The organism is Methylobacterium endophyticum, from assembly GCF_050591105.1.
GTDB lineage: Bacteria > Pseudomonadota > Alphaproteobacteria > Rhizobiales > Beijerinckiaceae > Methylobacterium.
The window spans coordinates 53,872-108,669 of the sequence record NZ_JBNHES010000004.1 but is presented as its reverse complement, the minus strand read 5'-3'; the positions used below and the strand labels follow the sequence as shown (position 1 = coordinate 108,669).

The window sequence follows — 54,798 nt, the reverse complement described above, 5'->3', positions numbered from 1 at the left end:
AGGGCTGCGAGCTTCAGAAGCTCCATGGCGGGGCTGTCCGGGAGAAGGGGCGATCTCGGCGCGATACGGGTCTCGGCCGTAGGTAGCGAGGCGGCCCGGCCCCGGCAACCCGCGCCGCCCGTTCGGGAATCGCGAGGGCCGACACCGGCCCGTGTCGCGTTATTGCTCCCGTAGTCCGAAAACACCGGAATTCCGACGCCCGTCGTCGACCATCGGCGCGCTGGCGCGTTGACGGCCAACTCAGCCCTCGTTCATCGGCAAGGCGATAGCGGTGGGCGACACGGAACGTCGATCAGACCGACAGGAGACCAAGACGGTGAAGCGCATCATGCTCGCGGGCCTCGCCGCCCTGACCCTGGGGATCGTCACGGCCCCGGCCCATGCCCAGTACGGCTACGACGACGACCGCCCCCGCCGCTTCGAGCGTCGCTACGACGAGGATCGCGGTTACGGCTACGAGCGCCGCCGCCGCTACGACGAGGACCGTTACGACGACCGTCCGCGCGGCTATGGCCGCCGCAGCAGCATCTGCGTCACGGCGCGCGGCAACTGCATGACCCGGCCGGCCCCCTACAACTCGCCCTGCGGCTGCGAGGTGCCCGGCTTCGGATTCAAGCGCGGCCAGATCGGCGGCTGATTCTTCTCGGACTTTGCGAACGCCGCCGCATTCCCTTGCGGCGGCGTTCTGCTGTCGTCAGCCCCGCACGCGCTCGATCCGGGCGCCGCAGCGGCCGAGCTTCGCCTCCAGCGCCTCGAAGCCGCGATCGAGATGGTAGACCCGGTTGATCTGGGTCTCCCCCTCGGCGGCGAGCCCGGCGATCACCAGGGAGACCGAGGCGCGCAGGTCGGTGGCCATCACCGGCGCGCCCTTGAGGCGCTCGACCCCCTCCACGACGGCGAGATCGCCCTCGAGCCGGATCTTCGCGCCGAGCCGGGCGAGCTCCTGCACATGCATGAAGCGGTTCTCGAAGATCGTCTCGCGGATATGCGAGCGGCCCTTGGCCAGCGTCATCAGCGCCATGAACTGCGCCTGGAGATCGGTGGGGAAGCCGGGGAAGGGATCGGTGGTGACGTCGACGGCGGCGATGCCCCCGCCGTTGCGGCGGATGCGGATGCCCTCCGGCACGCTCGTCACCTCGGCGCCGGTGGTGGCGAGCACGTCGAGGGCCGAATGCAGCAGGTCGGCGCGGGTGTCCTCCAGGATCACGTCGCCGCCGGTCATGGCCACGGCCATGGCATAGGTGCCGGTCTCGATCCGGTCGGGCAGCACCGCGTGGCGGGCGCCTGAGAGGCGCGAGACCCCCTCCACCACGATGCGCGGCGTGCCGGCGCCCTGGATGCGCGCGCCCATCTTGGACAGGCAGTCGGCGAGATCGACCACCTCGGGCTCGCGGGCGGCGTTCTCGATGACCGTGGTGCCGTAGGCCAGCGCCGCGCCCATCAGCGCCACATGCGTGCCGCCGACCGTGACCTTCGGGAAGACGATCTCGCCGCCGCGCAGGCCGTTCCTGGCCTTGGCCACCACGTAGCCGCCGTCGATCTCGATGGTGGCGCCGAGCCGTTCCAGCGCCATCAGCAGCAGGTCCACCGGGCGGGTGCCGATGGCGCAGCCGCCGGGCATCGAGACGCGGGCCTCGCCGAAGCGCGCCAGCAGCGGCGCGATCACCCAGAAGCTCGCCCGCATGGTCGAGACCAGCTCGTAGGGCGCCGTCGTGTCGATGACGTTGGAGGCGGTGAGCCGGAGCGTCTGGCCAGTCTCGGCGGTCTGGCCGGGGCGCTTGCCGACGACCATGTGGTCGACGCCGTGATTCGAGAGGATGCGCAGCAGAGCCGAGATGTCGGCGAGGCGCGGCACGTTGACGAGCTCCAGCGTCTCGCCGGTCATCAGGCTGGCGATCATCAGCGGCAGGGCCGCGTTCTTGGCGCCCGAGATCGGGATCGTGCCGTTGAGCGGCGTGCCGCCGATGATGTGGATGCGGTCCATGTCTTCGTATCCTCGGGATCCGGGCCCTGGTCGGAGGTCCGGTCCCTTGCGGCGCGTGCGGGCTCGGCGGGAGGCCGGCGACGCTGCTGGTCGAGCTCGACGCCGGCTATACGGTACTTGTGTCGGAAAAGGGATGCGTCGGGCCTCAGCCGCGTTCGTCGCGCGCGCTATCCGGGGCAGGGGGCGCCGGGCGCTCCTCCCCGGCGCGGCCGCGGGCCTGCGCCTTGCGGCGCTTGAGGTTGTCGCGCAGCGCCGCCTTGAGCCTCTCCGCGCGTTCCGCCTCCGATCGATTCGTCACGCCTCGTCTCCCGGCCGCCTCCCGGCGCGGCCCATCGTCGCTCCGGCGTTTGGACGCCTTTGCACCGTTCCGGCAACCGGTGCACAGCAGGAATGCAGAGCTTCTCCTTGAACCAATTCCAACTTCGCCGCTATTTTAGCCGCCCAACGACGAGCGCGCACGAAGAACGAAGCATCATCACCGACACGGGATCGGGCATGCCGGGCTCATGAAGGGCCCGTCCTGCGGGGACCCTTCGACAGGATCGAACGAGGGGCCTTCCGACGCGATCTCGATCCGGGCGCCGACCAGCGCTCCGGCCAGCCACGCGAAGGACATCCCTGTGAATCGCACAGCCGCCACCGAGCCCGCGACCCTGACGCGCATTCCGACCATCGGCGGTTACGAGGACCACTTCCGTGCCGCGCTCGGGCGCCTGCACGGCGAGCGCCGCTACCGGGTCTTCGCCGATATCGAGCGGATCGCCGGCCGGTTTCCCACCGCGAACTGGCGCCGTCCCGACGGCTCGACCCGCGAGATCACGGTGTGGTGCTCGAACGACTATCTCGGCATGGGCCAGCACCCGGAGGTGATCTCGGCCATGACCGAGACGGCGGAACGCTGCGGCGTCGGCTCCGGCGGCACCCGCAACATCGCCGGCAACACCTCGCCGCTGGTGGACCTCGAGCGCGAGCTCGCCGACCTGCACGGCAAGGAGGCGGGGCTGGTCTTCACCTCGGGCTACGTGTCGAACCAGGCCGGCATCTCGACCATCGCCAAGCTGATCCCCGATTGCCTGATCCTGTCGGACGCCTTCAACCACAACTCGATGATCGAGGGCGTGCGCCACTCGGGCTGCGAGAAGAAGATCTTCCGCCACAACGACCTCGCCCATCTCGAGGAGCTGCTGCGCGAGGCCGGCGACCGGCCCAAGCTGATCGTCTTCGAGAGCGTCTACTCGATGGACGGCGACGTGGCGCCGATCGGCAGGATCTGCGACCTCGCCGACCGCTACGGCGCCATGACCTATCTCGACGAGGTCCACGCGGTCGGGCTCTACGGCGCGCGGGGCGGCGGCATCGCCGAGCGCGACGGGGTGATGCACCGGGTCGACGTGATCGAGGGGACGCTGGCCAAGGGCTTCGGCTGCGTCGGCGGCTACATCACCGGCTCGGCCCTGCTGTGCGACGCCGTGCGCAGCTTCGCGCCGGGCTTCATCTTCACCACCGCGCTGCCGCCGGCCGTGGCGGCGGCCGCCCGCGCCTCCGTGCGCCACCTGAAGCGATCGGGCGCCGAGCGGGAGGCCCACCAGCGCCAGGCGGCGCGCACCCGCGACGCGCTCGACGCGGCGGGCCTGCCGGTGCTCCACACCGAGACCCACATCGTGCCCGTGATGGTGGGCGACGCCGAGCTCTGCAAGGCGGCGGCCGACCACCTGCTCGAGCGCCACGCCATCTACATCCAGCCGATCAACTATCCCACCGTGCCGCGCGGCACCGAGCGGCTGCGCATCACGCCCTCGCCCTTCCACGACGAGGCCCATGTCGCCCGCCTCGCCGAGGCGCTGGCCGAGACCTGGGACACGCTCGACCTGCCGCGCGCCGGGACGATCTTCGTCGAGGCGGCCGAGTAGGCGCCTCTCAGATCTCCAGCACCATCCCGTCCTCGGCCGCCTCGTAGCGGCCGGCCGGGTCGTGGGCGATCATCTCCGGGCTCATATGGGTGAGGAGCAGGCGCCGCGGCGCGATCTCCGGCAGCCGCTCCCTCAGCGTCGCCCAGCTCAGGTGGAACTTCACCGGCCGCTCGATCGTGTAGCCCTCCGCGATCAGCAGGTCCGCGTGCCGCCCGAGGGGGATCAGCGCCTCGACCCATTCCGTGTCGCCGGTATAGGCGAGCACCTTGCCGCCGGCCTCGATGCGCAACCCCAGGGAGGGCGCGCCGGAGGGGTGGCTCACGGCGAAGGGCGTCACCGCGACCCCGCCGACGACACGCGGCACCCCCGGTTCGATCTCCACGATCTCGAGGGAGAAGGCCCGCTCGACGCTGCTCGATCCCGGATAGAGCGCCTCCATGGCGGCCACCAGACGTGCGCCGGTGCCGCGTGGGCCGGCGATCCGCAGCGGCGCCGTCCGCCGGCTGACGAGCTGGCCGTCGAGGATCAGCCAGGGCAGGCCGCCGAAGTGGTCGCCGTGGAGATGGGTCAGGAAGACCGTTCCGACGCCGTTCGGCTCCACCCCGAAGCGCCGCATCGCGATGAGCGCCGAGGCGCCGCAATCGACGAGGAACGCCCCCTCCGGCGTGCTCGCGTGGAAGCAAGTGTTGAAGCGGCCCCCCGAGCCGAAGGCGTCCCCGCATCCGAGAATTGTCAGGCGCATCCCCGATGCCTCCCTTGTCTGTCCGGCCGGGACATCGCGCCCCGCGCCCTCCGGTCAAGCCGGATTGCGTCCGCGGCCCGGATCGGGTGTCACTCCCGCCCACGAATCACACGGGAAACGGGGACAACGCATGTCGGGTCATGGGGCGATCGAAGGGTCGAACAAGCGGGTCGCGCTGCTGATCTCGGTGCTGGCGCTCTGCCTCGCCTTCAGCGAGACCCTCGGCAAGGGCGCCCAGACGGAAGGCCTCGGCGCCAATATCGAGGCGTCGAACCAGTGGGCCTATTTCCAGGCCCGCACCATCCGCGCCACCGTGCTCAAGGCCGCCGACGACGCCGTCTCCCTGGTGCCGCCCGGCCCGAACGCGGAGGCCATCGCGGCCAAGCGCGCCGAATGGGCCAAGACCCTGGCACGCTGGGAATCCGAGCCCGCCACGGGCGAGGGCCGCAAGGAGCTCGCCGAGCGCGCCAAGGCGGCACAGGAGAAGCGCGATCTCGCGCTGCACCGCTACCATCACTACGAGATCGCCTCCGCCGCCTTCCAGATCGGCATCGTGCTGGCCTCGGCGGAGGTCATCACCGGCATCACCATGCTCGTCTTCGCCGGCGGCCTCCTGGGGCTCGCCGGCGCCGCCATGCTGGCCTTCGGCTTCTTCGCGCCCCACGCCCTGCACCTGTTCGGCTGATCGCGCCGAGGCGGGGCAACCGGACGGCCGCTGCCGCTTTGACGGAGGGGAGGGCATACGAAGCCCGTCCGAACCGGAGGGGCGCGCCATGGCCGAGGACGAGGGGAAGGACGAGGGGCGGCTCACGAAGATCTCGGCCTTCGTCTTCCTGCATACCGAGCACGCGATCTACGCCGTGCTCGGCCTGCTGCTCGCCGTCACCGCCCTCGTCGCCCTGGTGGACGCCGCCGGCATGACCTTGGAGGCGATCCGCCATCTCGGCGGGGCGGCGCAGCTTCTCGACGTGGTCGACCGGCTGCTCTTCCTGCTGATGCTGGTGGAGATCCTGCACACGGTGCGCGTCTCCATGCGCTCCGGGCGGCTCACTTGCGAGCCCTTCCTGATCGTCGGGCTCATCGCTTCGATCCGGCGCGTGCTGGTGATCACGCTGCAATCCTCCGAGATCATGCACGCCAAGGAATGGACGCCGGAGAAGGAGGCGCTGTTTCGCGCGTCCATGATCGAGCTCGGCGTCCTCGCCGTGCTGATCGTCACCATGGTGGTCTCGATCTTCCTCCTGCACCGCGCCACGGAGACGGGCCGGGAGCCCGCCGGCAAGGAGGAGAAGGGCCCCGAACATGTCGACGCCTGAGCGTTCGCAGGGGAGTTTTCCCGTGAAAACCTTTCGTTAACCCCGCGACTCAATTCATGCGCAGGATGGTGGCGGTGAGCACGCTCGCGAAGGCGACCCAGGCCGCATAGGGCACCAGCAGCCAGGCCGCGAGCCGGTCGAAGGGCCGGGCGAGGCGGATGGTCCACAGGCTCATCACCAGCATCGCCACGGCGACCACGAGCGCCGCCCCGATGGCGTGCGCGCCGAAGAAGACCGGCGTCCAGACCGCGTTGAGGGCGAGCCCGACGAGGAAGGCCGCGAGCGCCAGCCTCCAGCCGCGCCGCGACGGCCCCGCCGCCGGCATCGCCCCGAGCAGGCGCCAGAGCGAGGCGGCGATCATGGCGTAGAGGATCGTCCAGGCGACGGGAAACACCCAGACCGGCGGGTTGAAGGCGGGCTTGTTCAGGCCCGCGTACCAGCCCGGAATCTCGGCCTGGGTCGTGACCGAGCCGAGCGCCGCCGTCGCCACGACGGGCAGCACGGCGGCGGCGATCCGGGCCCAGGGCGACAAGGCGGCGCGAGCGGGGACATGCGGGGTGGAGGTCATCGGGTCCGGTCCTCGTAGGCTGCCGCCGTCTCCGGCGCGGGCTTGCGGCATCGCCGCGCTTCGTGCCAGGGCCGGACCCGCCTCGCCGAGACGGGTTTTGATGCCATGACACAGCCCAACGCAGCCGACACCCCGCAGGATGCCGCGTTCAGTCGGCGCAGCCTCGCGGTCCAGGCGCTCGGCCGCATCGATCCGGAGACGCGCGCCGTGGTGGCGCCGCTGCACGTCTCGACCACTTTCGTGCGCGACCCCGACAACGGCTACTCCTCCGGCTTCTCTTACGCTCGGCCGGACAACGCCACCGTGCGCGAAGCGGAAGCCGTGCTCGCCATGCTGGAGCAGGCCGAGGCCGGCGCCCTGCTCTTCGGCTCGGGCATGGCGGCGGCCACCGCCGTCTTCACGGCGCTGGAGCCGGGCGACCACGTCGTCGCGCCCGTGGTGATGTACTGGGCGCTCAAGCGCTGGCTGCGCGAGGAACTGCCGCGCCGGAGCATCGGCGTCGATTTCGTCGCCATGGACGACCTCGACGCGCTGCGCGCCGCCATCCGGCCGGGGACGACCAGGCTCGTCTGGATCGAGACGCCGGGCAACCCGCTCTGGACCGTCACCGACATCGCGGCGGCGGCGGGGATCGCGCATGCGGCCGGAGCGCGGCTCGCGGTGGATTCCACCGCCGCCTCGCCCGTCCACACGCGGCCGCTGACCCTCGGGGCGGATATCGTGATGCATTCGGCCACGAAGATCCTCAACGGCCATTCCGACGTGGTCGCGGGCGTGCTCGCCGGAGCGAGGGCGGACGCCTTCTGGCAGCGCATCGCCGCGATCCGTGCCGGCGGAGGCGCGATCCTCGGGCCGTTCGAGGCCTATCTGCTGATGCGTTCGCTGCGCACGCTGCACCTGCGCGCGGGGGCCCAGGCGGCGAGCGCGCTTGCCCTGGCGCGGCGGCTCGACGGGCATCCGCTCCTCTCCGCCGTGCTCTATCCGGGCCTGCCCGACGATGCCGGCCATGCGATCGCCGCGAGGCAGATGGAGGGCGGCTTCGGCTACATGCTCTCGGTGCGCGTGGCGGCGGGCGAGGCGGCGGCCATCGCGACGGCCGCCCGTGTCCGGCTGTGGAAGCGGGCGACCTCCCTCGGCGGGGTCGAGAGCCTGATCGAGCACCGCGCCTCCATCGAGGGCCCCGGCAGTCCCTGTCCGCCGGACCTGCTGCGCCTCTCCACGGGCATCGAGGATACGGACGACCTCTTCGCCGATCTCGACCGGGCCCTGCGCGCGGCCGTGTGAAAAATCGCGCGGCCGCGCATGGCCGACCCGCGCCCACGCGCGTTGTGCCGGATGACGCCATGACCCGCCGAGGACGCGCGATGAGACACCCCGTCACCCCCAGCACGGCGCTCGCTGTCGCCGTGCTGTCCCTGTCCGCCCTGCCGGCACGCGCGGACGGGCCTCCCACTCTCGACATCGAGCGGACCTGCCGCTCCGCCGCCTCGGCCAATGTCGGGCTCGGCAGCGACCGCACCAGCGAGGACGGCTGCCTGCGCTCCGAGCGCGACGCCCGCGCGGAGGCCACCCGGCGCTGGAGCGATTTCTCGGCCGCCGCCAAGACCCAGTGCTCGAAGCAGTTCGAGGCCGGGGGCTACCCCTCCTATGTCGAGATGGTGACCTGCCTGGAGCTCGCCAGCGGCACGGTGCCGACCCAGCCCTCGGACGGCGGCATGGCGACGGACGGCACGGGCGCGCCGAAACAGGGAGCCCGCGCGCCGGAGACGGGCACCAGCGCCCTCACCAGGGAGCCTGCGGCGAGTCAGCGGACCAACCCCATCGAGGTGTTGAACAAGCCTTGAGGGCGAGGTCTCGGCCTGTTGTCAGATCTCGTCCGCGGCGAGCCGCAGCGCCGGCTCGCCGGAATCGCGGGCCGGGACGGGGCTCAGCCGGCTCTGGGCGAGATCGGCGAGCTCCGGGGCCTGGGCGGTGTCGTCCACGGTGAGGAACAGGCCGTGGGCGCGGGCGAGGCGGCCAAGATCGGCGCGGCTCGTCAGGACGCTCTGGGCCGGGCTCGTCAGCAGAGCGAAGGCGACGGGCGCCATCCACAGGGCGAGCCAGGGGTTTCCGGCATAGGCGAGCCCGGCGGTCATCAGCAGGCCGACGACGAGCGCGTCCGATTGCAGGCGGATCGCCTCCTTCCACGGAACCTTGCGGTCGTCGCGGACCTGGGTATCCCAGCGCACCACCCGGCCGACGAAGGTCGAGAGCACGGCGCCGGCCGTGAACAGCGTCATCACCGGCCAGAGCAGCACCCAGACCACCTGTTCGAGCGCGGCGCTCTTCAGGAGCGAGGCGGTGCCGCCGAAGCCGTCGCGCCGCTCCTTCGAGGCGAGCACATGGCCGAGGCTGAGGATTTTTGGAAGCGCCAGCACCGCGACCACGAGGGCGGCCAAGGCGTAGGCCGCCGGCGCCTTGCCGGTGAGGCCGTAGCCGAGGAGGCCGAGATCGCCGGTCTTGGCGGCGAGCACGCTCCCGGCGGCGAGGAAGGCGATCCAGGCCGGCAGCATGCAGTAGGAGAGGATGCCGACGAGGAGGTGCCAGCGGCTCGCCGCCAGCAGGCCCGGCATCGGCACCACGCGCATGTGCTGGAGATTGCCCTGGCACCAGCGCCGCTCACGCCCGAGCAGGTCGACGAGGTTCGTCGGCATCTCCTCCCAGGTGCCGCCCATCTCCGGCAGCAGGCGCACTTCCCAGCCCGAGCGGCGCAGGAAGGCGCCCTCGACGATGTCGTGGCAGAGGATCTCGCCGCCCAGCGGCGCCTTGCCGGGCAGGACGGGGAGCTGCGCGTTCTGGGCGAAGGCCTCGATGCGCAGGATGGCGTTGTGGCCCCAATAGGACCCGTCCGGCCCCTGCCAGGTCTCCAGGCAGCGCAGCGCCAACGGCGCGTAGAGCCGCACGGCGAATTGCTGCACGCGGGCGAAGAGGGTGTCGCGGCCGGCGGCGTAGGAGACGGTCTGGATCAGCCCGACGCGGGGGCTCTCCTCCATCAGCCGCACCAGCCGGCGCATGGCGGCGCCGGTCATCAGGCTGTCGGCGTCGAGCACGATCATGAAGTCGTACTCGGAGCCGTAGGTCTCGCAGAACTCGGCGATGTTGCCGGCCTTGCGCCCGGAATTCTCGGTGCGGCGCCGGTAGCGAATGCGCGGGATGCCGGGGCCGGCGGTCCGCGCCCAGGCTTCGATGCGGGCGAACTCGTGCTCCTCCACCGCCGCGATGGCGCCGTCGCGGGTGTCGGAGAGGACGAAGAGGTCGATGTCGTCGCCCCGGCGGTCCTCGCGGGCGAGGGAGCGGGCCATGACCCGCAGGGCCGCGAACACCGCGACCGCGTCCTCGGCGTGGATCGCCACCACGGCCGCCGTGCGGCTCAGGCCCGAGGCGCGGGTCGGCACCTCGTCCGAGCGCCGTTCGAGGACGGAGAGCGCCCGCTTGCCGAGGATGGCGGCAATGAGCCCGTAGATGTACTGCCAGGCCACGAAGGACTGCCAGGCCATGACGAGGCAGAACAGCGCCAGCGTGCCGCCCGCGAGCCAGGAGAGCGACGGCGCGTAGGCGGCGGGGCCGTATGCGCGGGCGGCGAGCGCCGCGATGGCGGCTCCCGTGGCGAGCGTCGGGATCGCCAGGGCGAGCCGGCGCAACAGGAGGGAGGCGCCCGCGCGATGCCACGCCTCGGGCCGGAGCGGCTCCCCGGCGGCCGGGATGTCGAGGATCTCGGCCTCGTGCGACAACGGTGAGGTGGACATGGGGCGCGAAAAACTCGGTAAAGCCAGCGGAGACATCGCACACCCGTTGCCGGGAGGACGAGGCCTGATGAGCGATCGCAGCGACGAGCGGGATGAGAACCCGGACGGCATCCGTCCGGTAGGGTCGCGCGAGGAAGCGGCCGATCCTGCCGGACCGGGCTCTCGCGAAACCGTTCCTCCCTCGCGCCGGTCCGTGCTGCGCACGGCCGCCACCGCTGTTGCGGGGACGCTCCTGGGTAGCGCGCTGGACCTGAATACCGCCCGAACGATGGCCGCCGCCCCCTCCGGCGACCGTCCGATGACCTACGAGGGCGTGCTCGCGCTGGCCGAGAGGCTCGCCGCCGCTCCCCACGCCCCGGCGCCCGAGGACCTGCCGCCCTCGCTCGCGGGGATCGATTACGACGCCTATCGCCAGATCCGCTTCCGCAAGGACGCTGCGCCGAGGCTCGGCAAGACCTTTTCCGTGCAGCTCTTCCACCGGGGCTTCCTGCAACGGAAGCGCGTCGACCTCTTCCTGCAACCGCGCGACGGCGCGCCGAAGCGGCTGGGCTATGCCTCGGGCCAGTTCGATCTCGGACCGACGCTCGCGGGCAAGAGCTTTCCACCGGAGCTGGGCTTCGCGGGATTCCGCCTGCACCACGCCTTCGACAAGGCGCGGCCGGACTTCCAGGAGGAGTTCCTGGTCTTCCTCGGCGCCTCGTATTTCCGCCTGCGCGGACAGAGCCAGGAATACGGGCTCTCGGCGCGCGGCATCGCCGTCGGCACCGGGCTGCCGGCGCCGGAGGAGTTTCCCGACTTCACCACCCACTGGCTCTGCGAGCCGGACGAGGGGGAGAAGAGCGTCACCATCCTCTCGCTGCTCGACGGGCCGAGCCTGTCGGGCGCCTACCGCTTCGTGGTCACGCCGGGCGAGCCGGCCCGCATGGCCGTGACCGCCTCGCTCTTCCCACGCAAACCCATCGAGCGGCTCGGGCTGGCGCCGCTCACCAGCATGTTCCTGCACGGGCAGAACGGCCCCGGCATCCGCGACGCCGTGCCCTTCGACGATTTCCGGCCCGAGGTGCACGATTCGGACGGGCTCGTGGTGGAGACGCCGGGCGAGCGGCTCTGGCGACCCCTCTCCAACGGACGCAAGGCGGCGCAGGTCTCGACCTTCTCTGCCGACCCCCTGCGCGGCTTCGGCCTGCTCCAGCGCCAGCGCGATTTCTCCGCCTATCTCGACGTCCAGGCCCGGCATGAGGCCCGGCCCGGCCTCTTCGTCGAGCCGGCGGGATCTGACCCCGCCGCCGATGCCGGATTCGGGGCGGGCGCGGTGCAGCTCTTCGAGATCCCCTCGCGGGAGGAGTGGGTCGACAACATCGTCGCCGCCTTCGTGCGCAAGGAGCCGGTCGTCGCGGGCAAGCCGCTCGCCCTCGACTATACGCTCACCACCGTCGGTCAGGAGCCGGCGCCCGGCCTGCCTGGGGACCTCGCGCGGGTGGTCCAGGCGCGTTCGGCGGATGCCGAGCGTCTGCGCCCCGTGAAACCGCCGCAGCCCGGCCGCCGTCTCTTCGCCGTCGACTTCCTGGGGCCGCACCTGCCCACCAACGGCGACGCGGCGGTCTCGGCGAGCGTCTCGGCGAGCGCGGGCGAGATGGTCGAGCCGATCGTCGAGATCGTGCCGCAGACCGGGGGCTGGCGCCTCTATGTCGAGTGGCGCCCGCCGGCGAAGCTCCCAGCCGGCGACGTGGTGGTGCGCGCCCATCTCGTGCTCGACGGGCGTGCCGTCAGCGAGACCTGGGACGCGGTGGCCTGAAATCAGGCCGTGCGGGCCTCGTTCTCCAGGCGGCGGCGCAGGCGCGTCTCGCCATAGACCGCGCCGAGATGCTTGCGGGCGGCGTGCACGGAGGGGGCCTCGCGTTCGGCGCAGGCCGCCGAGATCGCCCACAGCGCCGAGGCGACGGAGCGTTCGAGCCGGCTCTCGGCGGCGCGCGGATCGGTCTTGAGCATGGCGAACGGCCCTCTCGTCGGTCGATGTCGGGAGGAGCCTGACGGGCGGGAACGGCGCCGGTTGGGCCCCGGCTTGACCGCATCGTGGCAGCTTGGCCGTGGGCGGCCGGGCGGAACCGGATGGCGATCCGCGCCTTGCCCCCGCGTCCCGGCGCTGCCACAGGGGCCGCGTCGGGGCGAGACAGGAACGGACGCGGCATGGCGCAGGGACCCACCGGAGACGGACCCACCGGGAGCACGGACCTCGACCGGGCGCCCCTCGCCCGGCGCCGTTCGCGCAGGGGCCTGTTCCTGCCCTCCATCCTGCTGCTCGTGCTGGTGCTCGCCTGGTCGGCGGCCTGGTTCTTCATCCGCCACCGGGCGGAGAGCGAGATGGACGGCTGGATCGCGGCGGAAGCGAGGGCCGGCCGGACCTGGACCTGCGCCGACCGCTCCATCGCCGGCTTCCCCTTCCGGCTCGAATTGCGCTGCTCGGGCGTGAGCTTCGCCCGCTCGGACGGGCGCTTCAGCCTCGGCCCGGTGACGGCGCTGGTGCAGGTCTACGATCCCCGCCACGGCATCCTCGAGGTGAAGGGGCCGTTCCATGTCGAGCAGGGCGATCTCGACGCCGATGTGACCTGGGACAGCCTGGAGGCGAGCTTCCACGGCACCTCCAACGGCTTCTCGCGGGTCTCCGTCGTCGCCGAGGGGCCGCGGGGGAGCGTGCAGGGCGCCGAGCCCGGCCCCATCGACTTCTCCGTGAAGCATCTCGAGGCGCATGCCCGGCCGACGCCGGTCCGCTTCGACACGGACGGCGCCGTCGATATCGACCTGCGCACGGAACAGGTGAACCTGCCCCTCGTCGACGCCGTCCTCGGCAACGCCGCGCCGGCCGACATGGTGCTCGACGCCACCCTCAACCGGGCCACGGCGCTCCGCAGCGACCCGGTGGCGGGGGAGCTGGAGCGCTGGCGCAAGGCCGGCGGCAGCCTCGACATCGCCCTGCTGTCGCTGGCCAAGGGCGACCGCCGCCTCCAGGGCAAGGGCTCGCTCGCCCTCGACGAGGCGCATCGCCCCATGGGCCGGCTCGAGCTGCGCGCCGCCGGGCTCGAAGCGCTGGTCGCTCAGGTCATGGGCCAGCGCCTCGGCCCCGAGAAGGGCGCGCTGATCGGCAGCCTCGTGGGCAAGCTGCTCGGCGGCGGCCGCCGCCGCGACGAGGACGGGCAGGGGGAGGCCGCCGCGCAGGCCGGCGACGCGGCCCTCAAGCCGCTGCCGCCCCTGAAGTTCATCGACGGCCGGGTGATGCTCGGCCCCTTCGCGATCCCGAACGCGGCGGTGCCGGCGCTGTACTGAGGCGCCTCATACCATTGCCGCTCGCTGCGTTCGGCCAGACGCGTCTTCCCTCCCCCCTTCGCGGGAGAGGGTGGGCCTCGCGTCAGCGAGGGTCGGGAGAGGGGAGCGACGTATCCGGAAAGGGCGCTCCTCTCACCCGACCCGCTTCGCGGGCCACCCTCTCCCGCGGAGGGGAGAGGGAGCGCGCGGAAACCCCGAATGCAGCGATCGGAAACCGCCTCAGCCCTCGCCGTCCATCATCGGATGGAGGTCGCGGACCATGCTCTTGATCCGCTCGTCGAGGACGTGGGTGTAGATCTGCGTCGTGGCGATGTCGGCGTGGCCGAGCAGCTCCTGCACCACGCGCAGGTCGGCGCCGTTCTGGAGGAGATGGCTGGCGAAGGCGTGGCGCAGGACATGCGGGCTGACCCGGTCGGCGCGGATGCCGGCGGCCGTCGCCGCCGCCTTCAGGTCGCGGGCGAACGCCTGCCGGGTCAGGTGGCCGGATTCGCCGTCCGAGGGGAACAGCCAGGGGCCCCCGGCGGCAAGCCCCTCCACATGCGCCCGCATCGCGGTCCGCGCCACGTCGGTGAGCGGCACGATGCGCTCGCGACCGCCCTTGCCCCTCACCACGAGGTAGCGCTCGCGGGTCGCGGCGGCGGCGCGCGGCAGGGCGACGAGCTCCGACACGCGCAGGCCCGTCGCGTAGAGGAGCTCGAGCAGGCACAGCATCCGCGCCGCGCGCCGGGCCTCGCCCCCCTCCGCGCCGGCGAGCCCGACCCTTTCGCGGGCGACCGCGAGCAGCCGGTCGACCTCCGCCACCGAGAGCACCTTCGGCAGCCCGCGCCCCCGGCGCGGCCCCGAGACCGGCGCGCTCGGATCGGTCCCGGCGAGCCCTTCCGCGTAGCGGAACCTGTGGAAGCCCCGAATGCAGGAGAGGCGCCGCGCCGCCGAGGCGGTCTTCAGCCCGCGCGCCGCGAGTCCCGCGAGGTAGTCGCGCAGGGTTCCCGCCTCGACCTCGTCGAGGGCGATGCTCCCGGCGTCGAGGAAGCCGAGATAGTCGTCGAGGTCGCGCCTGTAGGCGGCGAGGGTGTTGGCGGCGGCCCCCCGCTCGGCGGCGAGCATGTCGAGATAGGCCGCGACGTCGGGCGGCGCGGCCGCCGCCGTCATTTGCCCCCCGGCTGGAGCTTCGAGGCGGGAATGACGACGCTCATCTCGCGCGGCGTCGGCTCGACGAATGTCGCCAGCGCGAACATCGCGCCGAAGGCGAGCCCGGCGAGGATCGCGAGGGTGGCGATGAACCGGAACAGGGTCGGCACGGCGGTCGAACCTCGATGGCGCCCCGGCGGGACAACGGCCTCGGGCCGGGACCGTCCTGCACGTCGCGGGTGAACGTTCGGTGCGCGGCATGCGGATGCCGCGCGGGCTGTTTGTCGGCCTTGCGGGCGCGTGCCGCAAGGTCGGTGGGGACACAGGCATCGCTTCATGCGATTCGTGCCGGCGCGGCTTCGTGGCGCGCCTGAAACACGTTAAGACCCTTCGCGATGCCAGGAATTCGGCCCCCAGACCACGTCTTGCAAGACCACGCCACAGATCACGCCGGTGATGCCGCCAGTGCTCCCACCATGACAGAGCCCGAGCCGTCGGGCGAACCGATCGAGCTGCGTCTGCGCCGGGCCCTCGGCAGCCGGTCGATCGTGCTCGTCGGCCTGATGGGCGCGGGCAAGAGCACCGTGGGCCGGCGCCTCGCCTCGCGTCTCGGCATGATCTTCAAGGACGCCGACCACGAGATCGAGGCGGCGGCCGGGCTCACCATCCCCGACATCTTCGCCATCTACGGCGAGCCGAGCTTTCGCGAGGGCGAGGAGCGGGTCATTAGCCGGCTTCTGCGCGAGGGGCCGCTGGTGCTCGCCACGGGCGGGGGCGCCTTCATGCGCGAATCGACCCGCGCCCGCATCGCGGAGGGGGGCGTCTCGGTCTGGCTCAAGGCCGAGCTCGACGTGCTCATGCGGCGGGTGAGGAAGCGCGGTAACCGCCCGCTGCTCCAGACGGACGATCCCGAGGAGACCATGCGCGCCTTGATGGAGGCGCGCCATCCCGTCTACGGGGGGGCCGACGTGGTGGTGCTCTCCCGCGACGTCTCCCACGACCGCGTGGTGCAGGACGTGATGGAAGCCCTCGACGCCTATCTCAACCCGCCCTCCAACGAAGCCCACGCCGCCCAGTGACAGACCCTCTGACCGTCCACGTCCCCCTCGACCAGGGCCGCGCCTACGACATCCTGATCGGGCGCGGGCTGATCGCCACGGCGGGGGCGCGCGTCGCCGCCCTCGGCGGCAAGGCGGCGGCGATCGTCACCGACGAGACCGTGGCGGCGCTCTACGGCCTGGCGCTGCGCGAGAGCCTGGAGGCCGCGGGCCTGCGCTCCGGCATCGTCGGCGTGGCGCCGGGAGAGGCGTCGAAGTCCTATGCCGGGTTCGCCGCCGTCTGCGACGGGCTGCTCGCGCACAGGATCGAGCGCGGCGACCTCGTGGTGGCGCTCGGCGGCGGCGTGGTCGGCGATCTCGCCGGATTCGCGGCGGCGAGCCTGCGGCGGGGCGTGCGCTTCGTGCAGGTGCCCACGACCCTGCTGGCGCAGGTCGATTCGTCGGTGGGCGGCAAGACGGGCATCAACTCGCCGCTGGGCAAGAACCTCATCGGCGCCTTCCACCAGCCGCGCCTGGTGCTCGCCGACACCGCCACCCTCGACACCCTGTCCGAGCGCGAGATGCGCGCCGGCTATGCCGAGGTGGCGAAATACGGCCTCATCGCGGATGCCGGCTTCTTCGACTGGTGCGAGGCGAACTGGGCCGGCATCTTCTCCGGCGGACCCGAGCGGGACGAGGCGGTGGCCATCTGCTGCCGCGCCAAGGCCGGCGTGGTGGTGCGCGACGAGCGCGAGGACGGCGAGCGCGCGCTGCTCAATCTCGGCCACACCTTCGGCCATGCGCTGGAACGGCTCACCGGCTACGAGAGCGCCCGCCTCGTCCATGGCGAGGGCGTCGCCATCGGGCTGGCGCTGGCCTTCCGCTTCTCGGCCCGGCTCGGGCTCTGCCCCGGCCAGGACGCGGGGCGCGTCGCCAACCATCTGGCGCTTGCCGGCCTGCCGACGACGCTCCAGGCGGTGCCGGGCGGCTGCGGCGACGCCGATCAGATCCTCGACGCCATGGCCCAGGACAAGAAGGTCCGCGACGGCGCGCTGACCTTCATCCTCGCGCGCGGCATCGGACAGAGCTTCATCGCGCCGGGCATCGACCGGGCGGAGGTGCGCGCCTTCCTCGAGGACGAGCTGCGCGGGAGCCGTTAACCGGGCGGAACCGGGCTGGGGCCTATCGTGCCGCGCCCGGTTTCGAGACTGCTTCCCATGCGCGCGCCGAGCGGCCTTGCCGCGTTCCGCACCGACCTGTCGGACCTCTTCGGCAGCGATGCGCGCCTCCACGCCTTCGCCCGCCACGCGGCGTTTGCGCTGGTGCCGCTGGTTCTCGCCATCGCCTTCGGGCTGCTCGGCACCGGGCCGGACCCGCGCCACAACTGGCTCGGGCAGATGCTCGGCTACGATTTCTCCCAGGTCTGGATCGCGGGGCGGGGAGCGCTCGCCGGCCACCCGGCCGAGGTCTATGACCTGCCCCGGCACCTCGCCAACCAGCAGGCCGAGTTCGGCGCAGAGGCCGGACAATTCGCCTGGCACTATCCGCCGGTCTTCCTGCTGCCGGCGAGCCTTGCCGGCCTGCTGCCCTATCCGGCGGCCTTCCTCGCCTGGATGTTTTTTTCACTGACGCTGTTCGTGGTCGCGATCTGGCGGGCCACCGGCAGCCGCGACGCGGTGCTGATCGCCTGCGCGCATCCGCTCGTGTTCTGCAACCTCGCCTACGGGCAGAACGGGCTCATCACGGCGGGCCTCCTGACGCTCGGCGCGCTCCTCGTCGACCGCCGCCCCCTGATCGCCGGATGCCTGTTCGGCCTCGTCGCCTACAAGCCGCAGCTCGCCGCCCTGGCGCCGCTGCTGCTGCTGACCACCGGCCGCTGGCGCTGCCTGTCGGCCTGCATCGTCTGCGTCGGCGCGCAAGGCCTCGGCACGCTGGCCCTGTTCGGCTGGAGCCCGTGGCAGGGTTTCCTCGACACCCTGGCGCTGAGCAACCGCATCGTCCTGACGGAAGCCTGGTCCGGGCTCGACATCAATGCCGGGGCCTTCGGCGCGGCGCGCCTGCTCGGCGGGTCGGTGGCCACCGCCTGGGCCGTCCAGATCGCCGTGGCGCTGGCGGCGGTCGCCACCGTCTGGCGGATCTGGTCGGGACCGGCGCGCATCGATCTGCTCGCGGCGGCGCTGCTCGCGGCCGCTCCCCTGGTCTCGCCCTACGTGCCCCTCTACGACCTCGCGCCCCTGGTGCCGGCGAGCGTGCTCCTGGCGCTCGCCGCGCATCGCTCAGGCGGCCTGACCGGCTGGGAGCGGGCGCTGCTGGTGGCCTCGCCGCTCTGCGCCGCGAGCCTGCGCATGGTCGCGGCCTCCACCGGGCTCTCCCTCGGCTTGGCGCTGTCGCTCGCGACCCTGCTGCTGGTGGCGCGGCGCGCCCTGCCCGTTCGCGCGCCCGCGCCGGTTCCGGCCGGCTGATCCCGCCGCCAAACTTTGCGGGCGGGACCGTTCGACGGGTCGGCGCCTTGGTATAAGAGGAGCCCGCGCGTCGCGCGGACACCCCTTTCCGGGTCGAGCCCCGCGCCAGGACCCGAGACCGGCCCCATGGAAGCCCATACCGACCTCTGGCTCGCGGCGAGCATCGTCGTGATCTCGCTGCTGCTCTCGGCCTTCTTCGCCGGGGCGGAGACGGCCTTCACCGCCGCCTCGCGGGCCCGCATGCTGGCGCTGGAGACCTCCGGCGACGCGCGCGCGGCCATCGTCAACCGCATCCTGGCGATCCGCGAGCGCTTCATCGGCGCCATGCTGATCGGCTACAACATCGTCGCCATCGGCGCCTCGGCCTTCATGACGAGCGTGCTGACCGCGGTCTTCGGCAAGAACGGCGTGATCTACGCCACCGTCGGCATGTCGGTGCTGGTGATCGTCTTCGCCGAGGTGCTGCCGAAGACGCTGGCCATCTCGAAGGCGGACCGCGTGGCGCTGCTCATGGCCCGGCCGGTGGCCTTCACCGTGGCGCTGCTCGGGCCGCTCGCGGTGGCGATCGAATCGGTGGTGCGGCTGATGCTGCGCCCCTTCGGCATCACCATCGGCGAGCACCAGTCGATCCTCTCGCCCACCGAGGAGATCCGCGGGCAGGTGGCGCTGCTGCACAAGGAGGGCGGCGTCGCCAAGGCCGAGCGCGACATGCTCGGCGGCCTCCTCGACCTCTCCGACCTCTCCGTCGCCGAGGTGATGGTCCACCGTACCAAGATGCGGATCATCAACGCCGACCTGCCCTCGGAGGAGATCGTGCGCGAGGTGCTGGCCTCGCCCTATACGCGCATGCCGCTCTGGCGCGGCACCACGGAGAACATCGTCGGCGTGCTCCACGCCAAGGACCTGCTGCGCGCCCTCGACGCGGCGGGGGGCGACGCGTCGGGCCTGAAGGTCGAGGCGCTGGCCCTGGAGACGTGGTTCGTTCCGATCACCACCAGCTTGCGCGACCAGCTCAAGGCGTTCCTCGCCAAGAAGACCCACTTCGCCCTCGTCGTCGACGAGTACGGGGAGGTGATGGGCCTCGTGACGCTGGAGGACATTCTGGAGGAGATCGTCGGCGACATCGCCGACGAGCACGACGTCGCGGTCTCGGGCGTGCGCCCGCAAGGGGACGGCTCGGTGAATGTCGACGGCGGCGTGCCGATCCGCGACCTCAACCGCGCCATGGACTGGGACCTGCCGGACGAGGAAGCCACCACGGTGGCCGGGCTCGTCATCCACGAGGCCCGCGCCATCCCCGACCAGGGCACGGCCTTCAACTTCCACGGCTTCCGCTTCCAGGTGCTGCGCAAGGCCAAGAACCGCATCACCACCCTGCGCATCGCCCCCCTCGGCCCGGTCGCCGGAGCCAGGCGGGAGGATCGCTAGAGTCCGCCCCGGACAAGCGGCTTCCGGCTCTCCGTTCGGAGATGCCGAAGCGCAGAGACGGACTCTAGGTCCGCGCGAGCGGACGGCCGGAAACATTTCTTCAACCATTCCCGGCGCATCGCTGATGCGCACGACCGCGGACTATCCGGCGACAGACGACCCATGCCCGGCGATTCGGTTTGATACGCCTCGACGCCCCGACCCTGCTGATCGCGACCACACTGGTCGCGGCCATGGCCGGCAGCCTCTTCCTGCTGTCCTGGAGCCAGGACAGGGGAACCCGCGCGCTTCTCGTCTGGGGCGTCGCCCATCTCGTCGGAGCGGTCGCCTCGGTTCTCCTGGCCCTGCGCGGGGTGCTCCCCGGATGGCTCTCCATCGGCCTCGGCAACACGCTGATGATTGGCGCCTACGGAGCGATCTGGAGCGGCCTGCGCGCCTTCGAGGGACGATCGCCGAGGCTTTGGCCGGGCTTGGCCTCCGGCGCCGCCTGGGCCCTCGCCTGCCTCGTGCCGGCGTTCTACGAATCGCTGACGGCGCGGGTGATCCTGGCATCGCTCCTCGCCAGCCTCTTCTGCGCCCTCGGGGCGCGCGAGCTCTGGCGTGGACGCGCGGACGGCCTGGTCTCCCGCTATCCGGCGATCGCGCTGCTCGGCACCTACGCGGTGGTCTATCTCGCGCGCGTTCCCCTCGTGATCGCGGCGCCGCCCGCTCCCGGCACGAACCCGCTTCAGGGCCCCTGGATCGCCCCCGTCTGCCTGATGAGCATGATGCTCATGGTGGCCATCGCCTTCACCTTCATGGCGCTGACCAAGGAGCGGGCGGAGCGCGAGCAGCGGATCGCGGCCGGGACCGACGCGCTGACCGGCGCCGCCAACCGCCGCGCCTTCGTCGCCGGCACGAAGGCCCGCCTCGCCGAGCCGGCCCTGCCGGTGGTGATCCTGCTGTTCGATCTCGACCATTTCAAGCATGTCAACGACGAGCACGGCCACGAGGTCGGCGACGGGGTGCTCGTCGGCTTCTGCTGCCTGCTGCGGGAGATCCTGCCGCCGGGGACCCTCGTCGGCCGGCTCGGGGGCGAGGAATTCGCCTGCACCCTCGCCGGCACGAGCCCGGCGCGGGGCCTGATCCTGGCCGGGCGCGTCCGCGCGGCGGTGGAGCGCCTCGCGGTGCCGGCGTTTCCCGATCTCAGGATCGGCGTCAGCGCCGGGCTCGCCGCCAGCGATTCCCGCGGGCGCGACTTCGACCTGCTGATGCGCCGGGCCGACGCGGCGCTCTACCGGGCCAAGCGCAACGGCCGCAACCGGGTCGAGACGTCCGAGCGCGGGCGCGACCGGCTCGCCGGTTCGGCCGCCTGATCGCGCCGGAAACGGTCTCAGTCTTCCCGGCGCAGCAGGAAGACGCCCTGCGCGCCGACGAGATTCCAGAACCACCACGGCATCGAGAAGCGCATCGGCCGGCCGCGCGCGTCGAGGGCGGTGGCCTTCTCGATGCGCGCGCCGACAACGCGGCAGAGCCCGACGAAGTCGCGGATGGTGCAGTGGTGGATGTTGGAGGTCTCGTACCACGCCTCCGGCAGGATCTCCGTGACCGGCATGCGCCCCCGGAAGGCGAGTTCGGCCCGCACCCGCCAATGGCCGAAATTGGGGAACGAGATCACCACCTGCCGGCCGATGCGCAGCAGGTGCTCCAGAACGACGCGGGGATGGCGCGTCGCCTGGATGGTCTGGGACAGCACCACCACGTCGAAGGACTTGTCGGGATAGTTCTCGAGGTCGGTGTCGGCGTCCCCCTGGATCACCGGCAGGCCGCGCGCGAGGCAGGCGTTGACGCCCTCGCGCGAGAGCTCGATGCCGCGCCCGTCGACGCCGCGCCGGTCGCGCAGCAGCGCCAGCAGGGAGCCGTCGCCGCAGCCGATGTCGAGCACCCGCGCGCCGGGAGGCACGAGGCCGAGCACCACGAGATGGTCGACGCGGGCGCTTCCCGCCTCGGCGGTTCGCGGCAGGCTGTCGGCCGCGTCCCCGAGCCGGAGCAGGACGGGTCGTTCGGGCACGGCGCTCACAGGCCGCGCGCCCGCGCGGCGGCGTCGATGAAGCCCCGCGCCGCCGAGAACAGCGCCGGCTCGTCGAGGAGGAAGGCGTCGTGGCCCTTGTCGCTCTCGACCTCCACGAAGGCCACCGGCGCGGCGGCCGCGTTCAGCGCGTGCACGATGGCGCGCGAATCCGAGGTCGGGAACAGCCAGTCGGAGGTGAAGGAGATCACGCAGAAACGTGTCCTCGTGCCCCGGAAGGCGTTGGCGAGCACGCCGCCATGGTCCTCCGCGAGGTCGAAATAGTCCATCGCGCGGGTGAGGTAGAGATAGGCGTTGGCGTCGAAGCGCTCCACGAAGGAGAGCCCCTGGTGGCGCAGGTAGCTCTCGATCTGGAAGTCGGCGTTGAAGGAGAAGGTCGGCGCCGAGCCGCCCTGGAAGCGCCGCCCGAACTTGCGGTGCAGCGCCGGCTCCGAGAGATAGGTGATGTGCGCGCCCATGCGCGCCACGCCGAGCCCCTTGGCGGGGCGGGTGCCGGCCTCGATGTAGCGCCCCTCGGCCCAGGCGGGGTCGGCCATGATCGCCTGGCGGCCGACCTCGTGGAAGGCGATGTTCTGGGCCGAGTGCCGGGCGCCCGTGGCGATGGGCATGGCGGAGAAGACCCGCTCGGGGAAGAGCGAGGCCCATTGCAGCACCTGCATGCCGCCCATCGATCCGCCGATGCACAGGAAGAGATCGGGGATGCCGAGGCTGTCGAGCAGCATGGCCTGGGCGCGCACCATGTCGCGGATCGTCACCAGCGGGAAGCCGAGCCCGTAGGGGCGCCCCGTCGCCGGATCGAGGGAGGCGGGGCCCGTCGAGCCCATGCAGGAGCCGACGACGTTCGAGCAGACGACGAAGTAGCGGTCGGTATCGATGGGCTTTCCCGGCCCCACCAGGGTCTCCCACCAGCCGGGCTTGCCCGTCACCGGGTGGGTGTGGGCGAAATGCTGGTCGCCGGTGAGGGCATGGCAGATCAGCACCGCGTTGGAGCGATCCGCGTTCAGCGTGCCGGCGGTCTGGTAGGCGATCTGGAAGGGCGAGAGGTCGACGCCGGCATCCATGGCGAGGGGCTTGTCGGCGCCGAAGCGCGCCACCGGGCTCTTGGGATCGTGCGCCTGCGACGGCTCCGGGGAAACGCTTCCCGGCGCCTCGGTCCGCGCCGGGCCGGCTGCGATGTCGAGGGGGCTGTCCATGGCGTGTCTTGAGGGGGCTCGTGCGCCTGCCGGTGCGGTGCGCGTCCGACGACCGGAGGCTCCCTCCGCCGGCCGTCTCCCGAGCAGGTAATGATGATGCGCCGGACCGTCAACGAAAGCGGGGCGCCGGCGCTGGCCCTCGCGGGCGCGGAACCGTAAACACGGGGCTCACGACGGTTCCAACCGGCATCGCCTCAGCGACACCCATGCGCTTCACCAAGCGGGCCGCGCCCGCCCTCGACGACCTCGCCTCGCTCCGCGCCGAGATCGACCGGATCGACGCCGAGATGCACGCGCTGCTGATCCAGCGCGGCACCATCATCGACCGGCTGATCGCGGTGAAGGGCACCTCCGTCTCGGGCTCGGCCTTCCGGCCCGGCCGCGAGGCGTCGATGATGCGCCGGGTCGCCGAGCGCCATCGCGGTCTGCTGCCCCTCGATACCGTGGAGGGGATCTGGCGGGTCATCATCGCGACCTTCACCTATGTGCAGGCGCCGTTCTCGGTGCATGCCGACGTCTCGGCCGGCGATCCGGCCATGCGCGATTCCGCCCGCTTCCATTTCGGCTTCACGGTGCCCTATCGCCCGCATCCGAACTGCGCGGCGGTGATCGAGGCGGTGGCGTCCTCGCGGGGCGATCTCGGCATCTTCCGCTTCGATCCGCGCGGACCCCGCGCCCCGGCCTCGGCGAGCGCCTGGTGGGAGGGTCTGACCGGGGAGGGCCGCCCGAAGGTGATCGCCCGGCTGCCCTTCATCGAGCGCCCGCACCATCCGGCCGGCACGCCGGTCTTCGTGGTGGCCAAGCCCCTGGAGGACCCCGCCGCCGCGCAGCGCGACTGGGTGCTCCACGCCGCCCGCGCCGCCGCCTGGACGCCGGAGGCCGAGACCGCGTTGCAGGACCTCTACGGCGAGGTCGTCGCCCGCGCCGAGCCCCGCGAGGGCCGCGAGCGGCTGCTGCTGGCGGTCCCCGGCGGCGTCGGCGCCCGCCAGCTCCGCGAGGGTCTCGACCGGGCCGGCGCCGGCATCGCGGCCCTGGACGAGGCCGGCAGCCACGCGGCGCGCTTCCGGGTCTGACGGCTCAGGCCGGGTCCGGGCCGAGGAAGCGGCCGACCAGCATCCGCGCCAGGGCGCCGGGAGGCTCGGGGGTCAGCACCGCGAGCTTGCCGGAGATCGAGAGCGAGGCGAGCCCGTGCAGGCTCGCCCAGAGCACGGCCACCGCCCGGCCGCGCTCGGCGGGATCGGGCAGCAGCGGCGCCAGCACCGTATCGACGAGCCCGGTGGTGCGCGACAGCGCCTCCTCGTACCAGTCCGGGAAGGGGTCGCCCGTCGGCATCGCGTGCTCGGGCACCAGGCTCCACAGGCGCGGCGCCTCGGCGACGAAGGCGAGATAGGCTTCCGCGACGCCGAGCGCGTTCTCCCGCGCCGTCGCCTCCGGGCCGATCGCCCGCGTCAGGGCGCCGTGCAGGCGCGCGAAGGTGCGGGCGTTGACCCGCAGCACCACCTGATCGAGATCGCCCACCGCGTGGTAGATCGAGTTCGGCGCGTAGCCCACCGCCGCCGCGAGCCGTCGCATGCCGAGCCCGCGCAGGCCCTCCTCGCGGGCGATGGCCTCCGCCGCCGCGACCACCAGGGCGACGAAGCCCTCGCGGTCGAGCTCGCCCCTCGGGCCGGCATGCCTCTCGGTCCCTCGGCGTCCGCCCGTCATCCACACCGCTCCCGTGCGCCCGCGCACCCGGCGAGGCGGTAGATTGCACGTCGTGCAAAATCAAGCTTGCGGCATCCGGCGGCGGCCCCTCATATTTGCACGGTGTTCAAATTCGGTCCCGTCCTCCGTACCGAGCCGGATTTGACGCCTTCCGGGCCGGCGGGCAGTGATGCCTTCGAAGAGCCGAACCGGGCCACCGGGGAGACAGTCATGTTTCGTTCGCTGATGACGGCGCGCCGCTTCGCGCCGCTGTTCTGGTGCCAGTTCTTTTCGGCCTTCAACGACAACTTCCTGAAGAACGCGCTCGCGTTCCTGATCCTGTTCAAGGTGGCCCAGGGCGGCACCGATCCGGGCATCCTGGTGACGCTGGCGAGCGCCGTGTTCATCGGCCCGTTCTTCATCCTGTCGGGGTTGGGCGGGGAGCTCGCCGACCGCTACGACAAGGCCGTCGTCGCCAAGCGGCTGAAATTCGCCGAGATCTTCGCCGCCGGCACTGCTGTCGTCGGCTTCCTGCTGCATTCGGTGCCGGTGCTGTTCGTGGCGCTCGGCCTGTTCGGGGTGATCGCGGCGCTGTTCGGGCCGATCAAGTACGGCATCCTGCCCGACCACCTGAAGCGCGAGGAGCTGCCCGCCGGCAACGCGCTCGTGGAGGGCGCGACCTTCCTGGCGATCCTGCTCGGCACCATCACCGCCGGTCTCGCCTCGGCGGCGGGCGGCGGCGGCGCGGCCTTCGGCACGCTCATCATGGTCTTCGCGGTGCTGTGCTGGCTCTCGGCGCGCGCCATCCCGAGGACGGGGGAGGGCGCGCCCGATCTCAAGGTCGACCGCAACGTCGCCCGCTCCACCGTGGCGCTGCTGCGCGACATCTGGGGCGACACCCGCATCTGGCGCGGCTCGGTGATCGTGAGCTGGTTCTGGCTCGTCGGCGTGGTGGTGCTCTCGCTGCTGCCGGTGCTGGTGAAGGGCCCGCTCAACGGCACCGAGACGGTGGTGACGCTGCTGCTCGCGGTCTTCTCCATCGGCATCGCGCTGGGCTCGGGCCTCGCCTCCTGGCTGTCGAGCGGACGCATCGTGCTGCTGCCGACGCCGGTCGGCGCGGTGCTGATGGGCCTGTTCGGCCTCGACCTCGCCTGGACGGTGGCGCATCTTCCCGCCGTCTCGGGCGAGGCGGTCGGCGCCCTCGCCTTCCTGGAGACCGGCACGGGGCTGCGCGTCGCCTTCGACTTCCTGGCGCTCGCGGCGGCGGGGGGCCTCTACATCGTGCCCTCCTTCGCCGCCGTGCAGGCCTGGACCGACAAGGACAAGCGCGCCCGCGTCATCGGCGCCGTCAACGTGCTCACCGCCGCCTTCATGGTCGGCGGCACGCTGGGCCTCGCCGTGCTCCAGGGCGCCGGCTTCTCCATGGCGAGCCTGCTCGCCACCGTCGCCGTCCTCAACCTCGTCGCGGGCGTCGTCATCTTCGCGGTGCTGCCGACGAGCCCTTTTCGCGATGCCCTCTCGATCCTGTTCCGCGCCTTCTACCGGCTGGAGATCCGGGGCCTGGAGAATGTCGAGAAGGCGGGCCCGAACTGCATCGTGGCGCTCAACCACGTCTCCTTCCTCGACGCGCCGCTCGCCCTCTCGCTGCTCGATCAGGAGCCGGTCTTCGCCATCGACCACGGCATCGCGCAGCGCTGGTGGGTGAAGCCGTTCCTGAAGATCACCAAGGCGATGCCGCTCGACCCGACCCGGCCGCTGGCGACGCGCACCCTCATCAACGCGGTGAAGGGCGGCGAGACGCTGATCATCTTCCCCGAGGGCCGGCTCACCGTGACGGGCAGCCTGATGAAAGTCTATGACGGCGCCGGCCTCATCGCCGACAAGTCGGGCGCGATGGTCGTGCCGGTGCGCATCGAGGGCCTGGAGCAGACGGCGTTCTCGCGGCTGTCGCGCCGGCAGGTCCGCCGCCGCTGGTGGCCGAAGGTGACGGTGACGGTGCTCGAGCCCGTGCGGCTCGCGGTCGATCCCGAACTGAAGGGCAAGGCGCGCCGGCAGGCGGCGGGTGCCGCGCTCTACGGCATCATGTCGGACCTCGTCTTCCGCACCACCGACATCGATCGCGGCATCATGGAGGCCCTGATCGAGGCGGGCGACCGCCACGGCTGGCGCCGCATGGCGCTGGAGGACCCGGTGACGGGCACGCTCAGCTATTCCCGCCTCGTGATGGGCGCCAACATCCTCGGCCGCAAGCTGATGCCTCTCGCCGATGCCGGCCGCCCGGTGGGGGTGATGCTGCCCAACGCCAACGGCGCGGCGGTGACGTTCTTCGCGCTCGCCTCCGCCGGCCGGGTGCCGGCGATGATCAACTTCTCCGCCGGGCCCGCCAACATCCTCTCGGCCTGCAAGGCGGCGGAGATCGGCACGGTGCTGACCTCCCGCGCCTTCATCGAGAAGGGCCGGCTCGGGCCGCTGGTGGAGGCGATCCAGGACAAGGTGAAGCTCGTCTACCTGGAGGACGTGCGCGCCACGGTCTCCACGGGGGACAAGCTGCGCGGGCTGCTGAGCCCCCGCAAACCGCTCGTCGCCCGTAAGGGCGGGGATCCGGCCGCGATCCTGTTCACCTCAGGCAGCGAGGGCACGCCGAAGGGTGTGGTGCTCGCCAACCGCAACCTGCTGGCCAACGTCGCGCAGGCCGCCGCCCGCATCGATTTCGGCCGCACGGACAAGGTCTTCAACGCGCTGCCCGTCTTCCACGCCTTCGGGCTGACGGTGGGGCTGGTGCTGCCGCTGGTCTCGGGCGTGCCGGTCTATCTCTATCCCTCGCCGCTGCATTACCGGATCGTGCCGGAGCTGATCTACGGCTCGAACGCGACGATCCTGTTCGGCACGGACACGTTTTTAGCCGGCTACGCCAAGGCCGCCCACCCCTACGACCTGCGCTCGATCCGCTACGTGCTGGCCGGTGCCGAGGCCGTGAAGGAATCGACCCGCCGGGCCTTCTCGGAGAAGTTCGGCCTGCGCATCCTGGAGGGCTACGGCGTCACCGAATGCGGGCCGGTGGTGGCGCTCAACACGCCGATGTTCAACCGCTTCGGCAGCGTCGGCCGGCTGATGCCGGGGCTCGAGAGCCGGCTGGAGACGGTTCCCGGCATCGAGGGCGCCGGCCGCCTCTCGGTGAAGGGGCCGAACATCATGCTCGGCTACCTGCGGGCCGAGAAGCCCGGCGTGCTGGAGCCGCCGCCCGAGGGCTGGCACGACACCGGCGATATCGTCGCCATCGACGCGCAGGGCTTCGTGACGATCAAGGGCCGCGCCAAGCGTTTCGCCAAGATCGCTGGCGAGATGGTCTCGCTCGCCGGCATCGAGGCGCTCGCGGCCGAGCTCTGGCCCGACGCCCCGAGCGCGGTGGCCGCCGTGCCCGACGCGCGCAAGGGCGAGCGCCTGATCCTGTTCACCGAGAGGAAGGGCGCCACCCGCGCCGACTACCAGGGCTTTGCCAAGGCCAGGGGCGCCACCGAGATCGCGATTCCCGCCGAGGTCGTCGTGCTCGACCGGATCCCGATGCTCGGCACCGGCAAGGTCGATCAGGTCTCGGTGACGCGCCTCGCCCGCGAGCGGGCGCAGACGCCGGAAGCCGCCTGAGCCGGCGGCCTCTCCCTCAGGCGGCGTGCCTGCGCGCGTCGCCGGGGGCGAGGGGATAGCGCTCCAGCGGCGCGATGCGGAAGGCGACGACGCGGCCGAGCGGCAGGGCGGCGTCGCCGTCGGTCCAGCGGTGGTCGCGGCCGGGTGCCTGCGCGTTCCAGCCCTCGCCGAGCGCGTCGAACGAGACGGCCGTCCCGTCGACGAAGAGGCCGCGCACCAGGACCCCGAAGCGGCGGAGGTCGCCGCTCTCGGCCTGGACCTCGCCCGCGATGCCCGAGCGCGAGACCAGGCGCAGGGACGCCGTGCCCTCGGGCACCGCGAAGCGGTAATGACCGCCCTGCGCCGCGAGGGGAGCCAGCGCGATCCCGTCCGCCAGGAGCCTGAGACCGGGATCGGCGGTGAAGCCGGAGGCCGCCCGCGCGAACAGGCCGGCGCGCACCGCGCGCAGCCTCTCGCCGCCCGTCACGACCGGCAGGCAGGTGCGCTCGGCATAGTCGGCGGTGCCCTCGAAATCCGCATGCGCCGCGACGACGGCGCCGCCGTTCTCGAAGGCGGCGCGGTTGCCGGCCTCGATATAGCTCTCGGCCTCCAGACCCTCGGCGAGGAGCAGGTCGTGGCGATCGAGCTCGACATGCCAGTAGGTCACGCGCGCCACGTCCTCGCGCAGGACGGAGACGCCGTTGACCAGCCTGCGGGCCGCGATCAGCACCCCGTCGATGGCGACGGCGTGGTCCGGCGAGACCAGGAGGTCGCGGGCCGGCTTGTTCTCGGCCACGGCGCCCGCGCGGATGCGGATCGGCATCACCGCCTCGGGATGCGGATGCCGGCGGCCATCGATGCGGCGGTGCCCGATCCAGCGGATCGTCCGCGCCTCGCCCGCCGCCGTCACCACCGCGTCGCCCACGGCGAGCCGCTCGACGGGACGCGCGCCGCGCGTCGTCAGGATCAGGGTGCCGGAGGCGAAACAGGCCACATGGTAATCGCCGAGGCCGTTGTTGGGGTAGGTGATGAGCTGCCCGTTGGCGAGCGCCGAGTTCGAGAAGACGTAATAGGTGCCGCCACTGAGGCTCTTGAACAGGATCGTGCCGGCGTTGTCGTAGTTCGTCGAGACGATGGTCGCGTTCAGCGTGACGGAGCTGACGATCACCTGGCTTCCCGCCTCCGTGACGGTGCCCGACACCTGCGCGGCGGCGTGGGAGACGGAAGCGATCCTGGCCGTGTTGCCGACGACGGTCGCCGTCGCCCAGTATCCGTCCGCGTACAAGGTCCGGCTGAACGTAATCGGCAGGGACATGCCGGAACTCCATTGTCGCCATGGCGGCGGCGACTGTTCGGCTTCTATGCCGCGCTTGCGGAATGTGCAATGGCGCACAGTTCGCGCAGCCGGAGATCCTGCGAACTCCGGGGGATGTTCCGCATCGTTCGTCAACATTCATGATGAATGCCGACGTCCGACGACGATGACCGATATCCGGCCCGTATCTAATTCGGCGGCAAGCGCTCTATTTGGAGTTGGGTCGCAATTTATCTATGGATGACTTTGCCGTATCTTCGACTCAGCGCAGGGCCGCGACCGCCTCGGCCAGCCCGTCCACCTGCGCCTCGCTATGGGCCGCCGAGAACGCCACCCGCAGGCGCGCCGTCCCGGCCGGCACGGTCGGAGGCCGGATGGCGACGACGAGAAACCCCCGCTCCTCCAGCGCCGCCGACAGGGCGAGGGCGGCCTCCGCCTCGCCGACCAGCACCGGCACCACGGCGCTTTCCGCCTCCGGCAGGCCGAGCCGGGCGGTGAAGCGGCGGGCCAGCATCAGCGGACGCGCCCGCCGCTCCGGCTCCGCCTCGAGGATCGTCAGCGCCTCGAGGGCCGCCGCGGCGGAGGCCGGCGGCAGGCCGGTGGTGTAGACGAAGCTGCGCGCCCGGCTCGTCAGCAGGTCGATCACCGCGCGGTCGGCGCAGAGATAGCCGCCATAGGAGCCGAGGCTCTTCGAGAGCGTGCCCATCTCCAGGGGCGCCCGGCGCCCGGCCTCGACCACGCCGAGCCCGTGCGCGTCGTCCACCAGCGTCCAGGCGTCGTGAGCCTCCGCGAGCGCGAGGATGTCGGCGAGCGGCGCGACGTCGCCGTCCATGCTGAACACGCGCTCGGTCAGGATCATCGCATGCGCGTGGCCGGCGCGCTGCTCGGCGAGCAGCCGCGCGAGGTCCGCCGCGTCGTTGTGGCGGAACGTCGCCACCGTCGCGCCCGAGGCGCGGGCCCCGGCCCAGAGGCAGGAATGGGCGAGGGCGTCGACGAGCACGAGGTCGCGTGGGCCGGCGAGCGCCGGCACGATGCCGAGATTGGCGAGATAGCCCGAGCCGAAGACGAGGGCGGCCTCCTTGCCCTTGTGCCGGGCGAGCCGCTCCTCCAGCGCGGACAGCAGCGGATGGCTGCCCGTCACCAGCCGCGATCCGCCGGCCCCGGCCCCGTAGGCCGCCGCCGCCTCTTGCGCCGCCGCGATCACGCGCGGGTCCTGGCTCAGGCCGAGATAGTCGTTGCAGGAGAAGGAGACGAGGCTGCGGCCGCCGCGCGTCGCGCTCGCCTGCGCGCCCCGCGTCGTCGGGACGAGCCGGCGGCGCAGCGAGCCCGCCTCCAGGCTCGCGAGCTTGGTCCGGGCGAAGGTTTCGAGGCTCGACGACATCCGGCCTGAAGGCTCCCGCATCGGAGGCCAAGTCAAGCGGGATCGAGGGCGGCGCATGGCCGGGCCGCGCGGGACACGCGCTCGCCGGCCGACGCCGCCTCAACCATAAATGGCATGTTCGATTGGAACAACGGCAATACACGCGTAGATTGTTTTTGCGGCGGCCATCACCCTTCCGGTCGTACGCATCCTCGACTTGGGACGCGCCGCGAGCGCGGCGCGTCCCGCCTTTTGTCGCGACCGCGTCCGCAGCCCCTCCTTGACCTCGTCCGGCCGCCCCGCCATCCCGCCGCCATGAGCATCGGCGCCGACGGGCATCTCTGGCGGCCCTACACCCAGATGAAGACGGCCGATCCGCCGCTGGAGGCGGTGCGCACCCACGGCTCGCGCATCGTTCTGGCGGATGGGCGCGAGCTCGTCGACGGCATCGCCTCCTGGTGGACGGCGGTGCACGGCTACAACCACCCGCATATCGCCCGCGCCGTCTCGGCCCAGCTCGCGGCGATGCCGCATGTGATGTTCGGCGGCCTGACCCACGCCCCGGCCGAGCGCCTGGCCTCCCGGCTGGCGGCGATGGCGCCCGGAGACCTGTCGCGCGTCTTCTTCACCGATTCCGGCTCGGTCGCCGTCGAGGTGGCCCTGAAGATGGCGGCGCAGCTCTGGCTGAACCGGGGCGTCGCGGGCCGCACCCGCGTGCTCGCCTTCCGGGGCGGCTACCATGGCGACACCATGGGGGCGATGTCGGTCTGCGACCCCGAGGAGGGGATGCATCGCCGCTTCGGCGCCTACCTGCCCGAGCAGGTTTTCTGCGACCTGCCGAGGACCGCGCAGGAGACGGCGGCGCTCGATGCCGCCTTGAGCCGGCACCGCGAGACGCTGGCGGCGGTGATCGTCGAGCCGCTGGTGCAGGGGGCGGGCGGCATGCTCGTGCATCCGCCGGAGGTGCTGGCCGTCGTCGCGCGGCTCGCCCGCGCCCACGGCCTGCCGCTCATCGCCGACGAGATCTTCACCGGCTTCGGGCGCACGGGCAGCCTGTTCGCCTGCGAGCAGGCGGGGATCGTGCCGGACATCCTCTGCCTCTCGAAGGCGCTCACCGGCGGCACCATGGCGCTCGCCGCCACCATCGCCACGGAGGCGGTGTTCCGGGAGTTCTGGTCCGACGACCCCGCCGCCGCGCTCATGCATGGCCCGACCTTCATGGCCAATCCGCTGGCCTGCGCGGCAGCGAATGCCAGCCTCGACCTGTTCGAGACCGAGCCGCGCCTGGTGCAGGCCCGCGCCATCGGGGCGCGGCTTGCCGAGGGCCTGGGGGAGTTGCGCGGGCTCCCCGGCATCCGCGATGCGCGCGTCCTTGGGGCCATCGGGGCCGTCGAGTTCGCGCACGCCCCGGATCTCGCCCGGCTGAAGCGGGCGCTCGTCGCGCGCGGCGTCTGGGTGAGACCGTTCGGCCGCATCCTCTACCTGACTCCGGCCCTGACCATCGGCCCCGCCGATCTCGATCTCCTCGTGGCGGAGCTGGTGCGCGCGGCGCGAGAAGAGGCAGCCGCCGGCTGACCGCGCTGCAACCCGGACGCCCTCCCGACGTTGGGCTTGCGGACGCGGTGCGGCCGCAGCCGACGACCGGGACATGAACTGGGACTTGGAGGACGCAGGATGGTCATGAGCCCCGAGAACGAGACCGGGCCCGAGACGACGGCCGAGCGGCCGGTGATCCTGCTCGTCGAGGACGAGGCGCTGACCATCATGGACCTCGGCGACGTGCTCGAGGACGGCGGCTACGAGACCGTGCAATGCGCCTCGGCCGAGCGCGCGCTCTCCATCCTCCAGGCGCGGCCCGACATCTGCGGCCTCGTCACCGATGTCGAGCTGTCGGGGCGCGCCAACGGTTTCGAGCTGGCGCATTCCGTGGCGGAGGCGCGCCCGAGGCTGCCCATCCTGATCGTGTCGGGCCGTGCCGCGCCGGACCCCGAGCGCATGCCCGCCGGCGCCCGATTCATCGCCCGGCCCTGCACCGGCGAGGACATCCTGCATCAGCTTCGCGGCCTGATGGACTGCTGAGCGCCCATCGGCCGGGGGACGGCGCCGGCCCGCGCCGGCCTTTGTCATCTCAGCTTCACGATAAGCCTGCACTGCCTCGTCACGAGCGCCGGCTATCCGATCAGGATCCGGCCTTTCGTGCTTGTCCATGCCCGGAGCCTCGCTGCCCGTGCCTGGAAATGCTGGGCCAAGGGGTGCACCATGTCAGCCGTCGACGACGAACCGGCGCCCGTGCCGGCGGGCGACAGTCCGGGTGGCAGCGTGAACGGCAAGGCGAGGCAGGGCCGCGAGGTCGAGCGTGAGCACAAGGCCGGCAAGCGCCTGCGTCCCCCCGGCTCGAAGAGCGTCGGCTGGGCCCTCGTCCAGGCGGCCCGCCTCCACCGCTCCCGCATCGGCGACCGCCTGGCCGCGCTCGGGCTCTTCGCCGGCCAGGAACAGGTGGTCCAGGCGCTCGCAGCCGCCGGCACCATGACCATGGGCGACCTCGCCGCCACCCTGCGGGTCCGCCCGCCCACCGCCTCCAAGACCATCTCGCGGCTCGCCGCGCTCGGCATCGTCGAGCGCCGGGCGGAAGCCGGGGACGGCCGCGTGGTGCGCGTGCGCCTCACCGAATCGGGTCTCGCCAAGGCCGAGGCCATCGAGCGCATCTGGGACGACGTCGAATCGGAGCTGCTCGACGGTTTCGACAACAAGGAGCGCCGCCGCCTGCGCAAGCTCCTGCGCAAGGTCGCCCGCAGCCTCGCCGACGCGGCGGGCGTCGCCGGGCACGAGACGGAGGCCGAGCTCGACGCCGAGGACGACGAGGCGGACCTCGCCCTCTCGGAGGCCGGCGACCTCGAACGCCCGATCTGATTTTTTTCGAACGCTTGCCGTCGCGCTTGCACGGCCGTTCTGCGCCGAGAACGCTGCCGGACGTCGTCAGCCTCCGCTAGAAGCCGTTCCCGGCGCGGGAGATGGCGGGTGAGCGGCAGGGACGAGACGGCGCCCGTCGAAAAACCCGACCGGCGCCGGCTCGCCGGCATCGCCCTGATGTGCGGCACCGTGGCGTTCTTCGCGCTGCTCGACGCCTCCGCCAAGGGCCTCGCCCGCGCCGGGGTCGATCCGCTGCTGACGACCTTCATGCGCTACGCCGTGAGCGTCGGCCTGATCTCGCTGGTCCTGAACCCGGTTCGCACCCCCGGCGTCGCGCGCACCGCCCGGCCCGGCCTCCAGATCCTGCGCTCGCTGCTGCTCTTCGGCTCCACGGCTCTGAACTTCTTCGCCCTGCGCCATCTCCAACTCGCCGAGACGCTCTCGATCCAGTTCGCCGCACCGCTGGCCGTGGCGCTGCTGGCGGGGCCGCTTCTCGGCGAATGGTCCTCCCCGCGCCGGCTCGCCGCCATCGCCGTGGGGTTCGTGGGGGTGCTCGTGATCGTGCGGCCGGGGGTCGGCACCATGCATCCGGCGATGCTGCTGAGCCTCGGCAACATGACCTGCTATGCCTGCTACATCCTCACGACGCGCCGGCTCGCGGCCTTCGATTCCACCGCGACGACGCTGTTCTATTCGGGGCTCTCGGGCCTCGCCCTGATGAGCCCGCTGCTGCCCTGGATCTGGCGGAGCCCCGATTCCTGGGCCGTCTGGGCGCTGCTCGTCGGCGTCGGCCTGTGGGGGACGCTCGGGCACTGGCTGCTGATCATGGCGCATGCGCTGGCGCCGGCGAACGTGCTGGCGCCCTTCCTCTACACGCAGCTCCTGTGGTCGGTGGCCCTCGGCTACCTGATCTTCGGCGACGTGCCGAGCCGCTGGACGCTGGCCGGCGCGTCGATCGTCGTGGGCTCCGGCCTGTATCTCCTCGCCCAGGAAACCCGCCGCCGGGATGCGCGGCCGGCCGCGTGAGGGCCGGCCGCCCGGTCCCTCACCGGTGATGACGGTGGTGGCGGCGATGGTGCCGGTAGCCGCGGCGCGAGCGCAGGTCCGTGCGGTAGGCGCGCCGGCCGGGATCGATGCCGAGGGCGCCGTTGACGGTGCCGACGCCGGCACCCACGGCACCGCCGACGATGCCGCCGACCGGACCGCCGACGCGGTCGCCCTCGGCCGCGCCGCGCTGCGCGCCGCCGACGAGGCCCTGGGCATCGGCCGCGGTGCCGGCGAGGGTGAGGGAGGAGAGGGCGAGGCTCGCTGCGAGCAGGAATGTCTTCATGGCGGAAGCGTCCGTTTCTCTTGTCGGTTTCAGGCCCGTGGCGCGGCTTCGTCGTCGTCCGCCGACTCGGGCACGAGGGGATAACGGTCAGGCTTGGAATAAGGTCCCGCGCCTCACGAGAAGATGAGCCGGCACATCGGCGGAGACCGCGTGAGCGGCCGCCGGCTCACTCTTGGCTGTTGCCGCGCAGGACGTTGCCGGTGGCGTGGTCGCCGTCGTCGAGGCTGGAGCCGAACGGATAGCCCGCGTCCTCCCCGCAATAGAGCCGCCAGCCCTCGCGCGAGCCGACCTTCACGAAATCGGGACGCCAGAAGCCGGCATGGCGGTAGCGGTTCTCGGCGATCAGGTTGTCGGACGGGGTCTGGTGGCGCACCGTGCCGCCCTCGCCGCAGTTGCGGTAGAGGTCGATCCCGCGCTGCCCGTGCAGGACGAAGCGGTTGCCGGTGATGCGGTTGCCGGCCGAGCCGTCGACGGCGACGGTCTCGCGGCCCGTCTCCACATCGATATCGTTGCCGTCGATGACGTTTCTCGCGCTCTCGGCGTCGAGATAGACGGCGACCGAGCTCGAGCGTCCCCGCAGCCGCGAGCCTTGCAGCGTCACCTGCGTGACGCCGGGGCCGAGATAGAGCGGGATGCCCCCGAGCGCCGTCAGCGTGGAGTCCGTGATGGCGATGCGCGTCGGCGCGGCGGCTTGCGCGCGCTCGGTATGTCCCGGCCGGTGCGACGACGCCTTCACCGCCTCGCCCTGTCCGTTCAGCCCCATGCCCCAGATGCGGATATGCCCGTCGATGGCGCAGCCGCGAATCGCGATGTCGGAGGGGCGCTCCCAGACGGGCTCGCCGTCGCGCCCCGGACGGGGACCGCCGGAGCGGATCTCGATGGCGAACTGCCCGAAGGCCGGCGGCGGCGAGGACCGGCCGATGCGCGCGCCGTTGCAATCGATGGCGACGCCGGAGGCGGAGGCACCTTCGAGCAGGATGCGCTTGGTGACGTGCTCGCCCTCCGACAGGCGCAGGCTGCATGCGAGCCGCACGCTCTCGTCCCCCGGCACGGCCGGCGCCAGGATTTTTTTACGCGCGGCGTCGTCGCACGGGGGAGCGGCGTGGGCCGCCGGTATGGCCGTGAGGAGGCATCCGGCGAGCGTCGCCGCGGTGGCGTGGCGCATGGGGCTCCCAGGCCGGTTCATGCGCGAGGCAGAGCCCCGGCCTCCGGCGAAATTGCGGCGGCGGGCTCGGACGTTGGCCGCTGGCGCGCGCCTGCCGCCGCTGCTAGAAGCCGTGGCCATGCGCATCGTCCACGATTGCCGCGGCTCCGGCCCCGCTCGAATTACCGGCCCGGCCTCCGTCTAGGGGTCGCGCTCGCGCGGCCGCGCGGATGCCGGGACGTGACGCCCGCCCCAAGGGCACGTGCTCCCCAAGGGCACCTGCTCCTTTGCCGCCGGCTGTTTCGGCCGGCCCGACCCGAAGCGCCGGACCACACACCTTCCGATGACCGACTCCGCCCCCGCCGCCCCCGCGCGCGACTACTCGCAGACCCTGTTTCTGCCCAAGACCGATTTCCCCATGCGCGCCGGCCTGCCGGTGCGCGAGCCGCTGCTCCTGGAGCGCTGGAAGGCGAGCGACCTCTACGGCCGCATCCGCGTGGCGGCGAAGGGCCGGCCGAAATTCGTGCTGCACGACGGCCCGCCCTACGCCAACGGCAACATCCATATCGGCACGGCGCTCAACAAGATCCTCAAGGACGTGATCGTCCGCTCGCAGGGCGCGCTCGGCTTCGACGCGAACTACGTGCCCGGCTGGGACTGCCACGGCCTGCCCATCGAGTGGAAGATCGAGGAGCAGTACCGCGCCAAGGGCCGCAACAAGGACGAGGTGCCGGTCATCGAGTTCCGCCAGGAGTGCCGGAGCTTCGCCGGCCACTGGCTCGACGTGCAGCGCGAGGAGTTCAAGCGCCTCGGCGTCACCGGCGACTGGGACCACCCCTATGTCACCATGGATTTCCGCGCGGAGGCGGCCATCGCCGCCGAGCTGATGACATTCGCCGCCACCGGCCAGCTCTATCGCGGCTCGAAGCCGGTGATGTGGTCGGTGGTGGAGAGGACCGCGCTCGCCGAGGCCGAGGTCGAATACGAGGAGCATGTCAGCGACACGGTTTTCGTGGCGTTCCCGGTCCGCGAGGGCGCGGGCGACGATTTGGCCGGCGCGCGCGTGGTCATCTGGACGACCACGCCCTGGACGATCCCCGGCAACCGAGCCGTCGCCTACTCGAAGAAGATCGCCTACGGGCTCTATCGCGTCACGCAGGCGGCGGACGAGAACTGGGCGAAGGCCGGCGATACCTATCTCCTGGCCGACAGCCTCGCGGCGACCGTCTTCTCGGCGGCGCGTGTCGAGGCGTTCGAGCGCGTGCGTGACGTGCCCGTCTCGGCGCTCGCCGGCCTGACGCTGGCGCACCCGCTCGCCACGCTCGGCTACGATTTCGCCGTGCCGATGCTCGACGGCGACCACGTCACCGACGAGTCCGGCACGGGCTTCGTCCACACGGCGCCGGGCCATGGCCGCGAGGATTTCGAGATCTGGATGGCCAACGGCCGCGCGCTGGCTCAGCGCGGCATCGACACGCGCATCCCCTACACTGTCGACGCCGACGGGGCGCTGACGGAGGAGGCGTATGGTTTCACGGGAAAACTCGTCCTTAACCATAAGGGCGAAAAGGGCGACGCCAACAAGGCGGTGATCGCGGCGCTGGTCGAGGCCGGCAATCTCGTGGCGCGCGGCGTGCTGCGCCACCAGTACCCGCATTCCTGGCGCTCGAAGAAGCCGGTGATCTTCCGCAACACGCCGCAATGGTTCATCGCCATGGACCGTCCGGTGGAGACGCTCGGCAACCGGACGCTCCGGGAGGTCGCCGTCCAGGCGATCGAGGACACACGCTGGGTCCCGCCTCAAGGAAAGAACCGCATCAACGGCATGGTCGGCAACCGGCCGGACTGGGTGGTCTCGCGCCAGCGCGCCTGGGGCGTGCCGATCACCGTCTTCGTCCGGAAGGGCACGAGCGAGGTCCTGCGCGACGAGCGCGTCGATGCCCGCATCCGCGCCGCCTTCGAGGCCGAGGGGGCCGATGCCTGGTTCTCGGACGTGGACGGCGCCCGCTTCCTACGCCCCGAGCACGATCCGGCGGAGTACGAGAAGGTGACGGACGTCCTCGACGTCTGGTTCGATTCCGGCTCCACCCACGCCTTCGTGCTCGACGATCCGCAGGCGTTTCCGGGGCTTTCCGGCGTGGTGCGCAAGCGCGACGGCGGCACGGACACCGTGATGTATCTCGAAGGCTCCGACCAGCATCGCGGCTGGTTCCAGTCCTCGCTGCTCGAATCCTGCGGCACGCGGGGGCGCGCGCCCTACGACATCGTGCTCACCCACGGCTTCGTCCTCGACCCCAAGGGGCTGAAGATGTCGAAGTCGAAGGGCAACGTCGTCGCGCCCCAGAACATCATCAAGGATTCCGGCGCCGACATCCTGCGGCTCTGGGTGGCGGCCTCCGACTACACGGATGACCTGCGCATCGGCCCGGAAATCGTGAAGACCTTCGCGGAGACCTACCGCAAGCTGCGCAACTCATTGCGCTGGATGCTGGGCTCCCTGGCGCACCGCGTGCCCGGCGACGACGTGCCGTTCGCGGACATGCCGGAGCTGGAGCGGCTGATCCTGCACCGGCTGGCCGAGCTCGACGGCGAGATCCGCGAGGCCTATGCGGCCTTCGACACGAAGCGGGTCGTGGCGCTCCTCAACGGCTTCATGACCGGCGACCTCTCGGCCTTCTATTTCGACGTCCGCAAGGACACGCTCTACTGCGATCCGATCTCCTCCGGCGCGCGCCGCGCGGCGCTCCAGGTCGTCGACGAGGTGTTTCGCCGGGTCACGATCTGGCTCAGCCCCGTGCTGGCCTTCACGGCTGAGGAAGCCTGGCTCGACCGCTACCCGTCCGAGGACGGCTCGGTGCATCTCCAGCAGCTTCCCGAGACGCCTGCCTCCTGGCGCGATGCCGCCCTCGCGGAGCGCTGGCAGAGGATCCGGGCCGTGCGCCGGGTGGTGACGGGGGCGCTCGAGATCGAGCGCGCGGCCAAGCGCATCGGCGCGAGCCTGGAGGCGGCGCCGGTCGTCCATGTGGCCGATGCCGCGCTGCTCGGTGCGCTGGACGGGGTCGATCTCGCCGAGGTCTGCATCACCTCCGCCATCCGGGTCGAGGCCGGCGAGGGGCCGGGCGATGCCTTCCGCCTCGATGAGGTGCGCGGGGTCGCGGTGGTGCCGGCCCTGGCCGAGGGCCGCAAATGCGCCCGCTCCTGGCGGGTCAGCCCCGATGTCGGCATGGACCCGGACTATCCCGACGTGACGCCCCGCGACGCCAGGGCGCTGCGGGAATGGGATGCGGAGCAGCGCGCGTGAACACGTCACGCGAATGTTCCTCCCCCCTCTGCGGGGGAGGGTGGCCCGCGAAGCGGGTCGGGAGAGGGGAGCGCCGCGTCCGGGTAGCGCGCTCTCCTCTCCCGACCCTCGCTGACGTGAGGGCCACCCTCTCCCGCAAAGGGGAGAGGGAAGGCTGGGTGTGTCTATGACGCGCCCCGCCCGTTACGGCCTTGCCGCCCTCGTCGCCACGCTCGCCTTCGACCAGATCTCCAAGCTCTGGCTTTATCTCGGCACGGATCTCGTGCTGACCCAACCCTGGCGCCTCGGCCCCTATGCCGAGTTCGTCGTGGTCTGGAACAGGGGCGTCTCCTACGGCCTGTTCCAGCAGGACGGCGGGGTGGGGCGCTGGCTCCTCGTCGCCGTCTCCCTGGCGGCGGCGGCGGGGCTGGTCTGGTGGATGCTGCGCTGTCCCTCGAGGCTGCTCGCGCTCTCCCTCGGGCTGGTGGCCGGCGGGGCGCTCGGCAACGCGGTCGACCGCATCGCCTACGGCGCGGTGTTCGACTTCGTCCATCTCCATGCCGGGGCATGGTCCTGGTACGTGTTCAACGTCGCGGACGCGGCCATCGTGGCCGGGGTCGTTGGGCTCGTGATCGACGCGGTCCGCCCGGCCCGCTCGGGAAGCGCCTCGCCCCTGTGATGGGGGCGCCACATCCGCATTCTGGATTCGCCCGAGGCGCGGCGAAGGGTGGTGCGCTGCGGTCAAGGCGCCTTACGATCGCCTGAAACCGGGCTCAGGCCCACGACATCGGATCGGGTCCGGCGCGCGAGGCGGCCGGAGGGGCGCGAGGAGCGTCCCGGACATCCCGGCCGGAAACCCTGTGGGGCAGCATGACCGGGCACCGCCGCTTCCTCCTCGCCGCCGTCGCGGGCCTCGGCCTGGGCCTCTCCACCGCCGGGCCAGCCGCCGCGCAGCAGCCCCAGGGCGAGCTCATGCGCGACACGCTGAGCACGCTCGGCCTGATCGAGAAGGAGAAGCCCGCGATCACCTATCGCGAGCGCGCTCCCCTGGTGATGCCGCCGAAGCTCGACGGCCGCGCCCTGCCGCCGCCGCGCTCCGCCAACGCCTCCCCCGAATGGCCGAGGGAGCCGGAGGTCCTGGCCCGCCAGAAGGCCGCCGAGGAGGCACGCCTTCCGAGAGGCGGCCAGCCGCAGGGGCGCTACAACGACAACAACGCCACCCTGAGCGTCGACGATATCCGCTCGGGACGCCGGGCCGACGCCAACATGACCACCGAGGTCCAACCCAAGCCCGGCGACGGCAACCGCGATTCGTTCTGGGTCAATCCGCTGGAGCTGATGAAGGGCATCGGCCAGGACAGGACCGAGCCGTCCGTCGTCGAGCCGAGCCGCGACGTGCTGACCGATCCGCCCACCGGCTACCGCAAGGCGCCCAAGCCCGTGGCCAAGAACACCAGCGACCCGATCAACAATCCGAGCCGCGAGCGCGAGGAATCCGATCCGGGCGTCTACCTGCGCGGCCGCTGAGCCGGGCCACGCCGCCTCCGGCCGTCCGGAACGCGTACGAGACTTGCCTCGCCTCCGGCGCCCGCGCGGCGCCGACACGGGCGATTCCACGGGGATACGAAGAGACGGCCATCCGCTAGGGCCGCACCAGGACAATCGCATGCATCTGTTCAGGAAGCCCGAGCCCGCCCTCCTCACCGGCCGCCGGCCGTCCCCGGCGGGGGCCGCCGGGCGAGGCGAGGCCGCCCCCTTCGGGCGCTCGGAGGCCGGCGGACCCGAGGTCTCGGCCTTCACCCTGGACAACGGCCTCGACGTGGTGGTGGTGCCCGATCACCGCGCCCCCGTCGCGACGCACATGATCTGGTACCGCAACGGCTCGGCCGACGATCCGATCGGCCAGTCCGGCATCGCCCACTTCCTCGAGCACCTGATGTTCAAGGGCACCGAGGCCCATCCCGTCGGCGCCTTCTCGAAGGCCGTGTCGGGGCTCGGCGGCCAGGAGAACGCCTTCACGAGCTACGACTACACCGCCTATTTCCAGCGGGTCGCCCGCGACCATCTCGGCACCATGATGAGCTTCGAGGCCGACCGCATGACCGGTCTCGTCCTCGACGACGCCGTGGTGGCGCCCGAGCGCGACGTGGTGCTGGAGGAGCGCCGCATGCGGGTCGAGACCGACCCCTCCGCGCAGCTCTCGGAGGCGATGGCCGCCTCGCTCTTCGTGCACCACCCCTACGGCATCCCGATCATCGGCTGGATGCACGAGATCGAGGAGCTGAACCGCGGCCACGCCCTCGACTACTACAAGCGCTTCTACACGCCTGAGAACGCCATCCTCGTGGTGGCCGGCGACGTCACCCCCGACGAGGTCCGGCGGCTGGCCGATTCCACCTATGGCCGCGTCGCGCCCCAGGGGGCCCGGCCGATCCGGGTGCGCCCCCGCGAGCCCGAGCCCAAGGCCATGCGCCGCATCGCCATCGCGGACCCGAAGGTCGAGCAGCCGACGCTCCAGCGCCTCTATCTCGCCCCCTCCTGCATCACCGCCCGCGACGGCGGCTGCCATGCGCTGGAACTGCTGGCCGAGCTGCTCGGCGGCGGCGCGACCTCGTATCTCTACCGCAAGCTCGTCCTGGAGCAGGGCATCGCCGTGAACGCGGGCGCCTGGTACATGGGCTCGGCCATCGACGACACCCGCTTCTCCGTCTACGCGGTGCCGGCCGAGGGCGTCTCCCTGGAGGCTCTGGAGGAGGCCGTGGACAAGGCGCTGCGCAAGGCGCCCTCCGAGGCGCTGGGGCCGGAGGCGATCGAGCGGGCCAAGACGAGGCTCGTCGCCGAGACGGTCTATTCCTCCGACAGCCAATCCTCGCTCGCGCGCATCTTCGGCTCGGCGCTCGCCATCGGCGAGACCATCGAGGAGGTGCGGCGCTGGCCCTCCGACATCGAGAGCGTGACGAGGGAGCAGCTCGTCGAGGCCGCCGGGCGCTACCTGACCCCGGCCCGCTCCGTCACCGGCTATCTCATCAAGTCCAGCGATCCCGACGCCCCGGCCACGGCCGTCTCCGCCTGAGCGGGGGCTTTCCGACGCCGACGCGCGACCAGAAGAACAACGAGGCTCGTCCATGACTCTCGCCGCCAACCTCGCCGACACGGCGACCCGTCCCGCCGCAGGCTCTCCGGCGCATGCGCTCCCCGTGCAGACGGCGGCGGGCATCGAGGCGTGGCACGTCCCCTCGCCGGTGGTGCCGCTGGTGGCGCTGGCCTTCACCTTCGAGGGCGGCGCCGCGCAGGACCCGGAGGGCAAGGCGGGCTGCGCCCAGATGCTGGCGCGCCTCCTCGACGAGGGCGCGGGCGACCTCTCATCAGACGCCTTCCAGGAGCGGCTCGCGGCGCGCGCCATCGAGCTCTCCTTCCATGCCGGGCCCGACGCCATCGGCGGCTCCCTCAAGATGCTGACGAAGCATGTTGGCGAGGCCGTCGACCTGCTGGCCCTCGCCCTGGCCAAGCCCCGCTTCGACCACGACGCCGTCGAGCGCGTGCGCGGCCAGATGGTCGCCGGCCTGCGCTACCAGCAGAACGATCCCGGCGTGATGGCCTCGCGCCGCTTCTTCAAGGAGGCGTTCGCCGGCCATCCCTACGGCCGGCCCTCCTCGGGCACGATCGAGAGCGTCGCCGCCATCACCCGCGACGACCTGCTCGCCATGCATGCCCGGATCGTCGGGCGGGGAGCCCTGAAGGTCGCGGCGGTGGGCGACATCGACGCCGAGACGCTGGCCGCCGCCCTCGAGCGCTCCTTCGGCGCCCTCGCGGAGGCCGGCCCGCTGCGCGCGGTGCCCCGCGCCTCCGTCCAGGGCATCGGCGGCCGCGTGGTGGTCGATCTCGACGTGCCGCAGTCGGTGATCCGCTTCGGCATGACCGGCGTCGCCTGGCGCGACCCGGACTTCATCCCCGCCTATGTGCTCAACCACATCCTGGGCGGCGGCTCCTTCACCTCGCGGCTCTTCCAGGAGGTCCGCGAGAAGCGCGGGCTCGCCTATTCGGTCGGCACCTCGCTGGTCAGCCACCGTTCGGCGGCGATGGTCTGGGGCTACACCGCCACCAAGAACGAGCGCGTCGGCGAGGCCCTCACCGTCATCGGCGAGGAGATCTCCCGGCTGATCGAGGCGGGCCCGACGGACGAGGAGCTCCAGAAGGCCAAGGACTACCTGACCGGCTCCTACGCCCTCGGCTTCGACACCTCGACCAAGATCGCGCACCAGCTCGTGCAGATCGCCTTCGAGGGGCTGGGCATGGACTACATCGCCCGGCGCAACGACATGGTCGCCGGGGTGACGCAGGCCGATATCCGCCGCGCCGCCGCCCGCACCCTCGGCGACGGCCGCATGCTGGTGGTCGCGGCCGGCCGGCCGACGGGGTTCTGAGCGCACTCGCAGGCCCGTCGACCGCGTCTCCGTCCGCGAGAAAGGCCGGGTCGAGGTCCCTGTAACGGCGGCGCGAAACCAAGAGCCGTTCCAGACTAGGACAGCCATCCGACCCATGCGCGGCGGCCATGATCCGATCGTGACTTGACGGATATCCCGCAGGTGCGAGAAGACGCCGCCACGTTGACGAGCGACGTTTACGACTCGACCCTACCGAGGACCCTTTCGGCGATGAGCAAGTTCAACGAGGAGCGTGTGGTTTCGGTCCATCACTGGACGGATACGCTGTTCTCGTTCCGCACGACGCGGGACCCGTCTTTCCGGTTCCGCAACGGCGAGTTCACGATGATCGGGCTGGAGGTCGAGGGGCGCCCGCTGCTGCGGGCCTATTCGGTGGTGTCGGCGAACTACGAGGAAGAGCTGGAATTCTTCTCGATCAAGGTCGCCAACGGCCCGCTGACGAGCAAGCTCCAGCATCTGAAGGTCGGCGATCCGATCATCGTCGGCAAGAAGCCCACCGGCACCCTGGTGCTCGACAACCTGCTGCCGGGCAAGAATCTCTACCTGCTCGGCACCGGCACCGGGCTGGCGCCCTTCCTGTCAATCATCAAGGACCCGGAGACCTACGAGCGCTTCGAGAAGGTCGTGCTGGTGCATGGCTGCCGGCGGATCGAGGAGCTCGCCTACGGCGACACCATCACGCAAGAGCTGCCCAACCACGAGTTCCTCGGCGAGACCATCTCCGAGCAGCTGATCTACTACCCGACCGTGACCCGCGAGCCCTTCCGCAACACCGGGCGGATCACCGACCTGATGACCTCGGGCAAGCTGTTTTCCGATATCGGCCTGCCGCCGATGTCCATCGAGGCCGACCGCTTCATGCTCTGCGGTTCCCCGGAGATGATCCGCGACACCCGCCAGCTCCTCTCCGACGGCGGCTATGTCGAGGGCAACCACGGCGAGGCCGGCCACTACGTCATCGAGAAGGCCTTCGTCGAGAAGTGACACCCGCGTGAGCAAACGCGGGCTCTTCGTCGCCGGCGCCGGCACGGAGATCGGCAAGACCTACGTCACCGCAGCGCTCACGCGCCGGCTGCGCTCCGAAGGGCGCGCCGTCCTGGCGCTGAAACCCGTGGCGAGCGGCGTGCCGCCTCTCGGCGACCCGGCCTTCGCGGGGAGCGACACCGCGATCCTGCTCGCCGCCCTCGGGTTGCCGACGACGCCGGCGACGGTCGCGGCCTGCACGCCCTGGCGCTTCGCCGCCGCCCTCGGGCCCGATCTCGCCGCCGCCCGCGAGGGCCGCGGCCTCGACCCGCAAGCCGTGATCGACTGGTGCCGGCGCCGCATCGGCGAGGCGCCCGAGGACGCGGCGGTGCTGGTGGAGGGAGTCGGCGGGCTGATGAGCCCGCTCTCGGCCGACGCCACCGGCCTCGACTGGCTCGTCGCGCTGGGGCTCCCGGCGCTTCTGGTCTCGGGCAGCTATCTCGGCGCCATCAGCCACGCGCTCACCGCCGCCGAGGTGCTCGCCGGGCGCGGCGTGCGGCTCGGCGCGGTGGTGGTCAGCGAAAGCTTGGAGGCGCCGGTCGCGCCGGAGACCGTGGCCGAGGCCCTGGCCCGCCGGATCGCGGCCCCCGCGATCGTGCTGCGCCGGGGCGCCCCCTGTCCAGACACTCTGCTCGACGCGCTCGCCCCCTTGCTCGGCCTCCACACGAGGCTGTGACCGCCGGCGGCCGCCGTCCCTGGGGATCGCGCCGCCTCGCGCCCTTTACCCGCCCCCGCCTGCCCCTACCTTCGCCGCGCCGGCCGACTCGGACGCCGCGCCGGAGGACGACCCGTGAGCCAAGCCTCCTCGTGCGATGCCTCCGGCACGGCCGGTTCCGACGCCGCAGGCCACGGGACCGGCACGGCGAGGCCGGCCTTGCTGCTCGGCGCGCTCGGCGTCGTCTACGGGGATATCGGCACCAGCCCGCTCTACGCCTTCAAGGAGGCGGTGCGCGCCGCGAGCGCGGGCGCGACGATCCCCGACCCGGCGGCGGTGACGGGCGCCGTCTCGCTGATCTTCTGGGCGCTGATCCTCATTGTCTCGCTGAAATACGCCGTGCTGATCCTGCGCGCGGACAACCACGGCGAGGGTGGCATCGTGGCGATGCTGGCGCTGCTCGGCGCCCGCCACGCGAGGCCCGGCACCTGGCAGGCCTGGCTCCTCGTGGTCGGGCTGGTGGGCGCCGCGCTCCTCTACGGCGACGGCGCCATCACGCCGGCCATCTCCGTGCTCAGCGCCGTGGAGGGCCTCAAGGTCGACGCGCCCGCGCTCGGCCGCTTCGTGGTGCCGATCACGCTCGCCATCCTGGTCGGGCTTTTTCTGGTCCAGAGCCGGGGTGTGGCCTTCATTGGGCGCATCTTCGGTCCGGTGATGCTGCTCTGGGTCGTCGTGCTGGCGCTGCTCGGCATCGGCGGGATCGTGCACGAGCCGGCGATCCTCGCCGCGCTCAACCCGTTCAAGGCGGTGCATTTCCTCACCCATGCCGGGCTGCATGTCAGCTTCGCCATGCTCGGCGCCGCCTTCCTGGCGGTGACGGGGGGCGAGGCGATGTATGCCGATCTCGGGCATTTCGGGGCACGGCCGATCCGCATCGTCTGGTTCGCCTGCGTGCTGCCGGCGCTGGTGCTGAACTATTTCGGGCAGGGCGCGCTGCTGCTCGCCGAGCCCGACGCCATCGAGAACCCGTTCTTCCGGCTCTCGCCGGACTGGGCGCATTATCCGCTCGTCGGGCTCGCCACCCTCGCCACCGTGATCGCCTCGCAGGCGATCATCTCGGGCGTTTTTTCGCTGACCCAGCAGTCGATCCAGCTCGGCTTCCTGCCGATCATGCGCATCGTGCAGACGGCGAGCGACCAGCGCGGCCAGATCTACGTGCCCGTGGTGAACTGGCTGCTCGCCGCCGCCACGCTGACGGCGGTGCTGGTGTTCGGCTCATCCGACGCCCTCGCCGGGGCCTACGGTATCGCCGTCTCGCTGCTGATGGCGATCACCACGCTGCTCGCGGCCCTGATCGCGCTGCGCTGGGGCTACAATCCGGTCGCGGTGATGGTGGTGAACGGGGTCTTCCTCGCCGTCGACCTCGTCTTCCTCAGCGCCAACAGCGTGAAGCTCGTCGAGGGCGGCTGGTTCCCGCTGGTGCTCGCCTTCCTCGTCGCGCTGATGATGCTGACCTGGCGCAAGGGCACCGGCCTCGTCGAGGACGCCCGCACGGCCATGCGCCAGTCCGAGGCGACCTTCCTGGAGCAGATCCGGGTCAATCCGCCCGTGCGGCTTCCCGGCGCCTCGGCCTTCCTGTCCTCGGCGACCCACGGCATCCCGCTGCATCTGTCGCGCTTCGTCGAGCGCAGCCACGCCCTGTGCGAGCGCGTGCTCATCGTGACGGCGCTCTACGAGGAGAGCCCGACGGTGCCCGAGAGCGGGCGGGCCGAGGTGCTGCCGATCGGACCGGACTTCTACCGGGTGATCCTGCGCTACGGCTTCATGCAGGACGCCTCGATCCCCGAGGGGCTCGCCTGCGCCGTGCGGGCGGGCAAGCTGCCGGCGCATTTCGTGGACGACCTCACGGTCTTCATCGGCCACGAGACCGTCCTGCCGAAGAGCGACAAGCGCGGCATGGCCGACTGGCGCGAGAAGCTCTTCGCCTTCATGCAGCGCAACGGCGAGCGCACGGGCGCCTTCTTCTGCGTGCCGACCCGGCAGGTGGTGGAGGTGGGCACCGAGATCGAGATCTAGGCGGCCTGACCGTCCTCTCCTTGTCGCGGCCGCGCGGACAAGGCCCTGGTCTGGCCGGCCGGGATGCCGCATAGCCCGGACGCGGCTTTCCGCGTCGACGGCGGGGTCCGTCGAACCAATTCTCGACGCGGGCGTTTCCAGCCGGCGATCAGGAGCACAGGCGACATGAAGGCAGTGTTGGCGGCAGCGGCGGTTGGTCTGAGCCTGATGGGCGCCGTCGGCGTCTCGGCGCAAGGCTATGACGGGCGCGATTACGGCTACCGGGATCGCGACGGATACCGCGACCGGGACGGCTACAGGGAGCGGGGCGACCGCTATCGCGATTCCCGCGACCGCGACGACGACTACCGGGATCGCGGCCGGTCCTACGGCTTCGACGAGCGCGAGTACCTGCGCTGCAACCCGGACGTCCTGCGCGCGGTGCGCAACGGCCAGGTTCCGTCCGGCGCGGCGCATTACAAGGTCTTCGGCCGCAAGGAAGGCCGGCGCACGAGCTGCTGAGCGGCGATCCGCGTCGCCGAGGGGGGCCGGGAGCCGGTCCTGACCCTCCCCGCGTCCCGATCGGGACGCGGGGACCTGCGCGAATATTTCGGGACGAACCTCCGTCCCGACGTCTCAGCCGGCCGCGATGGACAGCCGCCCGTCGACGGTGTCGAGGCTCTTCGAGAGCAGGCGCATCAGCGCGTAGACCGTATCGATATGCGGCGTCGGGGTGCCGGTGAGCCTGCCCAGCTCGATCACCGAGCCGACCAGCGCCTCGAGCTCGATGGGCCGGCCGTTCTCGACGTCCTGGAGCATCGAGGTCTTGTGCGCGCCGACCTTCTCGGCCCCCGCGATGCGGCGATCGATGCCGACGCGGAAGGTGATGCCGAGCTTGTTGGCGATGGTCTGCGCCTCTTCCATCATCGACTGCGCCAGAGCGCGGGTGTCGGGGAACTGGCAGATGTCCACCAGGGTGGCGTGGGTGAGGGCGGAGATCGGGTTGAAGCTCAGGTTGCCCCACAGCTTGAGCCAGATCTCGCCGCGGATGTCGCTCGTCACCGGCGACTTGAAGCCGGCCTTCGTCAGCCGCTCCGAGAGGCGCTCGACGCGGCCCGAGACGGTACCGTCGAGCTCGCCCAGGGTGTAGCGGTTGCCTTCCACCACCTTGACGACGCCGGGCTGCGTGAGGATCGCGGCCGGATAGACCACCGAGCCGATGACGTGCTTGGGGTCGAGATGCTTGGCGATGAGCCCGCCGGGATCGGACGATTCGATATGGGCGCCCGCGTAGTCGCCGCCATGCCCTTGCGCGAAGTACCACCACGGAATGCCGTTCTGCATCGTCACCACGACGGTCTCGGGGCCGATGAGATGGCGCAGGTCCTCGGCGATGGGGCCGACCTGATGGGCCTTCACGGTGAGCAGCACGACCTCGTGGACGCCGGCCTCCTCCATGGATTTCGTGGCGCGCACGTCGCGCACATGGATCTCGGAGCCGTCCTCCTCGATCAGGCGCATGCCGTTGGCCTTGATCGCCTCCAGGTTGGCGCCGCGCGCGATGAAGGTGACCTTCTCCCCCGCATGGGCGAGCTTGATGCCCAGCTGGCCGCCGATGGCGCCGGCGCCGACGATCGCGATGCTCATGGCTTCCCGTCCCTAGTCCTTTGAGGGCGCGGCGCTTTGCACAGCCTCGTCCCTGATGTCCCGTTCGGCATTACCTCGGCGGTGGCCGTCTGCAAAGCATGGGCCCCGGCGAGGGATCGGAGATTGGTATTTTGAATGCCCGTCACCGTAGCCGAGCCGGCGGGCCGGTCCCACCGCAAAAAATTGCGGTCGTGCCCAAGAAAATTTGCACGCCGGACGCCGCCGCCGAGGTCTTCCGCCGGGTTTCGCGGCCGTGCGCCGAGTCCTGCTCCGCGCGGAACCTTTGCCGGAGCCCCCTGTTCAGTCTGCCGAGAGCGGCCGTCGACTTCGGTCGACGCGGGCCGCGAACGCCATCACGGAGACGTTTCGATGAGCAGCACCACGGACAGGATCAAGGGCCTCGCCAACGAGGCCGCCGGCACCCTCAAGCAGGGCGTCGGCAAGGCCACCGGCAACACCCGCCTCCAGGCGGAAGGCAAGGTCCAGGAGCTGAAGGGCGAGGCCCAGCAAACCCTCGGCAAGGTCAAGGACGGTGTGCGGAACGCCGCCGGCCGCATCTGATCGCGCCCGCGCGCGTTCGATCCGCAGACCTTTCGAGCCAACGAGGACCATAGACGATGAACCGAGACCGTATCGAAGGCAGCGTGCGCCACCTCCGGGGGCGCGGGAAGACGGCGCTGGGCGCGCTCACCGGACACCCGCGCCAGCAGGTCGAGGGCGCCGTCGACCAGGTGGCCGGCGCCATGCAGGCGGGCTACGGCCGCGCCCGCGAGAGCGCGGAGCACCTTCGCCGGGACGGCGAGCGCGCCTATGCCGAGACCCGCGAGCGCGGTCGCGCCCTGGCCGACGAGGCGGTCGACCGGGGAATCCACTACCGCGACGAGGCGCTCAAGCGCGGCCGGCACTACCGTGGCGAGGCGATCGAGCGTAGCCGCGCCTTGGCGCACAAGGCCGACGACAACCGCATGGCGACCCTGCTCGTCGTGGCGGCGGCCGCCTTCGGGCTGGGCCTCATCCTGAGACGGCGCTGACGGGTCCGGCGCTTTCCCGGCGCCCGGCCTTGCCGTAAACCCGCCGGGGCCCGCCGCCGGGCCTCGACGGGGCCTTTTCCATGCCGGTACGCGCCTGGGGCGACCTGACCACGCTGGATTGCGGCGCGCTTTCGGGCGCGGTCGCCGTGCTTCCGGTCGCCGCCGTCGAGCAGCACGGGCCGCACCTGCCGCTCGCCACCGACGTCATCATCGCGGAAGGCTATCTCGCGCGGCTCGTGGCCCATGTGGCGGCGGATGTCGACGCCCTCGTCCTGCCGGTGCAGGCGATCGGCAAGTCCGACGAGCACGACGCCTATCCCGGCACGCTGACGCTCGGCACAGAGACGGCCCTGCATGCCTGGACCGAGATCGGCGCCGGCGTCGCCGCCGCCGGATGCCGGCGGCTTGTCATCGTCACCTCGCATGGCGGCAACAGCGCGCTGATCGATCTCGTCGCGGGGACCCTGCGCGCGCGCCACGCCATGGTCGCCGTCACCACCTCGTGGAGCCGGCTCGGCTACCCGGAGGGCCTGTTTCCGCCCGAGGAGATCGCCCACGGCATCCATGCGGGCGGTATCGAGACGGCGCTGATGCTGGCCCTGCGGCCCGACCTCGTGCGCCGCGAGGCCGTCGCCGACTTCCCCTCCCGCAGCCTCTCGATGGCGCGCGATTTCGCGCATCTGCGCGCCGGGCGTCCGGCCGCGCTGGCCTGGAAGGCGCAGGATCTCCACCCCTCCGGCGCGCTGGGCGATGCCCGGCTCGGCACGGCGGAGGCCGGCCATGCGGCCCTCGACCACGGCGCGAAGGCGTTCGCGGAACTGCTCGCGGACGTGGCGCGGTTCCGGCTGGAGCCGTGAGCGCGTAACCGCGCGGACGCCCCCCGCGAAGCTTCGGCATCCCTCGACGGGAATGCCGGAGGCCCCTCATGAGACCCTTGTTCCTTCTCGCCCTGCCGCTGCTCGCGGCCCTTCCCGCGCGGGCCGCCGAGCGGCCGGTGGTGATCGAGCTGTTCACCTCGCAGAGCTGCTCGTCCTGCCCGCCCGCCGAGGCGCTGCTCGGCGAATACGCCGCGCGGGGCGGCGACGTGCTGCCGCTCGCCTTCCACGTCACCTACTGGAACGGGCTCGACTGGCGCGACACCTTCTCCCTGCCCGCCGCCACCGAGCGGCAGTCCGAGTACGCCGCGCGGCTCGGCGAGGGCAGCTTCACGCCGCAGCTCGTCGTGGACGGCCGCCGCAGCGTCGTCGGCTCGCGGCGCGGCGAGGTCGACGCGGCGATCGGGCAGGCGCGGGCGGAGGCGCAAGGGGCGACGGCGCTCTCCCTCGGCCGCAGGGGCGGCGAGCTCGTGGTCTCTGTCGCGGCCGGCAGCGGATCGGGCACGCTGACCCTCGTGGGCTTCGACCGTGCCCACACCACGGCGGTGGCGCGGGGCGAGAACGCCGGGCGCAGCATCACCCAGGCCAACATCGTGCGCTCCGTGCGCGGGCTCGGCCGCTGGACGGGGGCGGCGCAGACCCTCGCGACGCCGCTGCCCCAGGGCACGGACGCCGCCGTGCTGCTCCAGGGGCCGGACGGACGCATCCTCGGCGCGGCCCGGCTCGGCGCCGCGTCCTGAATCCGCCGCGCCGGACGTAACCGCCGGCGGTTGCCGGCGAAGACCCTGCGACGCCGGGGCTCCTCCCGGCCTCGCCCAACCAAGGACCGAGGATCGATCCCATGCGCCGTTCCCTGCTCGCCGCCTCCGCCGCCCTGCTCTCGCTGGGCTTCGCCGCCGCTCCCGCCCTCGCCGTCGACTCCATGGCCAAGGATTCCATGAAGAAGGAGGACGCCATGAAGCACGACTCGATGAAGCACGACTCCATGGCCAAGGACTCCATGAAGAAGGACGACGCCATGAAGCACGACTCGATGAAGCACGATTCCATGGCGAAGGACTCCATGAAGAAGGACGGCGACAAGCACTGAGCCCGCTTGCACCGAGCCGCTCGGGCGCGGCGGCCGGGTCTCCCGGCCCGGCCGTCCGCCCGTCACCGAAGAGGGTCCGATGAACCTGTCCTACGGCATGGGCCACTTCGCCGCCGCCTCCGGTCCGATGGCGGCTTCCGTCCCGGACCGGCGCGCCGTAAGAGAAACCGCCGCGGCGCGCCGCCGGGACGGGTCGACGATGCTGCTCGACGAGAGGCTCTCGGCCGACATGGCCGCCGCCCAGGCCGGGGACGAGGCCGCCTATCGCCGCCTGCTGCGCGCCTGCGTGCCGGTGATCGCCGGCATGGCGCGGGCTCAGGGAGCGCGGGGCGATGCCGTCGACGATGTCGTGCAGGACACGCTGCTGACGCTCCACAGGGCGCGCGCCACCTACGATCCGGCACGCCCCTTCCTGCCCTGGCTGCGGGCCATCACCCAGCGCCGGGCCATCGATGCCCTGCGCCGCAAGGGCCGCCGTCCCCAGGAGGTCCACGATCCCCTCGCCTACGAGGCCCATGGCGATGCCGGCCCGCTGCCCGGCGAGGCCCTGGAGGCGCGCGAGCGCGACGGCACCCTCGCGGCGGCCGTCGCCGCGCTGCCGCCGGGCCAGCGCGAGGCGGTGGAGCATCTCGCCTTCCGCGAGCGCTCCCTCGACGAGACCGCGACGATCACCGGCCGCAGCAAGGGCGCGCTCAAGGTCAACCTGCACCGGGCCCTGAAGGCCCTGCGCGCGAATCTCTCGCGCGGGAAGGAGAACGGGGATGTCTGAGGCGTCGCGTCACGACGACCTCGTCGAGCGGCTGGCCGGGGGGCTCTCGCCGGTGCGGCGCCTGCCGCCGCCGCTGTGGCGCGCCCTCTCCTGGCTCGGCGTCGCCGCCGGGCTCGGCCTCGCGCTCATGCCCATGGCCGACATGCCGGCGCTCGCCGGCCGGATGGCGGTTCCCGATCTGCGCTTCGCGGCCCTCGGCGCCCTGCTGACGGCGGCTGCGGCGGCCTTCGCCGCCTTCCAGATCAGCGTGCCGGGCCGCTCCCTGCGCTGGGCGCTGCTGCCGGTGCCGCCCGCGCTGCTGTGGATCGGGGCCAGCGGGCTCGGCTGCCTGCGCGGCGTCGTCGTGGGCGGCACCGACCTGCCGGACGCGCACCAGATGGAGGGCTGCTTCGCCTTCATCGTCGGCTTCTCGCTGCCGCTCTCGGTGCTGCTCGTGTGGATGCTGCGCCGGGCCTGCCCGCTTCACCCGACCCTGACGGCGGTGCTCGGCGGGCTCGCGGCCTCGGCGGCGGCGGCGGTGCTGCTGCTGCCCTTCCACCCGCACGATGCCACCGCCACCGATCTCGCCGGCCATGCTCTGGCCGTCGCGGGGGTGGTCTGGATCAACGGGCTGGCGGGCGGGCGCCTCCTCTCCCGCCGCTCCGGCACGCCGGAGAGGACCTGATCTAGGAGCGCTCTCCCGGACAGGCGCCCGGCCAATCGACGATCCGGTCGGGCAGCTCGTCGGCGGAGAACTCCTCCTCGTTGCCGGCGAGCCTGCCGCGCACCGATATGCCGGCCTCGTGGACGCTCGCCTTGCGGCCGGAGACCAGCGGGTGCCAGGGATAGAGGTCGAGGCCGTCGCGCACGAGGCGATAGGCGCAGGTCGGCGGCAGCCAGGGCAGGGCGCGCACGGTCTCCGGGGTCAGGCGCACGCAGTCCGGCACCCGCTTCTGGCGGCGCGGATAGTCCCGGCAGCGGCAGCCGATCCCGTCGAGGAGCGTGCAGCCGATATCCGTGTGGTAGACCTCGCCGGTATCCTCGTCCTCGAGCTTGATCAGGCAGCAGCGGCCGCAGCCGTCGCAGAGGCTCTCCCACTCGTCGGGCGAGAGCTGCTCGAGGGTCTTGCTGCGCCAGAACGGCGCATCGGCCGTATGGCCGCGGCGCGGTCTGTCGGTCATCGGTCGAACCCGTGCGGGAGCGTGGAGGCTGTCGCGCCCTCTCTGCCGGAGGAGGACGCGCCCGGCAACCCGTCCGCCCCGCCGCCACCGCCGCGCCGCATTGCCGGTTAACCTTGACGACGGGTTGACGGCACGCGGCCGCAACCCGCCGCGCGCCCGGCGCTTAAGCCCTCGCGGCGGGCCATGCGGCTTGGTAGAGAAGAGCGGTCGGCCGGCTCTCGTCGCCCAGCCGCAGGCTCCGGCCGCAAGGCGCGCGGGCAACCCGAGGAAGCGGATTCGTGCGCCTGCCGAACGCCAGCCAGATCGTCACGCAGGTCAAGCGCGCCGCGCTGGCCTTCGACGCCTGGGTGAATGCCAGCCTCTACGACAGCGGCCGCTCGGGCAGCGAGGCCTATGGGCGCTTCCGCGAGCGCATGAACGTCTTCGCCTTCCGGGGCTGGAAGCGCGTCGTGCTCGACCTCAC

54 protein-coding genes (2 of these 54 cut by a window edge) are annotated in these 54,798 nt (G+C 71.8%); 36 read left to right on the top strand and 18 right to left on the bottom strand.

All coding sequences use genetic code 11. The features are described from left to right. Positions 1–26, bottom strand: partial view of a DUF2948 family protein gene (locus ACP56T_RS06650; protein WP_430911339.1) — the beginning only. 421 nt of this gene lie to the left of the window's left edge; only the first 26 of its 447 coding nucleotides appear in the window; the start codon lies at positions 24–26; its stop codon lies beyond the left edge, outside the window. A gap of 290 nt (positions 27–316) precedes the next feature. On the opposite strand from ACP56T_RS06650, the gene ACP56T_RS06645 reads away from it, so the two are divergent. Next, on the top strand, positions 317–637 hold the full coding sequence (locus ACP56T_RS06645) for a hypothetical protein (RefSeq protein WP_430911338.1): 321 nt from the start codon (positions 317–319) through the stop codon (positions 635–637). 57 nt (positions 638–694) lie between these two features. On the opposite strand, the gene murA is transcribed toward ACP56T_RS06645, so the two are convergent. Continuing rightward, positions 695–1,984 (bottom strand): UDP-N-acetylglucosamine 1-carboxyvinyltransferase, encoded by a 1,290-nt coding sequence (murA, locus tag ACP56T_RS06640; protein ID WP_430911337.1) that lies wholly within the window; start codon positions 1,982–1,984, stop codon positions 695–697. Positions 1,985–2,129: 145 nt separating this feature from the next. Further along, the gene (locus ACP56T_RS06635) at positions 2,130–2,282 is read right to left on the bottom strand and encodes a hypothetical protein (RefSeq protein ID WP_430911336.1); all 153 of its coding nucleotides are present in this window, start codon (positions 2,280–2,282) and stop codon (positions 2,130–2,132) included. 322 nt (positions 2,283–2,604) lie between these two features. On the opposite strand from ACP56T_RS06635, the gene hemA reads away from it, so the two are divergent. Further along, on the top strand, positions 2,605–3,894 hold the full coding sequence (hemA, locus tag ACP56T_RS06630; protein WP_430911335.1) for a 5-aminolevulinate synthase: 1,290 nt from the start codon (positions 2,605–2,607) through the stop codon (positions 3,892–3,894). Positions 3,895–3,901: 7 nt separating this feature from the next. Here hemA and ACP56T_RS06625 read toward each other — a convergent pair whose 3' ends face one another. Next, the gene (locus tag ACP56T_RS06625) at positions 3,902–4,636 is read right to left on the bottom strand and encodes an MBL fold metallo-hydrolase (RefSeq protein ID WP_430911334.1); all 735 of its coding nucleotides are present in this window, start codon (positions 4,634–4,636) and stop codon (positions 3,902–3,904) included. 130 nt (positions 4,637–4,766) lie between these two features. Between ACP56T_RS06625 and ACP56T_RS06620 the strand changes: the two genes are divergently transcribed. Both ACP56T_RS06620 and ACP56T_RS06615 read left to right on the top strand, forming a co-directional pair. Beyond that, on the top strand, positions 4,767–5,321 hold the full coding sequence (locus ACP56T_RS06620) for a DUF4337 domain-containing protein (RefSeq protein ID WP_430911333.1): 555 nt from the start codon (positions 4,767–4,769) through the stop codon (positions 5,319–5,321). An 88-nt stretch (positions 5,322–5,409) separates the two neighbouring features. Next, positions 5,410–5,952 carry a phosphate-starvation-inducible PsiE family protein gene (locus ACP56T_RS06615; protein ID WP_430911332.1) on the top strand — a complete coding sequence of 181 codons (543 nt, stop codon included), beginning with the start codon at positions 5,410–5,412 and terminating at the stop codon, positions 5,950–5,952. Between the two features lie 49 nt (positions 5,953–6,001). Here the strand turns inward: ACP56T_RS06615 and ACP56T_RS06610 are convergent, their stop codons facing one another. Continuing rightward, positions 6,002–6,520 carry a TspO/MBR family protein gene (locus ACP56T_RS06610; RefSeq protein ID WP_430911331.1) on the bottom strand — a complete coding sequence of 173 codons (519 nt, stop codon included), beginning with the start codon at positions 6,518–6,520 and terminating at the stop codon, positions 6,002–6,004. A gap of 105 nt (positions 6,521–6,625) precedes the next feature. Between ACP56T_RS06610 and ACP56T_RS06605 the strand changes: the two genes are divergently transcribed. Continuing rightward, positions 6,626–7,804 (top strand): trans-sulfuration enzyme family protein, encoded by a 1,179-nt coding sequence (locus ACP56T_RS06605; RefSeq protein ID WP_430911330.1) that lies wholly within the window; start codon positions 6,626–6,628, stop codon positions 7,802–7,804. An 80-nt stretch (positions 7,805–7,884) separates the two neighbouring features. After that, positions 7,885–8,364 carry a hypothetical protein gene (locus tag ACP56T_RS06600; protein WP_430911329.1) on the top strand — a complete coding sequence of 160 codons (480 nt, stop codon included), beginning with the start codon at positions 7,885–7,887 and terminating at the stop codon, positions 8,362–8,364. Positions 8,365–8,385: 21 nt separating this feature from the next. Here the strand turns inward: ACP56T_RS06600 and mdoH are convergent, their stop codons facing one another. After that, the gene (mdoH, locus tag ACP56T_RS06595; protein ID WP_430911328.1) at positions 8,386–10,305 is read right to left on the bottom strand and encodes a glucans biosynthesis glucosyltransferase MdoH; all 1,920 of its coding nucleotides are present in this window, start codon (positions 10,303–10,305) and stop codon (positions 8,386–8,388) included. 298 nt (positions 10,306–10,603) lie between these two features. Here mdoH and ACP56T_RS06590 point away from each other — a divergent pair, with 298 nt between their 5' ends. Beyond that, the gene (locus ACP56T_RS06590) at positions 10,604–12,100 is read left to right on the top strand and encodes an OpgD/OpgG family glucan biosynthesis protein (protein ID WP_430911483.1); all 1,497 of its coding nucleotides are present in this window, start codon (positions 10,604–10,606) and stop codon (positions 12,098–12,100) included. Positions 12,101–12,102: 2 nt separating this feature from the next. Here the strand turns inward: ACP56T_RS06590 and ACP56T_RS06585 are convergent, their stop codons facing one another. After that, entirely contained in the window at positions 12,103–12,294 is a 192-nt protein-coding gene (locus ACP56T_RS06585) for a hypothetical protein (RefSeq protein WP_430911327.1), read from the bottom strand. A gap of 198 nt (positions 12,295–12,492) precedes the next feature. On the opposite strand from ACP56T_RS06585, the gene ACP56T_RS06580 reads away from it, so the two are divergent. Beyond that, the gene (locus tag ACP56T_RS06580; RefSeq protein ID WP_430911326.1) at positions 12,493–13,626 is read left to right on the top strand and encodes a DUF2125 domain-containing protein; all 1,134 of its coding nucleotides are present in this window, start codon (positions 12,493–12,495) and stop codon (positions 13,624–13,626) included. A 219-nt stretch (positions 13,627–13,845) separates the two neighbouring features. On the opposite strand, the gene ACP56T_RS06575 is transcribed toward ACP56T_RS06580, so the two are convergent. Together ACP56T_RS06575 and ACP56T_RS06570 are read right to left on the bottom strand one after the other, a co-directional pair. After that, entirely contained in the window at positions 13,846–14,775 is a 930-nt protein-coding gene (locus tag ACP56T_RS06575; RefSeq protein WP_430911325.1) for a site-specific tyrosine recombinase, read from the bottom strand. Continuing rightward, positions 14,772–14,924, bottom strand: a complete 153-nt coding sequence (locus tag ACP56T_RS06570) for a histidine kinase (RefSeq protein ID WP_430911324.1) — start codon at positions 14,922–14,924, stop codon at positions 14,772–14,774. Before ACP56T_RS06570 ends, ACP56T_RS06575 begins: the two co-directional genes overlap by 4 nt. Before the next feature lie 306 nt (positions 14,925–15,230). On the opposite strand from ACP56T_RS06570, the gene ACP56T_RS06565 reads away from it, so the two are divergent. From ACP56T_RS06565 to ACP56T_RS06545, 5 genes are all read left to right on the top strand, one after another. Continuing rightward, entirely contained in the window at positions 15,231–15,833 is a 603-nt protein-coding gene (locus ACP56T_RS06565; RefSeq protein ID WP_430911323.1) for a shikimate kinase, read from the top strand. Continuing rightward, positions 15,830–16,951 (top strand): 3-dehydroquinate synthase, encoded by a 1,122-nt coding sequence (aroB, locus tag ACP56T_RS06560; protein WP_430911322.1) that lies wholly within the window; start codon positions 15,830–15,832, stop codon positions 16,949–16,951. The genes ACP56T_RS06565 and aroB overlap by 4 nt, the downstream gene beginning before the upstream one ends. A 57-nt stretch (positions 16,952–17,008) precedes the next feature. Beyond that, a complete protein-coding gene (locus ACP56T_RS06555) occupies positions 17,009–18,253 on the top strand; it encodes a glycosyltransferase family 87 protein (protein ID WP_430911321.1) in 1,245 nt (414 codons plus the stop codon). Positions 18,254–18,379: 126 nt separating this feature from the next. Continuing rightward, on the top strand, positions 18,380–19,681 hold the full coding sequence (locus tag ACP56T_RS06550) for an HlyC/CorC family transporter (RefSeq protein ID WP_430911320.1): 1,302 nt from the start codon (positions 18,380–18,382) through the stop codon (positions 19,679–19,681). A 179-nt stretch (positions 19,682–19,860) separates the two neighbouring features. Further along, a complete protein-coding gene (locus ACP56T_RS06545; protein ID WP_430911319.1) occupies positions 19,861–21,036 on the top strand; it encodes a GGDEF domain-containing protein in 1,176 nt (391 codons plus the stop codon). Between the two features lie 17 nt (positions 21,037–21,053). On the opposite strand, the gene metW is transcribed toward ACP56T_RS06545, so the two are convergent. Both metW and metX read right to left on the bottom strand, forming a co-directional pair. Beyond that, on the bottom strand, positions 21,054–21,713 hold the full coding sequence (metW, locus tag ACP56T_RS06540) for a methionine biosynthesis protein MetW (RefSeq protein WP_430911482.1): 660 nt from the start codon (positions 21,711–21,713) through the stop codon (positions 21,054–21,056). 23 nt (positions 21,714–21,736) lie between these two features. After that, entirely contained in the window at positions 21,737–22,942 is a 1,206-nt protein-coding gene (gene metX / locus ACP56T_RS06535; RefSeq protein WP_430911318.1) for a homoserine O-acetyltransferase MetX, read from the bottom strand. 206 nt (positions 22,943–23,148) lie between these two features. Between metX and ACP56T_RS06530 the strand changes: the two genes are divergently transcribed. Next, positions 23,149–24,015 carry a chorismate mutase gene (locus ACP56T_RS06530; RefSeq protein ID WP_430911317.1) on the top strand — a complete coding sequence of 289 codons (867 nt, stop codon included), beginning with the start codon at positions 23,149–23,151 and terminating at the stop codon, positions 24,013–24,015. Positions 24,016–24,019: 4 nt separating this feature from the next. Here the strand turns inward: ACP56T_RS06530 and ACP56T_RS06525 are convergent, their stop codons facing one another. Continuing rightward, complete coding sequence (locus ACP56T_RS06525; protein ID WP_430911316.1) at positions 24,020–24,646, bottom strand: TetR-like C-terminal domain-containing protein; 627 nt, start codon at positions 24,644–24,646, stop codon at positions 24,020–24,022. A 210-nt stretch (positions 24,647–24,856) separates the two neighbouring features. Here ACP56T_RS06525 and ACP56T_RS06520 point away from each other — a divergent pair, with 210 nt between their 5' ends. Next, the gene (locus tag ACP56T_RS06520; protein ID WP_430911315.1) at positions 24,857–28,267 is read left to right on the top strand and encodes an acyl-[ACP]--phospholipid O-acyltransferase; all 3,411 of its coding nucleotides are present in this window, start codon (positions 24,857–24,859) and stop codon (positions 28,265–28,267) included. A gap of 16 nt (positions 28,268–28,283) precedes the next feature. Here the strand turns inward: ACP56T_RS06520 and ACP56T_RS06515 are convergent, their stop codons facing one another. Then, on the bottom strand, positions 28,284–29,561 hold the full coding sequence (locus ACP56T_RS06515; protein WP_430911314.1) for a Hint domain-containing protein: 1,278 nt from the start codon (positions 29,559–29,561) through the stop codon (positions 28,284–28,286). A 262-nt stretch (positions 29,562–29,823) separates the two neighbouring features. Next, positions 29,824–30,942 carry an aminotransferase class I/II-fold pyridoxal phosphate-dependent enzyme gene (locus ACP56T_RS06510; protein WP_430911313.1) on the bottom strand — a complete coding sequence of 373 codons (1,119 nt, stop codon included), beginning with the start codon at positions 30,940–30,942 and terminating at the stop codon, positions 29,824–29,826. A 294-nt stretch (positions 30,943–31,236) separates the two neighbouring features. Between ACP56T_RS06510 and ACP56T_RS06505 the strand changes: the two genes are divergently transcribed. The 4 genes from ACP56T_RS06505 to ACP56T_RS06490 all read left to right on the top strand — a co-directional run bounded on the left by ACP56T_RS06505 (position 31,237) and on the right by ACP56T_RS06490 (position 34,857). Beyond that, positions 31,237–32,496 (top strand): adenosylmethionine--8-amino-7-oxononanoate transaminase, encoded by a 1,260-nt coding sequence (locus ACP56T_RS06505; protein WP_430911312.1) that lies wholly within the window; start codon positions 31,237–31,239, stop codon positions 32,494–32,496. A gap of 105 nt (positions 32,497–32,601) precedes the next feature. After that, the gene (locus ACP56T_RS06500; protein ID WP_430911311.1) at positions 32,602–33,000 is read left to right on the top strand and encodes a response regulator; all 399 of its coding nucleotides are present in this window, start codon (positions 32,602–32,604) and stop codon (positions 32,998–33,000) included. A 180-nt stretch (positions 33,001–33,180) separates the two neighbouring features. Continuing rightward, on the top strand, positions 33,181–33,831 hold the full coding sequence (locus ACP56T_RS06495) for a MarR family winged helix-turn-helix transcriptional regulator (protein WP_430911310.1): 651 nt from the start codon (positions 33,181–33,183) through the stop codon (positions 33,829–33,831). Between the two features lie 108 nt (positions 33,832–33,939). Then, positions 33,940–34,857 (top strand): DMT family transporter, encoded by a 918-nt coding sequence (locus ACP56T_RS06490; protein WP_430911309.1) that lies wholly within the window; start codon positions 33,940–33,942, stop codon positions 34,855–34,857. Positions 34,858–34,876: 19 nt separating this feature from the next. On the opposite strand, the gene ACP56T_RS06485 is transcribed toward ACP56T_RS06490, so the two are convergent. Together ACP56T_RS06485 and ACP56T_RS06480 are read right to left on the bottom strand one after the other, a co-directional pair. Further along, positions 34,877–35,161, bottom strand: coding sequence for a hypothetical protein (locus ACP56T_RS06485; protein ID WP_430911308.1), 285 nt, complete (start codon positions 35,159–35,161; stop codon positions 34,877–34,879). Between the two features lie 166 nt (positions 35,162–35,327). After that, positions 35,328–36,326: a right-handed parallel beta-helix repeat-containing protein gene (locus tag ACP56T_RS06480; RefSeq protein WP_430911307.1), complete on the bottom strand. Its 999-nt coding sequence runs from the start codon at positions 36,324–36,326 to the stop codon at positions 35,328–35,330. A 322-nt stretch (positions 36,327–36,648) separates the two neighbouring features. Between ACP56T_RS06480 and ileS the strand changes: the two genes are divergently transcribed. The 9 genes from ileS (at position 36,649) to ACP56T_RS06435 (ending at position 48,285) form a co-directional block, all read left to right on the top strand. After that, entirely contained in the window at positions 36,649–39,606 is a 2,958-nt protein-coding gene (ileS, locus tag ACP56T_RS06475; RefSeq protein ID WP_430911306.1) for an isoleucine--tRNA ligase, read from the top strand. Positions 39,607–39,772: 166 nt separating this feature from the next. Further along, positions 39,773–40,264, top strand: a complete 492-nt coding sequence (lspA, locus tag ACP56T_RS06470; protein ID WP_430911305.1) for a signal peptidase II — start codon at positions 39,773–39,775, stop codon at positions 40,262–40,264. A gap of 191 nt (positions 40,265–40,455) precedes the next feature. Continuing rightward, the gene (locus tag ACP56T_RS06465) at positions 40,456–41,112 is read left to right on the top strand and encodes a hypothetical protein (RefSeq protein WP_430911304.1); all 657 of its coding nucleotides are present in this window, start codon (positions 40,456–40,458) and stop codon (positions 41,110–41,112) included. 139 nt (positions 41,113–41,251) lie between these two features. Continuing rightward, positions 41,252–42,658 (top strand): M16 family metallopeptidase, encoded by a 1,407-nt coding sequence (locus ACP56T_RS06460; RefSeq protein ID WP_430911303.1) that lies wholly within the window; start codon positions 41,252–41,254, stop codon positions 42,656–42,658. Positions 42,659–42,710: 52 nt separating this feature from the next. Then, a complete protein-coding gene (locus tag ACP56T_RS06455) occupies positions 42,711–44,009 on the top strand; it encodes a M16 family metallopeptidase (protein WP_430911302.1) in 1,299 nt (432 codons plus the stop codon). A gap of 231 nt (positions 44,010–44,240) precedes the next feature. After that, positions 44,241–45,014 (top strand): ferredoxin--NADP reductase, encoded by a 774-nt coding sequence (locus tag ACP56T_RS06450; RefSeq protein ID WP_430911301.1) that lies wholly within the window; start codon positions 44,241–44,243, stop codon positions 45,012–45,014. A 7-nt stretch (positions 45,015–45,021) separates the two neighbouring features. Continuing rightward, the gene (gene bioD / locus ACP56T_RS06445) at positions 45,022–45,729 is read left to right on the top strand and encodes a dethiobiotin synthase (RefSeq protein WP_430911300.1); all 708 of its coding nucleotides are present in this window, start codon (positions 45,022–45,024) and stop codon (positions 45,727–45,729) included. A gap of 198 nt (positions 45,730–45,927) precedes the next feature. Continuing rightward, complete coding sequence (locus ACP56T_RS06440) at positions 45,928–47,784, top strand: potassium transporter Kup (RefSeq protein WP_430911481.1); 1,857 nt, start codon at positions 45,928–45,930, stop codon at positions 47,782–47,784. A gap of 165 nt (positions 47,785–47,949) precedes the next feature. Continuing rightward, complete coding sequence (locus tag ACP56T_RS06435) at positions 47,950–48,285, top strand: hypothetical protein (protein ID WP_430911299.1); 336 nt, start codon at positions 47,950–47,952, stop codon at positions 48,283–48,285. A gap of 114 nt (positions 48,286–48,399) precedes the next feature. Here the strand turns inward: ACP56T_RS06435 and ACP56T_RS06430 are convergent, their stop codons facing one another. Beyond that, entirely contained in the window at positions 48,400–49,410 is a 1,011-nt protein-coding gene (locus tag ACP56T_RS06430) for a 2-dehydropantoate 2-reductase (RefSeq protein WP_430911298.1), read from the bottom strand. A gap of 369 nt (positions 49,411–49,779) precedes the next feature. On the opposite strand from ACP56T_RS06430, the gene ACP56T_RS06425 reads away from it, so the two are divergent. The 7 genes from ACP56T_RS06425 (at position 49,780) to ACP56T_RS06395 (ending at position 53,839) form a co-directional block, all read left to right on the top strand. Further along, positions 49,780–49,971 carry a CsbD family protein gene (locus ACP56T_RS06425; RefSeq protein ID WP_430911297.1) on the top strand — a complete coding sequence of 64 codons (192 nt, stop codon included), beginning with the start codon at positions 49,780–49,782 and terminating at the stop codon, positions 49,969–49,971. 56 nt (positions 49,972–50,027) lie between these two features. After that, a complete protein-coding gene (locus ACP56T_RS06420; protein ID WP_430911296.1) occupies positions 50,028–50,441 on the top strand; it encodes a CsbD family protein in 414 nt (137 codons plus the stop codon). 80 nt (positions 50,442–50,521) lie between these two features. Next, positions 50,522–51,298 (top strand): creatininase family protein, encoded by a 777-nt coding sequence (locus tag ACP56T_RS06415; protein WP_430911295.1) that lies wholly within the window; start codon positions 50,522–50,524, stop codon positions 51,296–51,298. A 68-nt stretch (positions 51,299–51,366) separates the two neighbouring features. Then, entirely contained in the window at positions 51,367–52,056 is a 690-nt protein-coding gene (locus ACP56T_RS06410) for a DUF1223 domain-containing protein (protein WP_430911294.1), read from the top strand. A 101-nt stretch (positions 52,057–52,157) separates the two neighbouring features. Then, entirely contained in the window at positions 52,158–52,406 is a 249-nt protein-coding gene (locus ACP56T_RS06405; protein WP_430911293.1) for a pentapeptide MXKDX repeat protein, read from the top strand. A gap of 199 nt (positions 52,407–52,605) precedes the next feature. Beyond that, entirely contained in the window at positions 52,606–53,175 is a 570-nt protein-coding gene (locus ACP56T_RS06400; protein ID WP_430911480.1) for a sigma-70 family RNA polymerase sigma factor, read from the top strand. Then, a complete protein-coding gene (locus tag ACP56T_RS06395) occupies positions 53,168–53,839 on the top strand; it encodes an NrsF family protein (protein WP_430911292.1) in 672 nt (223 codons plus the stop codon). Before ACP56T_RS06400 ends, ACP56T_RS06395 begins: the two co-directional genes overlap by 8 nt. A gap of 1 nt (position 53,840) precedes the next feature. On the opposite strand, the gene ACP56T_RS06390 is transcribed toward ACP56T_RS06395, so the two are convergent. Further along, on the bottom strand, positions 53,841–54,335 hold the full coding sequence (locus ACP56T_RS06390; RefSeq protein ID WP_430911291.1) for a YcgN family cysteine cluster protein: 495 nt from the start codon (positions 54,333–54,335) through the stop codon (positions 53,841–53,843). Positions 54,336–54,613: 278 nt separating this feature from the next. Between ACP56T_RS06390 and ACP56T_RS06385 the strand changes: the two genes are divergently transcribed. Continuing rightward, positions 54,614–54,798 carry the 5' end (the start) of a transglycosylase domain-containing protein gene (locus tag ACP56T_RS06385; RefSeq protein WP_430911290.1) on the top strand. Its footprint extends 2,047 nt past the window's final position, so the window shows 185 of its 2,232 coding nt (coding positions 1–185); its start codon is at positions 54,614–54,616; its stop codon lies off the right edge, out of view.

What these genes read in the sequence shown, in the direction of transcription:
- murA (WP_430911337.1), bottom strand. Translation starts at nt 1,984, where the DNA reads ATGGACCGCATCCACATCATCGGCGGCACGCCGCTCAACGGCACGATC.
- ACP56T_RS06625 (WP_430911334.1), bottom strand. Translation starts at nt 4,636, where the DNA reads ATGCGCCTGACAATTCTCGGATGCGGGGACGCCTTCGGCTCGGGGGGC.
- ACP56T_RS06620 (WP_430911333.1), top strand. Translation starts at nt 4,767, where the DNA reads ATGTCGGGTCATGGGGCGATCGAAGGGTCGAACAAGCGGGTCGCGCTG.
- ACP56T_RS06615 (WP_430911332.1), top strand. Translation starts at nt 5,410, where the DNA reads ATGGCCGAGGACGAGGGGAAGGACGAGGGGCGGCTCACGAAGATCTCG.
- ACP56T_RS06610 (WP_430911331.1), bottom strand. Translation starts at nt 6,520, where the DNA reads ATGACCTCCACCCCGCATGTCCCCGCTCGCGCCGCCTTGTCGCCCTGG.
- ACP56T_RS06605 (WP_430911330.1), top strand. Translation starts at nt 6,626, where the DNA reads ATGACACAGCCCAACGCAGCCGACACCCCGCAGGATGCCGCGTTCAGT.
- ACP56T_RS06600 (WP_430911329.1), top strand. Translation starts at nt 7,885, where the DNA reads ATGAGACACCCCGTCACCCCCAGCACGGCGCTCGCTGTCGCCGTGCTG.
- mdoH (WP_430911328.1), bottom strand. Translation starts at nt 10,305, where the DNA reads ATGTCCACCTCACCGTTGTCGCACGAGGCCGAGATCCTCGACATCCCG.
- ACP56T_RS06590 (WP_430911483.1), top strand. Translation starts at nt 10,604, where the DNA reads ATGACCTACGAGGGCGTGCTCGCGCTGGCCGAGAGGCTCGCCGCCGCT.
- ACP56T_RS06585 (WP_430911327.1), bottom strand. Translation starts at nt 12,294, where the DNA reads ATGCTCAAGACCGATCCGCGCGCCGCCGAGAGCCGGCTCGAACGCTCC.
- ACP56T_RS06580 (WP_430911326.1), top strand. Translation starts at nt 12,493, where the DNA reads ATGGCGCAGGGACCCACCGGAGACGGACCCACCGGGAGCACGGACCTC.
- ACP56T_RS06575 (WP_430911325.1), bottom strand. Translation starts at nt 14,775, where the DNA reads ATGACGGCGGCGGCCGCGCCGCCCGACGTCGCGGCCTATCTCGACATG.
- ACP56T_RS06565 (WP_430911323.1), top strand. Translation starts at nt 15,231, where the DNA reads ATGACAGAGCCCGAGCCGTCGGGCGAACCGATCGAGCTGCGTCTGCGC.
- ACP56T_RS06555 (WP_430911321.1), top strand. Translation starts at nt 17,009, where the DNA reads ATGCGCGCGCCGAGCGGCCTTGCCGCGTTCCGCACCGACCTGTCGGAC.
- ACP56T_RS06550 (WP_430911320.1), top strand. Translation starts at nt 18,380, where the DNA reads ATGGAAGCCCATACCGACCTCTGGCTCGCGGCGAGCATCGTCGTGATC.
- metX (WP_430911318.1), bottom strand. Translation starts at nt 22,942, where the DNA reads ATGGACAGCCCCCTCGACATCGCAGCCGGCCCGGCGCGGACCGAGGCG.
- ACP56T_RS06530 (WP_430911317.1), top strand. Translation starts at nt 23,149, where the DNA reads ATGCGCTTCACCAAGCGGGCCGCGCCCGCCCTCGACGACCTCGCCTCG.
- ACP56T_RS06525 (WP_430911316.1), bottom strand. Translation starts at nt 24,646, where the DNA reads ATGACGGGCGGACGCCGAGGGACCGAGAGGCATGCCGGCCCGAGGGGC.
- ACP56T_RS06520 (WP_430911315.1), top strand. Translation starts at nt 24,857, where the DNA reads ATGTTTCGTTCGCTGATGACGGCGCGCCGCTTCGCGCCGCTGTTCTGG.
- ACP56T_RS06515 (WP_430911314.1), bottom strand. Translation starts at nt 29,561, where the DNA reads ATGTCCCTGCCGATTACGTTCAGCCGGACCTTGTACGCGGACGGATAC.
- ACP56T_RS06510 (WP_430911313.1), bottom strand. Translation starts at nt 30,942, where the DNA reads ATGTCGTCGAGCCTCGAAACCTTCGCCCGGACCAAGCTCGCGAGCCTG.
- ACP56T_RS06505 (WP_430911312.1), top strand. Translation starts at nt 31,237, where the DNA reads ATGAGCATCGGCGCCGACGGGCATCTCTGGCGGCCCTACACCCAGATG.
- ACP56T_RS06500 (WP_430911311.1), top strand. Translation starts at nt 32,602, where the DNA reads ATGAGCCCCGAGAACGAGACCGGGCCCGAGACGACGGCCGAGCGGCCG.
- ACP56T_RS06495 (WP_430911310.1), top strand. Translation starts at nt 33,181, where the DNA reads ATGTCAGCCGTCGACGACGAACCGGCGCCCGTGCCGGCGGGCGACAGT.
- ACP56T_RS06485 (WP_430911308.1), bottom strand. Translation starts at nt 35,161, where the DNA reads ATGAAGACATTCCTGCTCGCAGCGAGCCTCGCCCTCTCCTCCCTCACC.
- ACP56T_RS06480 (WP_430911307.1), bottom strand. Translation starts at nt 36,326, where the DNA reads ATGCGCCACGCCACCGCGGCGACGCTCGCCGGATGCCTCCTCACGGCC.
- ileS (WP_430911306.1), top strand. Translation starts at nt 36,649, where the DNA reads ATGACCGACTCCGCCCCCGCCGCCCCCGCGCGCGACTACTCGCAGACC.
- lspA (WP_430911305.1), top strand. Translation starts at nt 39,773, where the DNA reads ATGACGCGCCCCGCCCGTTACGGCCTTGCCGCCCTCGTCGCCACGCTC.
- ACP56T_RS06465 (WP_430911304.1), top strand. Translation starts at nt 40,456, where the DNA reads ATGACCGGGCACCGCCGCTTCCTCCTCGCCGCCGTCGCGGGCCTCGGC.
- ACP56T_RS06460 (WP_430911303.1), top strand. Translation starts at nt 41,252, where the DNA reads ATGCATCTGTTCAGGAAGCCCGAGCCCGCCCTCCTCACCGGCCGCCGG.
- ACP56T_RS06455 (WP_430911302.1), top strand. Translation starts at nt 42,711, where the DNA reads ATGACTCTCGCCGCCAACCTCGCCGACACGGCGACCCGTCCCGCCGCA.
- ACP56T_RS06450 (WP_430911301.1), top strand. Translation starts at nt 44,241, where the DNA reads ATGAGCAAGTTCAACGAGGAGCGTGTGGTTTCGGTCCATCACTGGACG.
- ACP56T_RS06435 (WP_430911299.1), top strand. Translation starts at nt 47,950, where the DNA reads ATGAAGGCAGTGTTGGCGGCAGCGGCGGTTGGTCTGAGCCTGATGGGC.
- ACP56T_RS06430 (WP_430911298.1), bottom strand. Translation starts at nt 49,410, where the DNA reads ATGAGCATCGCGATCGTCGGCGCCGGCGCCATCGGCGGCCAGCTGGGC.
- ACP56T_RS06425 (WP_430911297.1), top strand. Translation starts at nt 49,780, where the DNA reads ATGAGCAGCACCACGGACAGGATCAAGGGCCTCGCCAACGAGGCCGCC.
- ACP56T_RS06420 (WP_430911296.1), top strand. Translation starts at nt 50,028, where the DNA reads ATGAACCGAGACCGTATCGAAGGCAGCGTGCGCCACCTCCGGGGGCGC.
- ACP56T_RS06415 (WP_430911295.1), top strand. Translation starts at nt 50,522, where the DNA reads ATGCCGGTACGCGCCTGGGGCGACCTGACCACGCTGGATTGCGGCGCG.
- ACP56T_RS06410 (WP_430911294.1), top strand. Translation starts at nt 51,367, where the DNA reads ATGAGACCCTTGTTCCTTCTCGCCCTGCCGCTGCTCGCGGCCCTTCCC.
- ACP56T_RS06405 (WP_430911293.1), top strand. Translation starts at nt 52,158, where the DNA reads ATGCGCCGTTCCCTGCTCGCCGCCTCCGCCGCCCTGCTCTCGCTGGGC.
- ACP56T_RS06400 (WP_430911480.1), top strand. Translation starts at nt 52,606, where the DNA reads ATGCTGCTCGACGAGAGGCTCTCGGCCGACATGGCCGCCGCCCAGGCC.
- ACP56T_RS06395 (WP_430911292.1), top strand. Translation starts at nt 53,168, where the DNA reads ATGTCTGAGGCGTCGCGTCACGACGACCTCGTCGAGCGGCTGGCCGGG.
- ACP56T_RS06390 (WP_430911291.1), bottom strand. Translation starts at nt 54,335, where the DNA reads ATGACCGACAGACCGCGCCGCGGCCATACGGCCGATGCGCCGTTCTGG.